50 protein-coding genes and 4 pseudogenes (1 of these 54 only partly in view) are annotated in these 53,330 nt (G+C 73.0%); 24 read left to right on the forward strand and 30 right to left on the reverse strand.

The features are described from left to right. Nucleotides 1-37: the 5' portion of a GntR family transcriptional regulator gene (locus ACFQUZ_RS07530; RefSeq protein WP_377439316.1), read on the reverse strand. 200 nt of this gene lie to the left of the window's left edge; 37 of the gene's 237 nt are visible here — the first part of the coding sequence; it begins with the start codon at nucleotides 35-37; the stop codon falls past the left edge of the window. A gap of 213 nt (nucleotides 38-250) precedes the next feature. Between ACFQUZ_RS07530 and ACFQUZ_RS07535 the strand changes: the two genes are divergently transcribed. After that, nucleotides 251-496, forward strand: a complete 246-nt coding sequence (locus ACFQUZ_RS07535) for a hypothetical protein (protein ID WP_377439318.1) — start codon at nucleotides 251-253, stop codon at nucleotides 494-496. 1 nt (nucleotide 497) lies between these two features. On the opposite strand, the gene ACFQUZ_RS07540 is transcribed toward ACFQUZ_RS07535, so the two are convergent. From ACFQUZ_RS07540 to ACFQUZ_RS07555, 4 genes are all read right to left on the reverse strand, one after another. Continuing rightward, nucleotides 498-1,865: a glycosyltransferase gene (locus tag ACFQUZ_RS07540; protein ID WP_377439320.1), complete on the reverse strand. Its 1,368-nt coding sequence runs from the start codon at nucleotides 1,863-1,865 to the stop codon at nucleotides 498-500. A 235-nt stretch (nucleotides 1,866-2,100) separates the two neighbouring features. After that, nucleotides 2,101-2,604: a hypothetical protein gene (locus ACFQUZ_RS07545; protein WP_377439321.1), complete on the reverse strand. Its 504-nt coding sequence runs from the start codon at nucleotides 2,602-2,604 to the stop codon at nucleotides 2,101-2,103. 257 nt (nucleotides 2,605-2,861) lie between these two features. Continuing rightward, nucleotides 2,862-3,830: an LD-carboxypeptidase gene (locus ACFQUZ_RS07550; protein ID WP_377439323.1), complete on the reverse strand. Its 969-nt coding sequence runs from the start codon at nucleotides 3,828-3,830 to the stop codon at nucleotides 2,862-2,864. A 7-nt stretch (nucleotides 3,831-3,837) separates the two neighbouring features. Then, entirely contained in the window at nucleotides 3,838-4,317 is a 480-nt protein-coding gene (locus ACFQUZ_RS07555) for an SRPBCC family protein (protein ID WP_377439325.1), read from the reverse strand. Nucleotides 4,318-4,435: 118 nt separating this feature from the next. On the opposite strand from ACFQUZ_RS07555, the gene ACFQUZ_RS07560 reads away from it, so the two are divergent. Next, entirely contained in the window at nucleotides 4,436-5,242 is an 807-nt protein-coding gene (locus ACFQUZ_RS07560; protein WP_377439328.1) for a GNAT family N-acetyltransferase, read from the forward strand. On the opposite strand, the gene ACFQUZ_RS07565 is transcribed toward ACFQUZ_RS07560, so the two are convergent. After that, nucleotides 5,235-5,648: a VOC family protein gene (locus tag ACFQUZ_RS07565; RefSeq protein ID WP_377439331.1), complete on the reverse strand. Its 414-nt coding sequence runs from the start codon at nucleotides 5,646-5,648 to the stop codon at nucleotides 5,235-5,237. The two genes, ACFQUZ_RS07560 and ACFQUZ_RS07565, sit on opposite strands and share 8 nt — an antisense overlap. Before the next feature lie 81 nt (nucleotides 5,649-5,729). Here ACFQUZ_RS07565 and ACFQUZ_RS07570 point away from each other — a divergent pair, with 81 nt between their 5' ends. The 4 genes and pseudogenes from ACFQUZ_RS07570 to ACFQUZ_RS07585 form a co-directional block, all read left to right on the forward strand. Then, nucleotides 5,730-6,332 carry a TetR/AcrR family transcriptional regulator gene (locus ACFQUZ_RS07570; protein ID WP_377439333.1) on the forward strand — a complete coding sequence of 201 codons (603 nt, stop codon included), beginning with the start codon at nucleotides 5,730-5,732 and terminating at the stop codon, nucleotides 6,330-6,332. A gap of 83 nt (nucleotides 6,333-6,415) precedes the next feature. Beyond that, the gene (locus ACFQUZ_RS07575) at nucleotides 6,416-7,180 is read left to right on the forward strand and encodes a type 1 glutamine amidotransferase (RefSeq protein ID WP_377439335.1); all 765 of its coding nucleotides are present in this window, start codon (nucleotides 6,416-6,418) and stop codon (nucleotides 7,178-7,180) included. A gap of 112 nt (nucleotides 7,181-7,292) precedes the next feature. Then, nucleotides 7,293-9,257, forward strand: a pseudogene (locus ACFQUZ_RS07580) (bifunctional [glutamine synthetase] adenylyltransferase/[glutamine synthetase]-adenylyl-L-tyrosine phosphorylase); the annotation flags it as partial. Nucleotides 9,258-9,365: 108 nt separating this feature from the next. Continuing rightward, a pseudogene (locus ACFQUZ_RS07585) lies at nucleotides 9,366-10,427 on the forward strand (bifunctional [glutamine synthetase] adenylyltransferase/[glutamine synthetase]-adenylyl-L-tyrosine phosphorylase); the annotation flags it as partial. Nucleotides 10,428-10,442: 15 nt separating this feature from the next. Here ACFQUZ_RS07585 and ACFQUZ_RS07590 read toward each other — a convergent pair. From ACFQUZ_RS07590 to glnA, 5 genes are all read right to left on the reverse strand, one after another. Continuing rightward, entirely contained in the window at nucleotides 10,443-11,471 is a 1,029-nt protein-coding gene (locus ACFQUZ_RS07590) for a hypothetical protein (protein ID WP_377439337.1), read from the reverse strand. Further along, complete coding sequence (locus ACFQUZ_RS07595) at nucleotides 11,468-11,887, reverse strand: PadR family transcriptional regulator (RefSeq protein ID WP_377439339.1); 420 nt, start codon at nucleotides 11,885-11,887, stop codon at nucleotides 11,468-11,470. Before ACFQUZ_RS07595 ends, ACFQUZ_RS07590 begins: the two co-directional genes overlap by 4 nt. Nucleotides 11,888-11,936: 49 nt before the next feature. Beyond that, nucleotides 11,937-13,292 carry an ATP-binding protein gene (locus tag ACFQUZ_RS07600; RefSeq protein WP_377439342.1) on the reverse strand — a complete coding sequence of 452 codons (1,356 nt, stop codon included), beginning with the start codon at nucleotides 13,290-13,292 and terminating at the stop codon, nucleotides 11,937-11,939. Nucleotides 13,293-13,296: 4 nt separating this feature from the next. Next, entirely contained in the window at nucleotides 13,297-13,491 is a 195-nt protein-coding gene (locus ACFQUZ_RS07605) for a hypothetical protein (RefSeq protein ID WP_377439344.1), read from the reverse strand. Nucleotides 13,492-13,754: 263 nt separating this feature from the next. Continuing rightward, the gene (glnA, locus tag ACFQUZ_RS07610) at nucleotides 13,755-15,179 is read right to left on the reverse strand and encodes a type I glutamate--ammonia ligase (protein WP_377439443.1); all 1,425 of its coding nucleotides are present in this window, start codon (nucleotides 15,177-15,179) and stop codon (nucleotides 13,755-13,757) included. 301 nt (nucleotides 15,180-15,480) lie between these two features. Between glnA and ACFQUZ_RS07615 the strand changes: the two genes are divergently transcribed. Continuing rightward, complete coding sequence (locus ACFQUZ_RS07615; protein WP_377439446.1) at nucleotides 15,481-15,822, forward strand: RDD family protein; 342 nt, start codon at nucleotides 15,481-15,483, stop codon at nucleotides 15,820-15,822. Between the two features lie 14 nt (nucleotides 15,823-15,836). Here the strand turns inward: ACFQUZ_RS07615 and ACFQUZ_RS07620 are convergent, their stop codons facing one another. Beyond that, nucleotides 15,837-16,736: a LysR family transcriptional regulator gene (locus ACFQUZ_RS07620; RefSeq protein ID WP_377439347.1), complete on the reverse strand. Its 900-nt coding sequence runs from the start codon at nucleotides 16,734-16,736 to the stop codon at nucleotides 15,837-15,839. Nucleotides 16,737-16,808: 72 nt separating this feature from the next. Here ACFQUZ_RS07620 and ACFQUZ_RS07625 point away from each other — a divergent pair, with 72 nt between their 5' ends. Beyond that, nucleotides 16,809-17,723, forward strand: a complete 915-nt coding sequence (locus tag ACFQUZ_RS07625; protein WP_377439349.1) for a cyclase family protein — start codon at nucleotides 16,809-16,811, stop codon at nucleotides 17,721-17,723. Nucleotides 17,724-17,746: 23 nt separating this feature from the next. On the opposite strand, the gene ACFQUZ_RS07630 is transcribed toward ACFQUZ_RS07625, so the two are convergent. After that, a complete protein-coding gene (locus tag ACFQUZ_RS07630; RefSeq protein ID WP_377439352.1) occupies nucleotides 17,747-18,565 on the reverse strand; it encodes a helix-turn-helix domain-containing protein in 819 nt (272 codons plus the stop codon). A 38-nt stretch (nucleotides 18,566-18,603) separates the two neighbouring features. Beyond that, complete coding sequence (locus ACFQUZ_RS07635; protein WP_377439355.1) at nucleotides 18,604-19,293, reverse strand: DUF4191 domain-containing protein; 690 nt, start codon at nucleotides 19,291-19,293, stop codon at nucleotides 18,604-18,606. 276 nt (nucleotides 19,294-19,569) lie between these two features. On the opposite strand from ACFQUZ_RS07635, the gene ACFQUZ_RS07640 reads away from it, so the two are divergent. Further along, nucleotides 19,570-19,740: a hypothetical protein gene (locus tag ACFQUZ_RS07640; RefSeq protein WP_377439357.1), complete on the forward strand. Its 171-nt coding sequence runs from the start codon at nucleotides 19,570-19,572 to the stop codon at nucleotides 19,738-19,740. Next, on the forward strand, nucleotides 19,737-22,922 hold the full coding sequence (locus ACFQUZ_RS07645) for an AAA family ATPase (RefSeq protein ID WP_377439360.1): 3,186 nt from the start codon (nucleotides 19,737-19,739) through the stop codon (nucleotides 22,920-22,922). The genes ACFQUZ_RS07640 and ACFQUZ_RS07645 overlap by 4 nt, the downstream gene beginning before the upstream one ends. A gap of 220 nt (nucleotides 22,923-23,142) precedes the next feature. On the opposite strand, the gene lipA is transcribed toward ACFQUZ_RS07645, so the two are convergent. Further along, nucleotides 23,143-24,084 (reverse strand): lipoyl synthase, encoded by a 942-nt coding sequence (gene lipA / locus ACFQUZ_RS07650; RefSeq protein ID WP_377439449.1) that lies wholly within the window; start codon nucleotides 24,082-24,084, stop codon nucleotides 23,143-23,145. 457 nt (nucleotides 24,085-24,541) lie between these two features. Between lipA and aspS the strand changes: the two genes are divergently transcribed. Continuing rightward, nucleotides 24,542-25,828, forward strand: a complete 1,287-nt coding sequence (gene aspS, locus ACFQUZ_RS07655; RefSeq protein ID WP_377439363.1) for an aspartate--tRNA(Asn) ligase — start codon at nucleotides 24,542-24,544, stop codon at nucleotides 25,826-25,828. Nucleotides 25,829-25,901: 73 nt separating this feature from the next. Here the strand turns inward: aspS and lipB are convergent, their stop codons facing one another. Both lipB and ACFQUZ_RS07665 read right to left on the reverse strand, forming a co-directional pair. Further along, entirely contained in the window at nucleotides 25,902-26,564 is a 663-nt protein-coding gene (gene lipB, locus ACFQUZ_RS07660) for a lipoyl(octanoyl) transferase LipB (RefSeq protein ID WP_377439366.1), read from the reverse strand. Between the two features lie 120 nt (nucleotides 26,565-26,684). After that, nucleotides 26,685-28,523, reverse strand: a complete 1,839-nt coding sequence (locus tag ACFQUZ_RS07665) for a DUF2079 domain-containing protein (RefSeq protein WP_377439451.1) — start codon at nucleotides 28,521-28,523, stop codon at nucleotides 26,685-26,687. A gap of 236 nt (nucleotides 28,524-28,759) precedes the next feature. On the opposite strand from ACFQUZ_RS07665, the gene ACFQUZ_RS07670 reads away from it, so the two are divergent. After that, nucleotides 28,760-30,166, forward strand: a complete 1,407-nt coding sequence (locus tag ACFQUZ_RS07670; RefSeq protein ID WP_377439454.1) for a PHB depolymerase family esterase — start codon at nucleotides 28,760-28,762, stop codon at nucleotides 30,164-30,166. Nucleotides 30,167-30,218: 52 nt separating this feature from the next. Here ACFQUZ_RS07670 and ACFQUZ_RS07675 read toward each other — a convergent pair whose 3' ends face one another. Further along, nucleotides 30,219-31,118, reverse strand: a complete 900-nt coding sequence (locus ACFQUZ_RS07675) for a TIGR01777 family oxidoreductase (protein ID WP_377439369.1) — start codon at nucleotides 31,116-31,118, stop codon at nucleotides 30,219-30,221. A 45-nt stretch (nucleotides 31,119-31,163) separates the two neighbouring features. Continuing rightward, nucleotides 31,164-31,793 carry an NAD(P)-dependent oxidoreductase gene (locus tag ACFQUZ_RS07680; protein ID WP_377439372.1) on the reverse strand — a complete coding sequence of 210 codons (630 nt, stop codon included), beginning with the start codon at nucleotides 31,791-31,793 and terminating at the stop codon, nucleotides 31,164-31,166. Nucleotides 31,794-31,887: 94 nt separating this feature from the next. Here ACFQUZ_RS07680 and ACFQUZ_RS07685 point away from each other — a divergent pair, with 94 nt between their 5' ends. Further along, nucleotides 31,888-32,475 carry a TetR/AcrR family transcriptional regulator gene (locus ACFQUZ_RS07685; protein WP_377439375.1) on the forward strand — a complete coding sequence of 196 codons (588 nt, stop codon included), beginning with the start codon at nucleotides 31,888-31,890 and terminating at the stop codon, nucleotides 32,473-32,475. Then, nucleotides 32,475-33,731, forward strand: coding sequence for a pyridoxal-phosphate dependent enzyme (locus ACFQUZ_RS07690; RefSeq protein ID WP_377439377.1), 1,257 nt, complete (start codon nucleotides 32,475-32,477; stop codon nucleotides 33,729-33,731). Before ACFQUZ_RS07685 ends, ACFQUZ_RS07690 begins: the two co-directional genes overlap by 1 nt. Nucleotides 33,732-33,797: 66 nt before the next feature. Here the strand turns inward: ACFQUZ_RS07690 and ACFQUZ_RS07695 are convergent, their stop codons facing one another. Next, entirely contained in the window at nucleotides 33,798-34,808 is a 1,011-nt protein-coding gene (locus ACFQUZ_RS07695) for an aldo/keto reductase (RefSeq protein ID WP_377439380.1), read from the reverse strand. A 51-nt stretch (nucleotides 34,809-34,859) separates the two neighbouring features. Between ACFQUZ_RS07695 and ACFQUZ_RS07700 the strand changes: the two genes are divergently transcribed. Together ACFQUZ_RS07700 and ACFQUZ_RS07705 are read left to right on the forward strand one after the other, a co-directional pair. After that, nucleotides 34,860-35,231, forward strand: coding sequence for a MerR family transcriptional regulator (locus tag ACFQUZ_RS07700; RefSeq protein ID WP_377439383.1), 372 nt, complete (start codon nucleotides 34,860-34,862; stop codon nucleotides 35,229-35,231). Between the two features lie 107 nt (nucleotides 35,232-35,338). Continuing rightward, entirely contained in the window at nucleotides 35,339-36,358 is a 1,020-nt protein-coding gene (locus tag ACFQUZ_RS07705) for an alpha/beta hydrolase family esterase (protein ID WP_377439385.1), read from the forward strand. Between the two features lie 16 nt (nucleotides 36,359-36,374). On the opposite strand, the gene ACFQUZ_RS07710 is transcribed toward ACFQUZ_RS07705, so the two are convergent. Next, a complete protein-coding gene (locus ACFQUZ_RS07710; RefSeq protein WP_377439388.1) occupies nucleotides 36,375-36,749 on the reverse strand; it encodes a MerR family transcriptional regulator in 375 nt (124 codons plus the stop codon). Nucleotides 36,750-36,810: 61 nt separating this feature from the next. Between ACFQUZ_RS07710 and ACFQUZ_RS07715 the strand changes: the two are divergent. Then, nucleotides 36,811-37,440 (forward strand): annotated as a pseudogene (locus ACFQUZ_RS07715) (MFS transporter); the annotation flags it as partial. Between the two features lie 67 nt (nucleotides 37,441-37,507). Next, nucleotides 37,508-37,852 carry a hypothetical protein gene (locus ACFQUZ_RS07720; RefSeq protein ID WP_377439391.1) on the forward strand — a complete coding sequence of 115 codons (345 nt, stop codon included), beginning with the start codon at nucleotides 37,508-37,510 and terminating at the stop codon, nucleotides 37,850-37,852. A gap of 29 nt (nucleotides 37,853-37,881) precedes the next feature. Here ACFQUZ_RS07720 and ACFQUZ_RS07725 read toward each other — a convergent pair whose 3' ends face one another. Then, complete coding sequence (locus ACFQUZ_RS07725; RefSeq protein WP_377439392.1) at nucleotides 37,882-38,784, reverse strand: LysR family transcriptional regulator; 903 nt, start codon at nucleotides 38,782-38,784, stop codon at nucleotides 37,882-37,884. A gap of 91 nt (nucleotides 38,785-38,875) precedes the next feature. Between ACFQUZ_RS07725 and ACFQUZ_RS07730 the strand changes: the two genes are divergently transcribed. Further along, nucleotides 38,876-39,220, forward strand: coding sequence for a YybH family protein (locus tag ACFQUZ_RS07730; protein WP_377439456.1), 345 nt, complete (start codon nucleotides 38,876-38,878; stop codon nucleotides 39,218-39,220). 62 nt (nucleotides 39,221-39,282) lie between these two features. Here ACFQUZ_RS07730 and sucB read toward each other — a convergent pair whose 3' ends face one another. Together sucB and lpdA are read right to left on the reverse strand one after the other, a co-directional pair. Then, nucleotides 39,283-41,169, reverse strand: coding sequence for a 2-oxoglutarate dehydrogenase, E2 component, dihydrolipoamide succinyltransferase (sucB, locus tag ACFQUZ_RS07735; RefSeq protein ID WP_377439394.1), 1,887 nt, complete (start codon nucleotides 41,167-41,169; stop codon nucleotides 39,283-39,285). Nucleotides 41,170-41,235: 66 nt separating this feature from the next. Then, the gene (lpdA, locus tag ACFQUZ_RS07740; RefSeq protein WP_377439396.1) at nucleotides 41,236-42,624 is read right to left on the reverse strand and encodes a dihydrolipoyl dehydrogenase; all 1,389 of its coding nucleotides are present in this window, start codon (nucleotides 42,622-42,624) and stop codon (nucleotides 41,236-41,238) included. A 218-nt stretch (nucleotides 42,625-42,842) separates the two neighbouring features. Here lpdA and ACFQUZ_RS07745 point away from each other — a divergent pair, with 218 nt between their 5' ends. Continuing rightward, the gene (locus tag ACFQUZ_RS07745; RefSeq protein WP_377439459.1) at nucleotides 42,843-43,130 is read left to right on the forward strand and encodes a hypothetical protein; all 288 of its coding nucleotides are present in this window, start codon (nucleotides 42,843-42,845) and stop codon (nucleotides 43,128-43,130) included. Nucleotides 43,131-43,271: 141 nt separating this feature from the next. On the opposite strand, the gene ACFQUZ_RS07750 is transcribed toward ACFQUZ_RS07745, so the two are convergent. After that, the gene (locus ACFQUZ_RS07750) at nucleotides 43,272-44,924 is read right to left on the reverse strand and encodes a leucyl aminopeptidase (protein WP_377439399.1); all 1,653 of its coding nucleotides are present in this window, start codon (nucleotides 44,922-44,924) and stop codon (nucleotides 43,272-43,274) included. 154 nt (nucleotides 44,925-45,078) lie between these two features. Between ACFQUZ_RS07750 and gcvT the strand changes: the two genes are divergently transcribed. Continuing rightward, nucleotides 45,079-46,206: a glycine cleavage system aminomethyltransferase GcvT gene (gene gcvT / locus ACFQUZ_RS07755; RefSeq protein WP_377439402.1), complete on the forward strand. Its 1,128-nt coding sequence runs from the start codon at nucleotides 45,079-45,081 to the stop codon at nucleotides 46,204-46,206. An 83-nt stretch (nucleotides 46,207-46,289) separates the two neighbouring features. Here the strand turns inward: gcvT and ACFQUZ_RS07760 are convergent. The 5 genes and pseudogenes from ACFQUZ_RS07760 to ACFQUZ_RS07780 form a co-directional block, all read right to left on the reverse strand. After that, a pseudogene (locus ACFQUZ_RS07760) lies at nucleotides 46,290-47,189 on the reverse strand (DUF2314 domain-containing protein); the annotation flags it as partial. Between the two features lie 60 nt (nucleotides 47,190-47,249). Beyond that, nucleotides 47,250-48,023 (reverse strand): adenosylcobinamide-GDP ribazoletransferase, encoded by a 774-nt coding sequence (gene cobS / locus ACFQUZ_RS07765; protein ID WP_377439405.1) that lies wholly within the window; start codon nucleotides 48,021-48,023, stop codon nucleotides 47,250-47,252. Continuing rightward, on the reverse strand, nucleotides 48,016-50,121 hold the full coding sequence (locus ACFQUZ_RS07770; RefSeq protein WP_377439408.1) for a bifunctional adenosylcobinamide kinase/adenosylcobinamide-phosphate guanylyltransferase: 2,106 nt from the start codon (nucleotides 50,119-50,121) through the stop codon (nucleotides 48,016-48,018). Before ACFQUZ_RS07770 ends, cobS begins: the two co-directional genes overlap by 8 nt. Nucleotides 50,122-50,158: 37 nt before the next feature. Continuing rightward, nucleotides 50,159-51,061 (reverse strand): cytochrome c biogenesis CcdA family protein, encoded by a 903-nt coding sequence (locus tag ACFQUZ_RS07775; RefSeq protein ID WP_377439411.1) that lies wholly within the window; start codon nucleotides 51,059-51,061, stop codon nucleotides 50,159-50,161. Nucleotides 51,062-51,099: 38 nt separating this feature from the next. Then, nucleotides 51,100-51,768: a TlpA family protein disulfide reductase gene (locus ACFQUZ_RS07780; protein WP_377439414.1), complete on the reverse strand. Its 669-nt coding sequence runs from the start codon at nucleotides 51,766-51,768 to the stop codon at nucleotides 51,100-51,102. A 138-nt stretch (nucleotides 51,769-51,906) separates the two neighbouring features. On the opposite strand from ACFQUZ_RS07780, the gene ACFQUZ_RS07785 reads away from it, so the two are divergent. From ACFQUZ_RS07785 to ACFQUZ_RS07795, 3 genes are read left to right on the forward strand one after another with little or no spacing between them, the layout of a single operon-like run. Beyond that, entirely contained in the window at nucleotides 51,907-52,257 is a 351-nt protein-coding gene (locus ACFQUZ_RS07785) for a hypothetical protein (RefSeq protein ID WP_377439416.1), read from the forward strand. A 55-nt stretch (nucleotides 52,258-52,312) separates the two neighbouring features. After that, nucleotides 52,313-52,513, forward strand: coding sequence for a hypothetical protein (locus ACFQUZ_RS07790; RefSeq protein ID WP_377439419.1), 201 nt, complete (start codon nucleotides 52,313-52,315; stop codon nucleotides 52,511-52,513). Between the two features lie 5 nt (nucleotides 52,514-52,518). Beyond that, the gene (locus ACFQUZ_RS07795; protein WP_377439421.1) at nucleotides 52,519-53,301 is read left to right on the forward strand and encodes a site-2 protease family protein; all 783 of its coding nucleotides are present in this window, start codon (nucleotides 52,519-52,521) and stop codon (nucleotides 53,299-53,301) included. The last annotated feature ends 29 nt before the right edge of the window (nucleotides 53,302-53,330 follow it).

Below are 53,330 nucleotides of genomic sequence, written 5' to 3' on the forward strand. Positions count from 1 at the left end.
CCCTGATCTGGCGCCAGAGCGGCTGTGCGTACGGCATGCGCTCAGGTAAGCACTCGGATCGAGGATCATGTAAAGCATCCCCTTCCTGTCTTTACAGGCTTTATAGGTCTGCTAGGCTTTCGTCATGTCCGAGCTGCTCCGGTGCCGTACCACAGGGGTGAGGCTGCGGTGCCGGGGCCGGGGTGGGCCGTCCACGCGAGGGGTCGCGGACGGCCCACCCCATCCATCGAACGCAGGGGAGGCGGCGACGATGCGGCGGTACGTGGTGCACCTGCCGTTCACGGCCGTGGACCTGCCGGGCGCGGTGCGGTTCGCGCGGGTGCTGGCCCGCTGGGCGGCCCGGTCATTGCCGGTGGAACCGGGCGGGGCGACGGTGTCCGAGGAGGACGCCCAAGGCGTACGACACTGGGTGTTCTGTGACGCTCGGATGCCCGGCGACCGGCGGTGCGTGCTGCGGCACGGCCACGACGGTGAGTGCGCCAGGCGTCTGCGGTGAGTCAGCCGGCGGGCCGGCCGGACAGCAGCTTCTCGATCAGGTCGGCAGCGCGTGGCGTGCCGCCCGCCGCGGCGATGGCGGCCCCCAACTCGGCGGCCCGCTCTCGGTACGCCGGGCCGGCCAACACCTCGCTTACCGCCCGACGCACCGCAGCCGGCGCGGGGCGGCCGGTGCGTAGGTTGACGCCAACACCGGAGTACGCGACCCGGCGGGCCACCTCCGGCTTGTCCAGGGAATCACCCGCCACCACGAGCGGGACCCCGGCCTGCGTGGCGGCCAGCACGCCACCCCAACCACCGTTGGTGACCATCACGTCCACCAGCGGCAGCAGCCGGTCGTGCGGCAGGAACCGCGCCACCCGGACGTTCGCCGGCAGCGGGCCGAGGGCGGCCGGATCGGCGCCACCGGTGGTGCAGACCACCAGCTCCGGACCGTCGCCCAGGCCGGCGATGGCCGGGCGGACCAGGTCGGTCGGATCCACGTCCAGGGTGCCCTGGGTGATGTGAACGACGGCCCGGCCGGCGTCTCGGGCCGCGGTCACCTCCGGCCACCAGCCCGGCAGGCCCAGATCCGGGTGCGGCGCCTGCTGCTGCTCGGCGTGGTGATTCGCGGGAGCCGGGGCTGCCGGGTCGGCGGGCGGAGGCGGCATCGTCGGTGGCGCCAGCCGGCCGACGAGGTGAATGTGCGGCGGCAGGTCCGTGCGGGGATATTCCAGGCCGGGTACGCCTTGGGCCAAGACCAGATGCGGCGAGTACAGGCCATCCGGTCCGTCGCGGTCCGGGCGGCCGAGGCCCACCGTGGCACGCATCCGGTTGATCTGCGGGTTGACGACCAGTGCGTACCCGGCGCGGACCAACCCCCGCAGGGCGGCGTTCCGGAGCCGGCCCAACGGTCCGGTGTTCCGCCGGACCGTGATGCCGGGCGGCGGCAGGTCCCGGCTGAGGGTGTTCAACGGGATGACGGCCACCGTGGCCCACGGGATGCCGAGTTTCTCCCCGGCCACCGCCCCACCGAAGGCGAGCTGGTCGGTGACCAGCAGGTCGAACGGCTGTTGCCGGGCCGCCGCGAGGATGTCCTGGGCCTGGCCGGGCGCGGTGCCGAACAGCACGTACCGTGAGTTGGCGATGGCCCCTCGGCCACCCTTGCCGTCACCGATCCGGGGGAAGGTGGCCGCCAGGTCGGCGTCGTCGAAGTCCGGCGCCGCGCGCCATGGCAGCCACTGCGCGCCAGCGGCGGCGAACCGCCGCTGGTACTTCGTCCCGGTGTACGCGACCACGCGGTGTCCCCGTCGGGCGAGTTCCCCGGCGACCGCGGACAGCGGACCGACGTGGCCGACGAACGGCAGCGAAGCGACCAGGATGCGCGCCATCGAATCTCCCCCTGATCCGCGCCGGCCATCATGGTGACCCGTCGACCGGCCACAAAGGACGATATCGCGCCACCCGTGCCCCGGGATTCACCGGACAGCCTCAAGGTCACCCAGGATCCCTGATCGAGGGGTGTCCGGGCGTGCCTGACACCCCTGGAACAGGGATCCTGGGTGACCTTGCCGCTGCCAGCGCCGCCGTTGCGGCGTCACGGCGGCGCCGGCTGCTTGGCGCCGGTTACTTGTCGCCGCGCGGACCGCCGTGGCCCCAGTCGCCGTGGCCCCAGTCGCCGCGACCGCCGGGGCCGTGCCCGCCGGCCGGGAACACGCCCGCCTCGACGGCGGCGGTGATGGCGTCCGCCTGCTCCTGGGTCAACTTGCCATCCTTGACCCCCTGGGCCAGCCGTTCGGCGAGGGCCGCCCGCCGGTCGGCCTGGTCGGGCTTGGCGCGCTCCGGCCGGTCCGCCGGCTTGAGCTGCTCGCGGACCTTTTCCAGGGCCGCCTGGACCTTGTCGGTCGGGACGCCCAGTTCCTTGGCGAGCGCCTCCGTAAACGCCGTCTGGCGCGCGGCCCGGTCACCCTTGCCAGCCTCGGCGGAGGCGTCGGGGGAGGCGGAGGTCGACGGGGTGGCACTGGGCGTGCCGTCCTCGGCGAAGGCGAGGCTCGGGGCCGCGATGCCGGCGCCGAGTACCCCGGCGGCGGCCAGCCCGACCAGCATGTTCTTGCGGGAGAGGGTTGGCATGTGGTTCCTCCTGAACTCGTCGTGCCGGTGTCTCTGCTGACCGATCGACGGTGCGGAGTCAGCCTTGGACGAGCCCATGCCGACCCTGTGACCCCCCTGGGAATCCGTCCCGCCCCCGGGTCCCGCCCCCTCCCTTTGCGTTGATCTTGCAGTGGGGGTCACCTTTTTGCCCGATCTGTACCCTAATGCGGGGGCCGAAAGTGCAAGATCAACGCAGGGGGAGAGGGAGAGGGAGAGGGAGAGGGTGGGGTGGGGTGTTAGCGGACGGCGGGGGAGGTGGTGAGGGTTCCGGTTATCGCGTCCAGGGTGGCGGGGACGCCTACCGGGACGCTGAGCTGACCCTGCCCGTGGCCGATCGGCAGGCCGCCGAGCACGGGTACGCCCAGATCGCCCAGCCGGTCGGCCAGCACGTCCGCCACGCTCACCGGCCAGTTGTCGGCGCACCTGGTGAACTGGCCGACCGCCACGCCCGCGAGACCGGTGAGCGCGCCGGCGCGGCGCAGGTGGGTCAGCATCCGGTCGACCTTGTACGGCGGCTCCTCGATCTCCTCGATCAGCAGGATCGCCCCGGTGAGGTCGGGCATGTCCGGGGTTCCGAGCGACGATGTGATCAGGCACAGGTTGCCGCCGATCAGTGGTCCGGTCGCCACCCCCGGCACCAGCACCCGGGCCGTCTCCTCGGCCGCCGAGCGGACCACCGAGACCGGTTCCGTGGTCATCAGCGCGGCGTGCAGCGACTCGGCGGAGACCAGCGGCGTCCGCTCGTCCAACCAGGCGGCACCGGGCCCGTGCACCGAGGCCAGCCGGGCGCCGCGCCACAGGGCGAACTGGAGGGCGGTGATGTCGGAGAAGCCGGCCACCACCTTCGGGTCGCGGCGCACCGCCGCCATGTCGATCGCGTCGACCACCCGCTGCGAGCCGTAGCCGCCACGGGTGCAGAGCACCCCGCGGATCTCCGGATCGGCGAACGCCGCGTTCAGGTCGGCCGCGCGTACGGCGTCGTCGCCGGCCAGGAAGCCGTGCCTGGCGTACGCGTTGGGTGCGGGCACCGGCCGCAGCCCCCAGCCGGTGAGCAGCTCGATCCCGCGGGCCACCCGCTCGGGACGGGTCGGCCCAGCCGGCGACACCAGCATCACCGCGTCGCCGGGGCGCAGTGCCGGTGGGCGGACGACCTGGTCTGGCGAGGGTGCGGGCGGGACGGGCACAGCGGCAGAGCCTATCGCCATGCCGGGCTCAGCCGAGCAGGTCTCCGGGATCCCGGTCGGTCACGACGGTGAGCACCACGTCGTGTTCGAGCAGTGCCTTCAGGGCACACAGCACCATTGTGAAGCCACCGGTGGAGTCGGCCACGTAGCCGACGACCTCGTCGCCGGAGCCGGTGATGCCGGTCTCGGTCATCCGGACGTACGTGCTGTCGTCCGGTCCCGGGACGAAGCGCATCTCCACCGTCGTGCGGTCGTCGTCACCCCAATCGAAGACCAGTCGGCTGTCCTGCTCGAACTCCGTGACCAGGACCCGGGTGCCGACGCCGAACATGGCCCAGGTCCAGCGCACGTCCGCACCAGGGGTCAACGGACCGGTGCTGTCGGTGAACCAGAACCTGGTGGTGACGGCGGGGTCGGCGAAGGCTCGGAACACCTCGGCGGGCGGCCGTCGGATCAGCATCCCGGCCGTCACGGTCGGGACCTGGGTGAGCTGCAGAGAGTTCGGCATGCACCGAAAATATGCAGCCGAACGGTTGCATGTCAATGCCGGAGCCCGTGTGGTGGCTAGCTATTGCAAGTAGTATGCAAAAAGCATTGGGTTGCAGGAGAGCGCTAGGGGGACCGTCATGCCCGGGGTGAACACCGTCACGGCCGACATCGCCGGACAGGGGACCGACGCCACCGAGGCCAGGGCCGGCGCCGTCCCATCCATCCCGGACCTGGTGACCGCCTGGGGGCAGGGTTGGGTGGTTTCGCGAGGTGCGCCGGCCCCGGTGGTGGTGCCCGGCGGTTTCCGGGTGGACGTCGGGCTGCCCGGCCACCGGTCGCGGCACGTGTTGCACAGCTACGACGCGGGTTCGCTGTCCCGGCTCGCCCGGACACTCGTCCAGCCGGGGAGCTGGATAAAGATCAGCGGGGACCGGGCCACCCTCCGGGCGGCGTTTCCCGCCGCCTGGCGGATGGACATCCCCGGCTGGCTGATGGCCAGACCGCTGGTGGCCGAGGCTTCGATGCGGGCCGCGACGACCGAGGTGGCCGGGACGTCGATGCCGGCCGGGATGACCGAGGTGGCCGGGGCGACGATGCGAGCCGGGGTGATCGACCCGCCCTACCGGTTGCGGGTGGACCTCGACGGTCGGGTGATCGTCGCCATGGTGCTCGACCGCGACGGCGCCTTGGCCGCCTCGGGGCGGCTCGCCCCGGCCGGTGCGTACGGCATCGTCGACCAGGTCGAGACCGCGGTCGCGCACCGGCGGCGTGGGCTGGGCAGCGTGGTGATGCGGGCGCTCGCCGAACGCGCGGCGGAGGACGGCGTGCGCACCGGCGTCCTGGTGGCCACCGACGACGGGCGGGCGCTTTACGAGCGGCTCGGCTGGACCGTCCGGTCGGAGGTGTCCGGGGCGTACCTGCCGGAGCCGGACCGGGTCAGCTGACGTACTGCTCGGCGTAGTCGCCCGCCGGTGGGATGTTGGTGATCACGTCGATCAGCACACCGTCCGGGGCGGCCACGATGAAGTGCCGCTGACCGAAGTCCTCGCTGCGCAGCCCGAGTTCGGGTCGCAGGCCGCCGCGCACGACGAGCCGGTCCCACTCCGCGTCCACGTCCTCGACCTCGACGTTCAGCAGCAGGCCGCGCACCGGTCGGCGGTAGGCGGCGGGCAGCGTGGGGTGGGTGTGGTCCAGCAGCGCCAACTCGTACGCCGGCGGGCCGGGCCGGCGCAGGCTCACGTACCAGTCCGCCTCGAAGGTCGGCTCGAACCCGAACCAGCGGACGTAGAAGTCGCGCGACTCGGTCGGCCGGGTGGCGCAGATGACGGGATAGAAGCTGGACAGTTTCATGGCGGTCGCCCCTTTCGCATACCATCGGTATGCGAGTGAGGCTAGTTCACATACCGACGGTATGTCAATCGGGGAGGCGCGATGGGGGTAAGGGTCGAGCAGCGGGAACAGACCCGGCGGACGCTGCTGCGGGAAGGTCGACGGTTGTTCGCCTCGCGCGGGTACACCGACGTCGGCCTCGCCGAGATCGTCACGGTCGCCGGGGTCACCAAGGGGGCGCTCTACCACCACTTCGACGGCAAGTCCGCCCTGTTCCGGGCGGTCCTCGCGCAGGTGCAACAGGAGGTGGGCGAGCGGGTGGCCGCCACCGCCGACGCCGAGGCGGACCCGTGGGACCAGTTCGTGGCCGGCTGCCAGGCGTTCCTCACCGCCAGCACCGATCCGGACGTACAACGGATCATGTTGATCGACGGCCCGGCGGTGCTCGGCTGGACCGAATGGCGGGCACTCGACGAGGCCGCGTCCGGCCGGCACCTCGCCGAGGCCCTCGGCACCCTGATCGACCGGGGCGTCGTCGAGCGGCAGCCCGTCGCGCCGCTGACCCGACTGCTGTCCGGGGCGATGAACGAGGCGGCGCTGTGGCTGGCCGAGTCCACCGACCCGGCGGACCTGACGGCAACCCGGGCCGCCCTCGACCGGATGCTGGAGGCGCTGCGGGTCGATAAGCCGGCGACACGTCGATAGGTCGCCCACCCGTGGGCCGACGGTACGCGGGGCCGGCTGACCGGATAGCGCCACCGACCCGTCGACCGGATAGCCTCGACGGCGTGGCGACCGCGCTGGTGATCGAGAACGATCCGACCGACGACCCCCGCCGGCTGGGGGAGTGGCTCACCGAGGGCGGGCTCGACCTCGCCGTGCTCCGCCCGTACGCCGGTGACGACCTACCCGCGGACCTCGACGGCTACGCGGCGCTTGTGGTGCTCGGCGGAGACCAACGGGCCTACCCGGCTCCCGACGGCAGCCCCGGGGCGCCGTGGTTCCCGGCCCTCGAAGGTCTGCTGCGCAAGGCGGTCCGGCACCGCGTGCCGACGCTGGCCGTCTGCCTCGGCGCGCAGTTGCTGGCCACCGCGCACGCCGGACAGGTGGAGCGCAGCCCCAGCGGCCCGGAGGTCGGTCCCGGCGTTGTCGGCAAGCGCGACGCGGCCGACAGCGATCCGCTGTTCCGCTGGGTGCCGCTCATCCCCGACGTGTTGCAGTGGCACTCCGACGAGATCACCGAACTGCCGCACGGCGCCACCCTGCTCGCCGCCGGCACCCGCCACCCGAATCAGGCGTTCCGGCTCGGCGACCGGGCCTGGGGATTGCAGTTCCACATCGAGTGCGACGAGGCGATGATCCGGGACTGGGCCACCGACTCGACAGTGCTGGCCAAGTTGGACTACGACCCGGATCTGGTGGTCGCCGCCTGCGCCGCGGTGCTGGCCGACGTGGAGGAGGTCTGGCAGCCGTTCGCCATCCGGTTCGCCTCGGTCGCCCGGGGGGAACTGGACGTGTCACCCCGCCGCGACCTGCCCCTGCTCGGCCGATGAGCGGGCGCAGCAGGTTCAGCGCGGAGCGCAAACTGGGGCGCGGTGGGTGGGGAACCACGGGACGGGGGGCCGTGCCGTCTCAGGCGGGGCCCGAGCGCGGCGAGGCGTCGGCATGACCCGCCCGGCCAGCGCCAGCCGGCTCGCCCGGTACGGCTTCGGCCGCACCGACGCCGGTTCCGCCGCCCGCGCCGCCGACCTGCTCGGGCCGGACGGTCTTGGACTGTGGCAGCCGGCCGGTCAGGCGCCGACCGACGACAGTGCCGCCGAACTGCTCGCCGCGCTGTCCCGGGCGGCCGACCCGGACCTGGCGCTACGCCAGCTACACCGGATCGTCGAGGCCGAACAGCGGATCGTCGAGGCCGAACAGCGGGCCGGCCGGCCGGCGGCCGGCGCCCGCCTCGGTGCCGGCTCCGACCTGCTCGCCGACCTGCGCGCCGACGCCCGGCTGCGGCGCCGGCTGTTCGCGGTCCTCGGTGCCTCGTCCGCCCTCGGTGACCACCTGGTCGCCCACCCCGAACACGTCACGGCGCTGGCCGACGGCCCGGACGGAACTCCGGTCCCGTTGAACGGGGACCTGCTCGGACCCCTGCCCACCGGCCAGCCGGCCGTACCGGCGCTCCGCCTGGCGTACCGGCGGGCGTTGCTGCGCATCGCCGCCACCGACCTGACCGGCGGCGCCTCGCTGGAACAGACGATGGCGGCGCTGTCCGGGCTCGCCGACGCCACCCTGACCGCCGCGTACGACATCGCGGTGGCCGAACTGCCCGCCGGGACGCCGGTGCCGCGGCTGGCCGTGGTGGCGATGGGCAAGTGCGGCGGCGGGGAGCTGAACTACGTCTCCGATGTGGACGTCATCTTCGTCGCCGCGGAGGACGACGACCTGGCCGCCGGCACCACCGTCGCCACCCGACTCATCCACCTGTGTGGCCTGGTGGCCTGGCCGGTGGACGCCGCGCTGCGGCCCGAGGGCGGCCGGGGGCCGCTGGTCCGGACGCTCGCCAGCCACCTCGCCTACTACCAGCGCTGGGCGCGGACCTGGGAGTTCCAGGCGCTGCTGAAGGCGCGGCCGGCCGCCGGGGACCGCGACCTGGGTCAGGAGTGGATCGACCGGCTCGCGCCGCTGGTCTGGCAGGCGGCCGAACGGCCCGAAGCGGTGCAGGACGTGCGCGCCATGCGGCGGCGGATCATCGACAACATCCCGGCCAAGGAGCTGGAACGCGAGATCAAGCGCGGACCCGGCGGCCTGCGGGACATCGAATTCGCCGTGCAGTTGCTGCAACTGGTGCACGGTCGGGTGGACGAGACGCTGCGCGGCGGCGGCACCATCCCGGCACTACGCGCGCTCGTCGACGGCGGGTACGTGGGCCGGTCCGACGGCGAGGCGCTGCTGGCCGGCTACCGGTTCCTGCGCGGCGTCGAGCACCGGCTGCAACTTCAGGGCCTACGGCGTACGCACACGGTGCCGGCCGATCCGGCGGCGCTGCGCTGGCTCGCGCACGCCCTCGGCTACACGGCCTCGCCCCAGCGGGACGCCGTCGAGGCGTTCCGGGCCGACTGGGTCGGGCACGCCGCCGAGGTACGCCGGCTGCACGCCAAGCTGCTGTACCGCCCGCTGCTGGAGGCGGTGGCCCGGGTGCCCGCCGACGACCTGCGGCTGACCCCGGAGGCGGCCCGCCGCCGGCTCGAAGTGCTCGGCTTCGCCGACCCGGCCGGCGCGCTGCGCCACCTGGAGGCGCTCACCGGCGGCGTGACCCGGACGGCGGCGATCCAGCGGACCCTGCTTCCGGTGCTGCTCCAGGAGTTCGCCGACGCTCCGGAGCCGGACCGGGGACTGCTCAACTACCGCCAGGTCTCCGACAAGCTGGGCAGCACGCCGTGGTACCTGCGGGTGCTGCGCGACGAAGGGCCGGTGGCCCGGCGGCTGGCCCGCACCCTCGCTCTCTCCCGGTACGCCGCCGACCTGCTGGCCCGGGAGCCGGAGGCGCTGCGCCTGCTCGCCGACGACGCGGAGCTGGTCCCGCGTCCGCCCGACGTGCTAAGCGCCGGGTTCGCGGCCGCCGCGGACCGGCACCTCGGTGCCGGTGCCGGTGCCGGGACGGACGGTGCCGGTGCCGGGACGGACGGTGCCGGTGCCGGTGCCGGGACGGACGGTGCCGGTCCGGATAAGGGCACGGCGGACGGTGACCGGGCCGTCCAGGCGATCCGGGCGGTACGGGCGCTGCGCCGCCGAGAACTGCTCCGCATCGCCTGCGCCGACGTGCTGCACCGCGCGGGTTCGCTGGCTCCGACCGAACCGCTGGACGTGCCGGCCGTCGGGGCGGCGCTCTCCGATGTCGCCGACGCGACGCTGGCCGCCGCGCTCCGGGTGGCCCGGGCGGTCCGACCCGGTCCGGCGGGGCTGCGGTTCGCGGTCATCGGCATGGGCCGGCTCGGCGGGTACGAGCTGAACTATCTCTCCGACGCGGACGTGCTGTTCGTCTACGCGGCGCCGGACGGGGTGGCTGACGACGCGGCGAGCGCCGCCGCCGGGGCGATCGCCGAGGAACTGCGCCGCCTGCTCGGCGTCCCGGCACCGGACCCGCCGCTGGTGGTCGACGCCGACCTGCGCCCCGAGGGACGGCAGGGTCCGCTGGTGCGCAGTCTCGCCGCGTACGCTGCCTACTACGCCCGTTGGGCGAAGGTGTGGGAGGCGCAGGCGTTGCTGCGTGCGCGGTACGTGTGCGGCGACACGGACCTGGCCGCCGAGTTCCTCGCCGTCGCCGACCGGGTCCGCTATCCGGCGGCCGGGCTGACCCGGGAACAGGTCGTCGAGATCCGCCGGATCAAGGCCCGGGTGGAGGCCGAACGGCTACCCCGGGGCGCCGACCCGGCCACCAACACGAAACTCGGCCGGGGTGGCCTCGCCGACGTCGAATGGGCGGTGCAGCTGCTCCAACTCAGGCACGCCGGCTCGGTCCCGCAGCTGCGCGGCACCCGTACCCTCGACGCGCTGGCGGCGGCCCGCGAGGCCGGCCTGCTGGACTCCGCCGACGCCCACGCGCTGGCCGCCGGCTGGACCCTCGCCGCCCAGGTGCGGGACGCGCTGATGCTGATCCGGGGCCGGTCCGGCGACCAGTTGCCCCGGCACGGCGTCGAGCTGGCCGGCGTGGTCCGGCTGCTCGGCGCCGACGATCCGGGCGAGTTCCTGGACCACTACCTGCGCATCACGCGGCGCTCCCGGGCCGCCATGGAACGCGTCCTGGGATAAGGACAGCGACGCGCGTCAGCGGCCACACGCCGGGCAGCGGGTGTCCGCCGGTGGGACGGTCGGTGGCTGGGCGGGACGCAGCCGGCGCCGGACGACGACGGCCAGTGCCAGCAGGGCGGGCCCGAGCAGCCCCACCGCCAGGGCGGTACCGGCCAGGGCGGACCAGTCGGGGTTGGGCGCGCCACGCAGACCGCCGACCCCGGCGGCCAGTGGATGCGCGGCCAGCAGGCCGATCGGGGTGAGGAGCGCCAGCACCGCCCAGCCACCGCGTCGGTCCCGGCGCACCATCAGGTGGGTGGCGAGCAGGGTCGCCGTGACGAGCAACAGGACGGCGACCGCGGGCAGCAGCGACGGGGCACCCATCCAGTTGTCGAAGTAGATGTTTGTCCAGTAACCCAGGTAGTAGCCGGGCTCGCCGACCGGATACATCGTGCGGGCCACGAGCGCGACGAGCGCGCCGAGCAGCAGCGGGCCGAACCGGGCCGGGCCCGGCGGCCGGTCCGGCAGGGCGAGCGCCAGCAGCCCCAGGGCGACCTGTGGCAGGAGCACGTACAGCGGCGGCCGGGGCACGCCGGTCAGCGTGGCGAGCGGGACGAGCGCGACGGTCAGCGCTACCGCCGTGGTGACGGCCAGCCGGGTGGCGCGGCCGGGCACGATCGCCGCGACGAGGGCGGCCAGCAGCCAGCCCGCCCAGGCGATCACGCCGAGGGTGGCGAACGGGCCGAAGGTCGGGACGCGCCACTCGACCGGCAGGTAATGCGGTTCGGCGGCGGCCAGCCACAGCGCGGCGAGGGCCACCGCGCAGCCGAAGGCCAGCATCGCCGCGAGGCGTACCCCCGGAACGAGGTCGGCGGCTCCGGCGGCCCGCAGCCGCTGGCGGAGGCCGCCGCGCAGCAGGTCCGCGGCCTCCGCGGGCGACGGCCAGGCGCGGCCCGGCGCGGCCAGGTCGAGGTAGGTCCCGACGATCTCGGCGCCGCGGGCCCGGCGGTAGTCCGCCGGGTACGCGCGCAGCAGCCGGTGGTAGCGGCGCTCCAGGTCGTTCATGCCAACCCCCCGGCGGTACGCGGGCCGGCCGGCCGGGTGGTGCCGGGCCGGCCTGTGCCGGTCTTGCCGGTGCTGCCGGTCTTGCCGGTGGTGGCCGTCTTGCGGGCGGCGAGCCGGGCGCTGGCGGCCTCGACGTTGCGGCGCATCCGTTCGGTCTCGCCGGCGAGCGTGGCGTCGCCGGCGGGGGAGAGGCGGTAGTAGCGGCGCAGCCGCCCGTCGACGACCTCCTCCCGGTCGATCTCGACAAGGCCGTCGTCGCCGAGCCGGTCCAGCGCGCCGTAGAGGGTGCCGGGGCGCAGCGCCAGCCGGCCGTCGGAGAGGGTGGCGACCTCGCCGATGATCGCGTAGCCGTGCATGGGTTCGCGGGCGAGGGCGGTGAGGATCAGGAAGGTGGGTTCGCGCAGCGGTGTGCTCACCGCGCCAATATATCGGACGCGAAGATATAACGGATGGCAGGCTATCTGCTCAGGGCTGCGGGGTCCAGAGGGCGTCGAGAGGCAACACCGCCGTGCCCTCCTCGTGCGCATAGGCCAGGTGGCCGGTGTACAGGACCACCGCCGCCGCGAGTCGGGTGCCGAGACGGCTGCGCAGCGCCCGGATCCCGGTGAGATCCGCGACATCGACGCGGGTCCCTGCCTTGATTTCAAAGGCGATGACGGAGCCGTCGTCGCGTTCCAGGACCAGATCTACCTCCTCGGCCGTCGACGTGCGGAAATGCCCCACCGCGACCGGGCCATCCCACCAGCTGGCCTGCTTGAGAACCTCACCGACGGCGAACGTTTCGACCAGGTGGCCGTACTCGGTGAGGGTCGATGGGTCGTTCGTGGCGATCTTTTCCGGTGTCAGACCGAGCAACCAGGCCATCACGCCGGCGTCCACGAGGTGGACTTTGGGCATTCGAGCCACGCGGGAACCGAGGGTGGTGCCCCAGGCCGGTAGTCGCTGGATGAGAAACACCGCTTCCAGCAGGCGCGTGTAGTTCTCCGCGCTGCTCTTCTCCATGCCCACGGCCTCAGCCACGGCGGCGATGTTCAGCACCTGGCCGGATCGGGCCGCCAGCACGGAGAGCAGTCTGGGCAGCATCTCCCGCTGCCGCACCCGGCTCAGCTCGATGACATCGCGATCGACAACGAGGTTGAGATAGTTGGCGAACCACCTGGATCGTGACCGTCCGAGTGGACGGCGAAGCGCCACCGGCATGCCGCCCGAGGTGATCCGCCGGGCGTACTCGTCCCGAGTGGTCATCGACCGGGTCATTGCGTCGACGGGGTCGGCGCCGTCGAGCAGGTGGTGGACGAGGGGGTCACCGGCTGACCCGTCGATCTCCGTCTGCGCCAGCGGAAGGACGTCGAGGATGTCGACGCGGCCGGTCAGCGTCTGACCAGCCTGAGGCAGGGTGGAGTACCTGGTCGATCCGGCGAGCACATAGCGTCCCGGACGCAGGTCCTGGTTGAGTTCGGCCTTGATCGCATCGAGCAGCTCGGGGACATGCTGGTATTCGTCGATCAGGACCGGATCGGGTCCGGCGACGAACCGGCCCGGGTCGTTTCGGACGGCGGCCCGCGTCGCCGGGTCGTCGCAGTCGATGACGACGCGCCCGAGGCTCCCCGCGAGTTCTCCTAGGAGCGTGCTCTTGCCGACCGTGCGAGGACCGTTGAGCACGATCGCTGGTTCCTCACGGAGTCGGCGCGCGAGCACCGGAGAAAGCCGTCGCCGGGCCAGGCCCGTCAAGGATCCATCCATCGCCCCGATGATGCCATGTATTCCGCGATTGCAGGTATTATTTTCCGTGACTACCAGAATCTTCTTCCGCGATTGCACGGCCCTACTTCGCCGGACGGGGACTACGGCCACGGCGCCGACCCACGTCAGTGGGCTGGTAGATGGTCTCCACGCCCACGCAGGCGTCGCAGGTCAACCGCGCCGCCTGGGTGACGTTGCCGGCGAGCATCTCCACCGTCACCGTGCCGTCGTCGGGTTCGGCCGACGCGAGCGGACGCCGGCATCTGTTCCCTGACATGGACGACAGAACGCGCGCCGCGAGGACGAGCACCCCGGCTGACGGGCAAGCCCACGCATCGCCACGCCCGCCGCGCGCCATGATCCACTCGACGTACGGGATGTCGGGTGGTTGGGGTGAGCCCGACCCACCGACATCCCGTACGCCGGGTCGATCCGTGCGGGAACCGACGAGGCCACCAGGTTCGCGCGGTTGACGCGGTCCCGGTGGCCTCGTATGGAGACTCTGCGGACCAGGGAGGTGATCACCCTGGCGCCCGCGGGTCAGACGTTGTAGTACATCTCGAACTCGTGCGGGGTGGGGCGCAGCCGCACCGGGTCGACCTCGTTGGTCCGCTTCCAGTCCACCCAGGTGGAGATCAGGTCCGGCGTGAATACGCCGCCCTCCAGCAGGTAATCGTGGTCGGCCTCGAGCGAGTCGAGCACCTCCGGCAGCGAGCCGGGCACCTGCTTGACCGAACCCCACTCCTCCGGCGGCAGGTCGTACAGGTCCTTGTCGATCGGCTCCGGCGGCTCGATCTTGCTGCGGATGCCGTCCAGGCCGGCCATCATCATCGCCGAGAAGGCGAGGTAGACGTTGGCCGACGGGTCCGGCACCCGGAACTCCACCCGCTTGGCCTTGGCGTTGCCGCCGGTCACCGGGATGCGGGTGCAGGCGGACCGGTTGCGCTGCGAGTAGACCAGGTTGACCGGCGCCTCGAAGCCCGGCACCAGCCGGCGGTACGAGTTGATCGTCGGGTTGGTGAAAGCGAGCAGCGACGGGGCGTGGTGCAGCAGGCCGCCGATGTACCACCGGGCGGTGTCGGAGAGGCCGGCGTAGCCGGTCTCGTCGTAGAACAGCGGCTCGCCGTTCAGCCACAGGCTCTGGTGGGTGTGCATGCCCGAGCCGTTGTCACCGAACAGTGGCTTGGGCATGAAGGTCGCCGTCTTGCCGGCCGCCCACGCGGTGTTCTTCACGATGTACTTGAACAGCTGCATCTGGTCGCCGGCGTGCAGCAGCGTGGAGAACCGGTAGTTGATCTCGGCCTGGCCGGCGGTGCCCACCTCGTGGTGCGCGCGCTCCACGGTGAAGCCGGTGTCGATCAGGCGCCGCACCATGCTGTCGCGCAGGTCGGCGTAGTGGTCCACCGGCGGCACCGGGAAGTAGCCGCCCTTGTACGCGGTCTTGTAGCCACGGTTGCCGCCCGGCTCCTCGCGCCCGCTGTTCCAGGCCCCCTCGACCGAGTCGATGTAGTAGTACGACTGGTGCGCGGAGGTCTCGTGGCGGATCGAGTCGAAGATGTAGAACTCCGCCTCGGCGCCGAAGTAGGCGGTGTCGGCGATCCCGCTGGCGGCCAGATAGGCCTCCGCCTTCTTGGCCACGTTGCGCGGGTCCCGGGTGTAGGCCTCCCGGGTGAACGGGTCATGGATGAAGAAGTTGAGCGCCAGGGTCTTCTCCGCCCGGAACGGGTCGATGAAGGCGGTGGCGTGGTCGGGCAGCAGCAGCATGTCCGACTCGTGGATCGCCTGGAACCCACGGATGGAAGATCCGTCGAAGGCCAGGCCGTCGGTGAAGACGCTGTCGTCGAACGACTCGACCGGGAGGTTGAAGTGCTGCATCACCCCGGGCAGGTCGCAGAAGCGTACGTCGACGAACTTCACGTCCTCGTTCTTGAGGTATCGCAGGAGTTCCTCGGGATTGGCGAACACACGTTCCTCCTGGCACGTCCACATGGCGTCTAGGCTGCTGGCGACGGTATGGCTGGGCGGTTGCCCCGGCATGTCTCCTATGTTTCTGCCGTGTTACGCCCGCCGGGGCGGTGTGGTTTCGGGTCAGTTGTCGGGCCGTGTCCGTTTCGATTCCCGCGAACCGGTGGTCCGGAAAGAGCGGATACCCTGATCAGCCGTGAGCAGACAGCGGGACGGTGGGACAGCGCCGCCGGGCGGCGGAGCATCACCAGGCGGCGGGCCGCCGCCGCCGGATGGTGTCGGGACCTTCGAGCCGGCCGGCCTGAGTCGCCGGTTCGGCGCGTTGCTCATCGACTGGGTGCTCTGCCTCCTGATCAGCGACCTGTTCGCCGACCCGATCCGCGCCGGCTGGCCCCCGGTCCTGGTCCTGATCATCGAGTACACCGTCTTCCTGGGGCTGTTCGCCCAGACGCCAGGCATGTTCCTCAGCCGGATCGGCTGCGTGTCGTACCCCGACGGCGGCCGGATCGGCCTGCTCCGGGCACTGGTCCGGGTGCTGGCGCTGTGTCTCGTCGTCCCGGCTGTGATCATGGACGACCGGCGGCGCGGGCTGCACGACCGGTGGTCCGGCTCGATCGTGGTGCTGCGACGAAGGGCGTCGTGAACCCTTCCCCGCGCTCACCGGCGGGCGGCCGCGTGGATTGCCTGGGCGACGAGGTCCGCCGCGGGTGACGGCTGGGTTCGGCCACCCCGGCAGACCAGCTCGATCCGTCGCGCACCGGCGCCAGGCACTTCAAGCACCTCGATCGGACCGTCGGCCGGTAGCGCGAGCGCGGGCACGACGGCCGCCGCCACCCCCGCGGCGACCAGGGACAGCGCCGCCGGAAACTCCAGACACTCGTGCCGGCTGGCCGGCACGACGCCGTACCGGACCGCGATCCGGTCCAGCGCCGCCCGAACCGCCGTACCGGGCGTTCCGTCGACCCACGGCCGGGCCAGCAACGCCTCGATCCCGCCCACCGGCGCCCAGCGAGGAGGGAACACCACGCGGTACGGGTCGTCGAGCAGCCGATCGACCCGCAGGCCAGGCATCGGGTCCGACTCCCGGTCCGGGTCACCCTCGGCGACCAGCAGGTCCAGACCACCGGCCCGCACCGAGGCGAGCCCAGGTTGCCGCTCGACCTGCTGCACCCGTACCTCGACCCGCGCCGGACCGGCCGCGATGGCTGCCATCGCGGGACCCACCAGGTGCCGGATGGCCGTGGGAAACGCACCGACCCGGACCACGCCGGTGACCGCGCCGGTCAAGGCGGCGAGATCCCGTTCCGCGGCCGCGAGGGCCTCCGCGACCCGGCTGGCGTGTGCGGCGAGCAACCGTCCGGCGGGTGTCAGCCGGGCGGCTCGCCGGCCGCCGAGCTGGGAGCGGTCGAGCAGCGTCACTCCGGTCTCGGCCTCCAACCGGGAGATGTGCTGGGAGACAGCGGACGGGGTGAGATGCAGGACGGCCGCCGCGGCGAGGACACCGCCCGCGTCCGCGACGGCGCCGAGCACGGCCAGCCGCCGTGGGTCGATCCGCATTCGCGGATGCTAAACGCAGCGTTCATGGACTGCCAATGGTGCTGAACGCGGAAACCGTCCAGGATGGATCACATGATCGAGTACCGTGCCGTGTTCGACGCCGAGGTGACCTTCCTCAACGGGGGCGGTCTGACCACCCACGGATTCCGGCTGGACCTACCCGCGCCGGACCTGCCCGAGGACCGGCTGGCCACCCTGTTCATCAGTCAGTTGGGCCTCGCGATGGTGGACCGGGTCCGGCTCAGCGACGTTCAGGTGGTGGCGGAACCGCACAAGACGTCGGTCGTCCCGGACACCGGTCCGGACGCCGAGGGAACCCGGCTGGTGGACCTGACCCACCCGATCACCGCCGGCATGACGACATACCCCGGCCTGCCCGGACCGGAGATCACCCCGCACCTGACCCGCGAGGCGTCCCGGGAGCATTACGGCTCGGGGGTGGAGTTCGCCATCGACCGGATCAGCATGGTGGGCAACACCGGCACCTATCTCGACAGTCCGTTCCACCGGTACGCGGACGGGGCCGACCTGGCCGGGCTGCCACTGACCGCCGTGGCGGACCTGCCGGCCCTGGTGATCCGGTTGACCGGCGGGTCCCGCCGCGACATCGACGCGGTCGCCCTGGCCGCGTACGACGTGGCAGGGCACGCCGTCCTGCTGCACACCGGGTGGGACCGGCACTGGGGCACTCCGTCGTACGGTGATCCGGCACCGTTTCTGACCGAGGCGGGCGCTCGGCACCTCGTCGACGCCGGAGCCCGACTTGTGGGCATCGACAGCGTCAACATCGACGATCACACGGGCAGCGCACGGCCCGCCCATTCGATCCTGCTCGACGCGGGGATCCCGGTGCTGGAACACCTCACCGGCCTCGACGGCGTGCCGGTCACCGGTGCCCGGCTGCACGCCGCCCCGCCCCCGGTGCGCCGGTTCGGCACCTTCCCGGTGCGGGCGTACGCCGTCCTCGCTCCGCAGCGGCAGGAGTAAGCCAGTTTCACGTCGCGCTACCGTCAGTCCCCGGCCGGCTCCGCCGCCTGCGCTCGGAGCGCCGCCACGGTGTCCCGGTCGGCTGGATAAAACGACTCGATCACCAGCTCGGCCAGGGTGACGTCGAGTGGGGTGCCGAAGGTGGCGACAGTGCTGAAGAAGCTGAGCGTTCGGCCCGCCGACCGGATCCGCAGCGGCACCACGAACTCGCCCGGACCGGGCAGGTCGGCGACCGGCTCCGGCTGGGCGCACGGATACCCGCGCAGTTCCCGCAACAGCCCGGCCAGCTCGACATCGCCGGACAGCTCCACCTGACGGGTCAACCGGCCGAGCAGGTGGGACCGCCATTCGCCAAGGTTGAGGATGTGTGGCGCCAATCCTTCCGGATGCAGGCTGACCCGCAGCACGTTGACCGGCGGGACCAGCAGGTCCGGCGCGGCCAGCCGGGTGAACAGGCGCAGGCTCGGGTTGGCGTCCAGCAACTGCCAGCGCCGGTCGACCACCACCGCCGGGTACGGTTCGTGGCCGGCCAGCACCCGCCGCACCGCGTCCCGGGCGGCGGCCAGTTCCGGAGCGTCGAGATCGGTTTCCCCGTAGGCCGGTGCGTACCCGGCCGCCAGCAGCAGCCGGTTGCGTTCCCGCAGCGGCACCTCCAACCGCTCGGCGAGCTGCGCGATCATCTCGCGGCTCGGCCTGGACCGGCCTGTCTCGATGAAGCTGAGGTGCCGGGCGGAGACCTCCGCCCGGTTGGCCAGTTCGAGCTGGCTGAGCCGGCGCCGCTCCCGCCAGGTGCGCAGCAGGTCACCCAGCGGCGGCCGCCGGTCGGTGGGCGTTACCGTCATCTGCCTGCCTGCCTGTCCCGACGCGGACGTGCCGCCGATCAGCGACCGCGCGTCTGCCGGAAGTTCCCCCGGGGCGGACGCATGTTCTTGGGGATCGCTCCCTTGGGCATCTGCGGCCGGGACGTGAGCGCCTTGAGGCGCTTGTCCAGGGCGTTGACATCCTTGCCGCTGAGGTTGCGGGGCAGCCGGATCAGCGTGGGCCGCAGCTTGCGGATCGGCAGCTCACCCTCGCCCTGGCCGATCAGGTAGTCGTACAGCGGCGCGCTGCCGATCACCTTCGCCAGCCGACGCTTCTCCTGGCCGAGCAGGCCACGGATGCGCTGCGGGTTGCCCTCGGCCAGCAGGATCACGCCGGGACGGCCGATGACCAGGTGGACCATGTCCATCTGGGTGGTCGAGCTGACCGCCGGCGTGACCCGCCAGTCGCCGCGCATGGTCTCCATGATCTGGGCGGCCGCGCCCGGTTGCCCTTCGGCGGCGTTCATCATCGCCCGGTTGGACCGCAGATTGAGCACGATCAGCACGGCGAGCAGGGTGAGCAGGATGCCGACGGGCAACCACAACCAGCCCCAGATCATGATCGCGACCGCGGTGAGCGCGAGCGGAATGAGCACCGCGCCGAGGGCGAGCGGCATGAACCACTTGTCCTGCTTGGCGGTGAACTTGAACACCATCCAGATCTGCTTCAGCCGCTGGCCGAACGACACCTTCTCCTGGGGCTTTGCCATGCGAGAAAGTCTACGAGACACCCCCTGAGGCGCGGATCCCGCCGGGCCCCGGCGGGTCTGGCGGATCCGGCCGGGTCTGGGGCGGGTCCTGCGCCGTGGGCCGGTTCTTCCGGGTCCCGGTTCCGGGCGGGTAAGGACCTTACCCGCGTAAGCCCCCCGGAAGCGGCCAGGTAAGGAGGGTCGGAGCCGACGAGATCAGGCGGTCTCCTCATGTGCCGGTGATACCTGCGCGAGCAGAGTCAGGTTCAGCGCAAACGACAAGCACAGGGAGACGACATGTTTGGGATTACGAACGAGGATCTGCTGCTCGACATGTACCGCAGCCGGTCCAAGGAGATGCGCCGGGAGGCCGCGCAGGCGCGGCTGGCGAGCGCGGCCACACGTAACCGGCACGGGACCGGACGGTCCTGGCTGCGCCGCCGGCCGCCGACCACGCCGGACGCATGACCACCGCGGCGGACCGCGGGGTGGGCCCCGACCGGATGGCCGGAGTCCACCCCTCGGCCCGGGACCGTCGCCGGGCGGAGGCTGGCCCGACCGTTGAGGGCGGGCCGGCCGGCGGCGGGATGTCTCACCGGCGTGGCATCCTCGATGTCGTGACCGCCCGGGTGAGCAGCCGAACATTCGTCGGCCGAGAGGCCGACACTGCCGCCTTGCGCGACGCGCTGCGCCGGGTGGACGCGGGCGAGCAGGCCGCGGTGCTGATCGGTGGCGAGGCGGGGGTGGGCAAGAGCCGGCTCATGGAGGAGTTCGGGGCGGCCGTCGGCGGCGACGCCGACCTGTTCGTCGGCCAGTGCCTGGAGCTGGGCGAGGAGGGCCTGCCGTTCGCCCCGTTCGCCGCCGTCCTGCGCGAGGTGCTCCGCCGGCACGGGCGGGACGCGCTGGCCGGGCAGGACGTCGAGTTCGCCCGGCTGCTGCCGGAGCTGGCCCGGCCCGCGGCGGGCGCGCGGACGCCGCTCGCCGACGCGCCGACGACCGACCGGGGCTACCTGTTCGAACTGGTCGGAGAGCTGCTCGCCCGGCTTTCCGAGGGGCGCCCGACGGTGGTTGTCATCGAGGACCTGCACTGGGCGGACCGGTCCACCCGCGACCTCATCGCGTTCCTGATCCGGGCCGCCCGGCCGGCCCGGACCCTGCTGATCTGCACCTACCGCACGGACGAACTGCACCGCGGTCACCCACTGCGGCCGTTCCTGGCCGAGCTGGACCGGGTACGCGGGGTGGAGCGCCGCGAACTCACCCGCCTGGACCGCGACGGCACCGCCACGATCCTGACCGACCTGCTTGGCGCGGAACCACCCGCCCTGGCCATCGACACCGTGTTCGAGCGGGCCCAGGGCAACCCGTTCTTCATCGAGGAACTGGCCGCCGCGGGCGACCCGGCCGGCTGCGCCACCATGCCGGACAGCCTCCGGGACCTGCTTCTGGCCCGGGTGGAACGGCTACCCGAGGCGGCGCAGCGGGTGCTACGGATCGCCGCCGCCGGCGGCACCCGGATCGCACACGAGTTGCTCGCCACCGCCGCCGGACTGCCCGACGGCGACCTGGAGGAGGCGTTGCGGGCCACCGTAGCGGCGCAACTGGTGGTGGCCGACGCCGACGGTGGTTACGTGTTCCGGCACGCTCTGGTCCGCGAGGCGGTGCACGACGAGTTGCTACCCGGTGAGCACGCCCGGCTGCACGCCCGGTACGCCGCCGCGATCGAGGCCGACCCGCAACTCGTCCCGGCTGGCCGGGCCCCCGCCGAGATCGCCCACCACTGGCATGCCGCACACGACCATCCGCGGGCTCTCGTGGCCGCTCTGGCGGCGGCGAAGGCGGCCAGTTGCCGGTACGCGTACGCGGAGCAGAGCCGGCTGCTGGAGCGGGTGCTGGAGCTGTGGGAGCAGGTTCCGGACGCCGCCGAGCGGCTGGGTATGGACCACGTGGCTCTGGTCGAGGAGGCGCTGGCGGCGACATGGGTGGCGGGCGACCACGTCCGGGCGCTGAGCCTGAGCCGGGCCGCGCTTGCCGAGGTCGACCCGGCGACCGAGCCGCTGCGCGCCGCGCGGCTGCTGGGTCGTCGGGGTCGGCTGCTGGCGGTGCTCGGCAAGAGCGACGGCACCAAGGAGCTGAGCGAGGCGTACCGCCTGGCCACCGCGGCCGAGACCGAGGACCCGCAGCGGGTGCGGCTGATCGCGGACCTGGCCGGGCACTTGGTCCAGGCCGGCCTGCCCGAGAGCGATCAACTCGTGGCGGAGGCGTTGGTGGCGGCCAAGGCCACCGGCGATCCGGTCACCCTCACCCACGCGCACCTCGCCCTGGCCAAGTGCCGGGATCGTGAGGTGTCGCCCGACCTCGGCCTCACCGAGCTGCGCGAGGCCGAACGGCTGGCCCGGCAGTCCGGTGACCCGGTCAACCTCGTCCCGGCGTTGGGCAACATCTCCGACACGCTGTTCGAGCTGGGTCGGTACGCGGAATCGGCGCGGGTGGCGGCGGACGGCGCGGCGGAGGCCCGGCGGCTCGGTGTCAGCCGGTCGACCGGCGCCTTCCTGCTGAGCAACCGGGCCGAGGCGCTGCTGGCACTTGGCGAGTGGCAGGAGGCGGACGAGATCTGTGCGGAGGCGGCCCGGATCGATGTCATCGGGACGCTCGGACTGCACTGGCTGGAGCTGCGGGCCCGGCTGCGGCTGGCCCGGGGGGAGGATGGCGCCGACGAACTGGTTGCCCGGGCGCTGGGCTTCCTCGGCAAGCCCTACCTGCATCCACAGCAACGGTTGCCGCTGCACGAGCTGCGGATCGAGGCGGCGCTGTGCGGCGGGGACCTGGCCGGCGCGGTGTCGGCCGCCCGGGCCGCGTTGACCGACCCGACGCTGCCGAGCCGTCCCCGGTACGGCTGGCCGCTGCTGGCCGCCGCCGGAGCCGTCGCCGTACGGGCCGGAGAGCCGGAGCTGATCGCGGCGGTCGAGGCGATAGCCGCACGGCTACACGTCGGCTTCCCCGCCGAGCGGGCGTACGCCGCCCAGCTCACGGCCCTGCTGCCCATGGCGGCGAGCGGCGATGGATCGGCGCGGGCCGGGTTGGTGGCCGCCAGTGGACCCGTGGGGTCTGGGTTGGTGGCCGACGCCGGACCGGCGGTCGGGGACGCCGCGTCGGCCACCCGCTCCGCTGACAGCGCCGCGGCGAGGGTCGCCCGGTGGCAGGTTGCGGTCGACGCCTGGCGGGTCGACGGCCGGCCCTACCAGTTGGCTCGGGCATTTGTCGAGTTGGCCGAGGCGGCGGCCGCGGCCGGTGACCGGACCACGGTGACCGACGCGGTGACGGAGTCGGCGGAGATCGCGCGGCGGCTCGGGGCCCGTCCCCTGGCGGAGCGGGTCGCCCAGCTCGCCCGGCGGGTCGGGCTGCGGGGCGCGGCGGCTGGCGCGGCTCCGGGTGGCGCGGCGGTGGGCGGGACCGAGCTGTTGACCTCGCGGGAGCGGGAGGTGCTCCGGCTGGTCGCCGAGGGGTTGAGCAACAGCCAGATCGCCGGGCGGCTGTTCATCTCACCGAAGACGGCGAGTGTGCACGTTTCCCGGATCATCGCCAAGCTCGACGTGACAAACCGGATCGAGGCGGCCGCCGTCGCGCACCGGCTCGGCCTGCTCACCTGACCGCCACCTGTCCGCGCCGACGCCAACCCCCTGGCGCGAACCAGACAGTCGTACGGGCCGCCGGCCATTCCGACGCGGCCGACCGCTTCCACGGCCGCGAGGCGTTCTCCCCAAAGGGACTGGGGGACGTGCACATTCGGCCCCGGCGAAGGGGTGGAAATGCGTAGCCAGGGCAGCCCTGACCCGCAGGACCGCCGGGACGAGGGGGTGGGGGCGGGGGTCAGCTTGCGGGGGTGGTGGCGCGGGCGTCGATCGCCTGCTGGTACAACCGGCCGGCGCGGTACGACGAACGCACCAACGGACCGCTCATCACCCCGGCGAAGCCGATCTCCACGGCCTCGTCCTTCAACTCGACGAACTCCTCGGGCTTGACCCACCGCTCCACCGGGTGGTGCCGGGGGGTGGGGCGCAGGTACTGCGTGATGGTGATCAGCTCGCAGCCGGCGTCGTGCAGGTCGCGCAGCGCCTGCGAGATCTCCGTCCGCTCCTCGCCCATGCCGAGGATGAGGTTCGACTTGGTGACCAGACCGACGGCGCGGGCCTGCCGGATGACGTCCAGCGAGCGCTCGTAGCGGAACGCCGGCCGGATCCGCTTGAAGATCCGCGGCACCGTCTCGACGTTGTGCGCGAGCACCTCGGGCCGGGCGCCGAACACCTCGGCGAGCTGCTCGGGCACCGCGTTGAAGTCCGGGATCAACAGTTCGACGCCGCAACCGGGCTGCAGGGCGTGGATCTGCCGCACCGTCTCGGCGTACAGCCAGGCGCCACCGTCGGGCAGGTCGTCCCGGGCGACGCCGGTGACCGTCGCGTACTTCAGTCCCATCGTCGCGACCGACTCGGCGACCCGGCGCGGCTCGTCGGCGTCGAACTCGGCGGGCTTTCCGGTGTCGATCTGGCAGAAGTCGCAGCGCCGGGTGCACTGGTCACCACCGATGAGGAAGGTGGCCTCCCGGTCCTCCCAGCATTCGTAGATGTTGGGGCAGCCAGCCTCCTGGCACACGGTGTGCAGGCCCTCGCGGGCCACCAGGCCACGCAGGTGGCTGTACTCCGGGCCCATCTTGGCCTTGACCTTGATCCACGGCGGCTTTCGCTCGATCGGGGTCTCGGCGTTACGAGCCTCGATCCGGAGCAGGCGGCGTCCTTCGGGAGCGATGGTCACAATCCCGAGCGTACGCCGGACCGGGTCATCGATGAACCCGAGGCGACCGGGCTCACCCTCCCGGCTGCTGTGACAGCGATCACGGATCACCGGTAAATCGCTGTCACAGATGTCCCGGGGTGCGCTAGCGTGCCACCCCAACGGCGCCGACGGAGCCGAGTAGCGACCCGACCACCGGAGTTCAAGAGAGCCACCGGAAGCTGAGAGGTGGTCTCCGGCCGGGGCGTGAAGACCCTCCCGAGCCGCGGGCAGAACGATGTGCGGAGGGCTCCCTCCGCACTCCAAGTAGATCCCGCCGTACCCCCACGTCACGGGGACGAACGAGGCCGCCGGCAGCCACCGGCGGCGAAGGTGTGGTGGCACCGCGAGGTTCCCGCTCGCCCACACCTCCCTGGGGCAGATCGCCCCGCCGCGCGCCGCGCGGCGGGCGCGTTGCGGCAACAGAGGAGGTAAAACCGCCGTGCAACGCCTTCTGTCCAGCCACCTTCCCGCCCGTACCGGCGCCACCGTGCGTATCGCGGGCTGGGTCCACCGCCGCCGACTGCTCAAGTCGGTGGCCTTCCTGATCGTGCGGGACGCCGCCGGGCTCGCCCAGGTGGTGGTCACCGACCCGGCGGTACGCGCCGAGCTGGAACGCCTGACCGAAGAGACGGTCGTGGAGGTCACCGGCGCCCTGGTGGCCAACCCCGCCGCACCGTCCGGGGTGGAACTGGTCGACCCGGTCATCCGAGCGCTCGGTCCGGTCGCGACGCCGCCGCCGTTCGACCTGTACCGGCCGGAGCTGACCGCCACCCTGCCCACCCAGCTCGACCACGCCGCCGTGGCGTTGCGCCACCCCCGCCGGTCGGCCGCGCTGCGCGCCGGAGCGGCGGCGGTGGCCGGCTTCCGGGCCACGCTCGACCGGCGTGACTTCGTCGAGATCCAGACACCGAAGATCGTGGGGTCGGCCACCGAGACCGGCGCGAACGTCTTCGCCCTGGACTACTTCGGCCGGCCGGCGTATCTCGCCCAGTCGCCCCAGCTCTACAAGCAGCTCATGGTGGGCGTCTTCGAGCGGGTGTACGAGGTCGGCCCGGTGTTCCGGGCGGAGCCGCACGACACGGTGCGGCACCTGGCCCAGTACACCAGCCTCGACGCCGAACTCGGCTTCATCGGCGACCACCGGGACGTGATGGCGGTGTTGCGGGACGCGGTCGCCGGGATGCTGGCGGCCGTGGCGGACCGGGCCGGGGGGGCGCTCGCGGCGCTCGACGTGCGGTCCCCCGAGGTGCCGGCGGAGATCCCGGCGGTGCACTTCACCGAGGCGCTGGCCATCGCCGGAGCACCCCCCGACGAGCGGGACCTCGCGCCGGCGCACGAGCGCGCGGTCGGTGAGTGGGCGCTGCGGGAACACGGGTCGGAGTTCGTCTTCGTCACCGGCTACCCGATGGCCAAGCGACCGTTCTACACCCATCCGGACCCGGTCCGGCCGGTCTGGTCGAACAGTTTCGACCTGCTGTTCCGGGGACTGGAACTGGTTAGTGGCGGGCAGCGGCTGCACCGCCGCGACGACTATCTCGCGGCACTCGCCGCGGCCGGGCAGCCGGCCGAACCGTACCGGTCCTACGTGGACGCCTTCGCGCACGGGATGCCGCCGCACGGCGGTTTCGCGATCGGGCTGGAGCGCTTCGTGGCCCGGCTGGTCGGCGCCACGAACGTCCGCGAGGTCACCGCGTTCCCCCGCGACCTGCACCGCCTAACCCCGTAACTCCCCCCACCCGCTACCCGCGTTGATCTAGGGCAGGTGGTCGTGAGTTGATCTCCAATCACGACCATCTGCCCTAGATCGTCGCTGTGGGGGCGGCGAGGAGGGTGGGGAGGTGTTGCTCGACGATCGGCAGCGTTTCGGTGACGGTGACCGGGCGGCCGAGTTCGGCGGTCAGCGAGGTGACACCCGCGTCCCGGATGCCGCACGGCACGATCCGGTCGTACCAGCTCAGGTCGCAGTCGCAGTTGAGGGCGAAGCCGTGCTGGGTGGTGCCACGGGCGACCCGAAGGCCGATCGCGGCGATCTTGCGGGCTGGTCCCCGGTCGTCCTCAGGCACCCAGACACCGCTGCGGCCCTCGACCCGGGTGGTGACCACGCCCAGCTCGGCGCAGACGTCGATGAGCAACTGTTCGACCCGCCGGACGAAGGCGACGACGTCCACCCGGTGCCCGGCGTCGATCTCCGGCAGCTTCATGATCGGATAGCCGACCAGCTGGCCTGGACCGTGCCATGTGATCTTTCCACCGCGGTCCACGTCGATCACCGGAGTGCCGTCGGTGGGTCGATCCCACGGCTCCGTGCGCTTGCCGGCCGTGTAGACGCTCGGGTGTTCGAGCAGCAGCACGGTGTCCGGCGTCTCACCGGCGACCACCGCCGCGTGCACCCGACGCTGCTCGTCCCAGGCGGCGGTGTAGTCGACGGTGCCCATGTGGACCGCGGTCAGTCTGGAAATCACCTCGTGCACCATCCCACCCTAGCCCGCGCCGACTCCCCAGAGGGGTTGATCAAGAGGTTCGCGTCACCGGCGGGCCGGGTCCATGACGCAGACCTCTTGATCAACGCGCGAGAAAGGGGGTCAGGGCGCGGGAGACACCTGCCAGAGCCAGACGTCGTCGACCCGCTGAGGCGGACCGAGCAACTCGGTGGCGGCGCGCAGCAACGCCTCCTGTCGCACCGGCCACTTCGCCCCGTGCACCCGGTCGGCAAGCACCACCGCGTCGACCCGCCAGTACCGGAGGTCGTCGCGGGCGGCGGCCCGTTCGGCGGCGCCGATCGGCGGCACCACGCCCGTCTCGGCCACCTCGTTGAGCAGCCCGTCGGTGGGCCGGGGCACGGGCCCGATCCGGCCCCGGCCGTCCGGCCCCCCGGGACCCAGGAAGAACCCGGACGGGATCGCGAACTCGCCCTGCCGGTGACTCAACGCGTACGCCTGCCAGCGCTGACCGTCCGGGGTGACGTCCAGCGTGGGTGGCAGCGGCGCGAGCACCCCACCGTCCGGGACGTACTGCCGCCAGGTGCCGGCGGTGATGAAGGCCGGGATCGGGGCCCGCTCGGTGGTCAGCAGCGGCATCGGTACCAGCGGCAGCAGGGCCGCGGCGAAACCGGCCGGCCAGGCCAGCCGGTGCCGCCGGTTGGCGGGCGGCCGGTCCAGGAGGGCGGCCAGCGCGTGCGCCAGCAACAGGCCGAGCACCGGCGTCACCACCAGCGCGAGCCGGGCGGGCAGCGCGGCGTTGATCACCGGCAGCGGGGACAGCAGCGCGTACGGCAGCGGGATCCCGGTCTGCGTACCGAAGATCTTGATCTCGGGTCCCCAGGACAGCACGGTGAACACCGCCGCCGTGATCAGCAGGGCGCGCAGGGTGGCCCGCCGGTCCGGTGCGGTGCGTCGCCACAGCAGCACGGCGACCGCCACGACGAGGATCAGCAGGGGCAGCCCGAAGAAGGAGTTCTCCTCGGTGGGGTTGGGGGCCAACCCGGTCTCCAGCCCCGCCGCGCCGGCCAGCGAGCGGGCCGGGAAGGCGCCGTAGGCGGCGATGTCCTCGGCGTGGATGACCTTGTCGAAGCCGGTGCCGTGGAACCGCTGCGGGCCGAGGAAGTGCAACCACAGCGGGTACGCCAGCAGGGCCAGCGCCACCGCCCCGGTGACCCCGAGGCCGCGGGCGAAGGTGGGCAGGGTGGCCCGCGCCTCGGCCCGGCGGGGCGGGTGCAGGGCCCAGGCGGCGAGGAAGACTCCGCAGGCCAGCGCCGTGAAGAAAAGCCCTTCCGCGGCGATGGAGAAGGCCACGGCCACGAGCACGCCGAGCACGATCCCGTTGCGCAGCCAGCGGCCGGGCTCGCGCAACCGCAGCACCCGCCACACGATGATCGGCACGAGCCAGCCGGCGGTCCAGTTCAGGTGGGCGTTGGCGTGCGACACCATGCCGGGGGAGAAGCCGATGAACAGGCCGCCGAGCAGCGCCGCGGCGGGATTCCGGACGAGATGCCGGGAGAGCAGCCAGTACCAGGCCAGCGCCGTGCCGGCGAGGTTCGCGACGAGTATCACGAGGAAGGTGACGGGCGCGCCGAACAGGTACGTCAGCGGCGCGAAGACCACCGCGTACACGGTGATCGAGGTGTTGACCGCGAGGTTGACGCCGTCGGGGACGTTCATCAGGTAGGTGAAGAGGGGGTTGTCGCCGTGGCTCACGGCGTGCGCGCCGAACGCGAGCAGCCACTCGAAGAGCGCCTGGTCGCTGGAGTTGACCGTGACGGCGCGGCCGCTCGGGTCCGCCCAGAGGCCGCTTGTCACCCAGGCCGCCAGGACCAGGCTGGCCGCCACCGCGAGCAGGTCGGTGCGGCGGCGCGAGCGGGCGGCCGGACGCGGCGGGTCGCCGGCACCGGCCGGGCCGGGCGGTTCGGGCGGCTGGTTACGCAGCGTCGACGGGGGAAGCGGCACGCCGCAGGTTACCAATCCCCGCCGACCGCGCCGCGCGTCCCGCACACATGGGAGTGCGCGAATGTGTGACCCATCGATATGTCGACGGTTCGTCACACGAACGTAACGTCACGGCCATTCGGGGGGTGACTGAGATCACAACTCGTATCGAGGAGGCCACCGTGAGCCGCTGCCCATCCGTCCCGACCCGGCGGGCCCGGGCCCGCGCACCCGAGATGGCGCGGCTGTTCCGGGCCGCGCTCGTCGCCGTCCTGACCGCCGCCGCCGTCCTGGTCGGCGCCGCACCGGCGCACGCCGCCACCCTCGTCCAGGTCACCGGCTTCGGGTCCAACCCGGGCAACCTCGCGATGTACGCCTACCGGCCGGACGGCCTCCCGTCCGGCGCTCCCGCGGTGGTCCTGCTGCACGGCTGCACCCAGGACGCCACCGGCTACTTCACCAACTCGGGCTGGCGCAAGTACGCCGACCAGTGGGGATTCGCGCTGATCGTGCCGCAGCAGGGCAGCGGCAACAACGCCAACAAGTGCTTCAACTGGTTCGAGTCCGGGGACACCCGGCGCGGCCAGGGCGAGGCGCTGTCGATCAAGTCGATGGTCGACTACGCCAAGGCCAACTACGGCACCGCCGCCAACCGGGTCTACGTCAGCGGGCTCTCCGCCGGCGGCGCGATGACCTCCGTCATGCTGGCCACCTACCCCGACGTCTTCGCCGCCGGCTCGGTGGTCGCCGGTATCCCGTACGGCTGCGCCACCGGCCTCGTCGACGCCTTCTCCTGCATGACCCCCGGCAAGGACAAGACCCCCGCGCAGTGGGGTGACCTGGTCCGCGGCGCGTACTCCTACTCCGGGACCCGCCCCCGGGTGGCCGTGTGGCACGGCACCAGCGACTACACGGTGGCCGTGGCCAACGCCACCGAGTCGCGCGACCAGTGGACCAACGTGCTCGGCGTGTCACAGGCCCCGACCAGCACCACCTCGCTGCCCGGCGGCACCACGCTGGAGACGTACGGCAGCGACGCGGTGCGGGTGTACCGGATCTCCGGGATGGGCCACGGCACCCCCGTCGACCCGGGCAGCGGCACCGAGCAGTGCGGCACCGCCACCTCGTACTTCCTGGACACCATCTGCTCGGCGTACCGGGACGCGGTGTTCTTCGGGCTGAACTCCGGCGGCGGTCCGGGTCCCGGCGTACCGGCGGCGCCGACCGGGCTCGCGGTCACCGGCACCACCACCAACTCCGTCTCGCTGTCCTGGTCCGGCGTGAGTGGCGCAACCGGATACCACGTCTACCGGGACGGCTCGCGGGTCACCGGCACCGCCGTGACCGGCACGTCGTACACCGACAGCGGGCTCGCCTCCGGTACCAGTTACGGGTACGCGGTGAGCGCGGTGAACGCGGCGGGGGAGGGCCCGCGGTCGGCGACGGTGTCGGCCACCACCGGCGGCGGCGCGCCGGTCTGCGTCACCAGCAGCAACTACGCGCACGTGACGGCCGGGCGGGCGTACCACTCCCTCGGGTATGCCTACGCGCGCGGCTCGAACCAGCGGATGGGTCTCTACAACACCTGGGCCACCACCACCCTCAGGCAGACCGGCCCGGACTACTGGGTCATCGGCTGCTGAGCGGAAGGCTGCCGGTCCCCTGCGGAAGGGCCCCGCCACGAGGGGTCCTTCCTCACTCCTCCAGCGCGGCGCGCAGGGCGGAGCGCAGGTCCGGATGCCGGAACGTGAAGCCGGCCCGGTCCAGCACCCCGGGCAGCACCCGCGCGCTGGTCAGGATCTCGTCAGCCAGTCCACCGACCCCGATCCGCAGGGCGATGCCAGGCACCGCGAAGAGCGCCGGCCGGTGCAGCGCGGCGGCCAGTTCCCGGGTGAACTCGGCGTTGGTGACCGGGGCCGGACCCACCACGTTCACCGGCCCACCGAGGTCGGCACGGTCGAGCAGGAACACCGTGGCGGCCAGCCAGTCGGCCATCGAGATCCACGGCACCCACTGCCGGCCGCTGCCGAACCGCCCGCCCACGCCCAGCCGGAACGGCAGCAGTTGCGGCTTCAGGAAACCCCCGTCGCGGTGCAGGGGATAGCCGCTGCGTAGCCGGACCACCCGTACCCCGGCGTCCTCGGCCGGCCGGGTGGCCGCCTCCCAGACCCGGCACAGGTCGGCCAGGAAACCCTCACCCGCCGGCGCGTCCTCCTCGACCGGGTGTTCGCCGGTGTCCCCGTACCAGCCGATGGCCGAGGAGTTGAGCAGCGTGGCGGGCCGGTCGCCGGGCGGCAGGCCGGCGATCGCGGTGGCCAGGGTCGACGTGGTGTCCACCCGGCTGGTGCGGAGCAGGTTCTTGTACGCCTCGGTCCACCGCTTGTCGCCGACGCCGGCACCAGCCAGGTTGATCACCGCGTCCACGCCGGCGACCGCGCCCGGATCGAGTTGGCCGGCCGCCGGGTTCCACTGGATCTCGCCGGGCCCCCGCGGCGGGCGCCGGACCAGCCTTACCACGTCGTGTCCCTGCCGCCGAATGTCGTCCGCGAGCCGGGTGCCGAGAAAGCCGGACATGCCGGCCGCGAGGATGCGCATACCGACATCTTCCCCGATCTTTCCCGGGCCCACGGCGCGGTGCGGTCAGTACATCAGGGCTGGCCGGCAATGGACGTACTCGGTGGTGTCGAGTTGGTCGAGCATGAACCGGGCCAGGTCGGCGCGGGAGATGGTGGGTACGACCGACGTGGCCCGGATGTCGGTGCCGTGCCGGTAGACCCCGGTCGCCGGTCCGTCGGTGAGCCTGGGTGGGCGGACGATCGTCCAGTCCACCGCGCTGGCCGCGATGAGCGCCTCCTTCTCGGCGTGGTCGGCGCTGACGTTGCGCAGCAGGATCGGCGCGACCGCGAGCCGCCCGAGCGCGCTGAGTTGCCGCCGCCCGTCGGGCACGCCGAGGAAGGAGAGGTAGACCAACCGGGGCACCCCGGCGTCGGTCATCGCCGCGATGATCTGGCGTATGCCGGTGACCAGGGTGGGGTCCCGCCGCACCGGGGTGGCGGCGCCGAGTGCGCAGATGACGGCGTCCCGGCCGGCGACGGCCCGACGGACCGCGGCCGGGTCGGCCACGTCGCCCTCGACGAGCCGGACCCCGGGCGGCTGGGGCGCCCCGTCTCGCCGGCGAACGAAGGCGGTGACCTCGTGATGCCGGGCCACCGCGCCGGTGACCAGGTGGCGGCCGGTGCGTCCGGCGGCTCCGAACACGGTGACGCGCATCGTCGTCCCCCTCGCCGGGTGGGAGTTTATCCATCAACTGCTTGATAGGCTAATCCCGTCGCAAGTTCCAATCAAGCAGTTGATGGAGGAACCGGTGCCCGAACCGTGGCCACCCACCGGACGGCCCGCTCAGATCGTGCGGGCCGCCTTCGACATCATCGCCGACATCGGGTTCGAGGGACTGCGCGTCCGTGACGTGGCGACCCGGGTCGGCATCAACAGCGCCACGCTGCATTACCATTTCGCCACCAAGGAAGACCTGATCCGGGCCGTGGTGGAGCACGCACAGGCCCGCTTCCGGGCCACCATGCCGGCTGGCGGGCGGCCGGACGAGCAACTCCACGCCCACCTGGACGCCATTCGGCGACTGCTTGCCGAGGAACCCGAGCTGAGCCGGGTGCTCGGTGAGATCGCCGTGCGCGCGCAGCGGGACGAAGGACTCGTCCCGATCCTGGCGGCGACCGAGCAGACCTGGTTCGACTTGCTGCGCGACGTGCTCGATCGGGGCGTACGGGCCGGTTGCTGGACCCCGGACGTCGACCCGGCGGGTGCGGCGGCGCTGCTGATGGCGCTGGTGAAGGGCTCGTTCCTGCCTACCACCCCGACCTTCCGGGAACAGTGGGGCGACCGGGCCTTCGCCCAACTGCGCCGATGGATCGACGCCGACCGGGGGAGCGGGTGATGACCAACCGGACCGGATCGGACCGGACTGCCGTCGAATGGGTGTCGCGCTGCCCGCGGTGCGCGCTGGTGACGCCGCTCGACGACGGGGTGACCGGCTGTCCCAGATGCGCGGCGGACGGAGTCGGCATGCCGATGACGCCGCACCGGGCGGCGGGCCCCCCTCCCACGCGCCCCGAGCCGGTCCCGCCACCCGGTCTCGGCCCTATGTGGCGGTGGGCCGCGCACCTGGTGCCGGTGGGCCGCCCGGTGAGCCTGGGCGAGGGCGGGACCCCGCTCGTCAATCTGGACCTGCCAGGGGTGCCGGGGCGGATCCTGGTCAAGGACGAGCGGGCCAATCCCACCGGGTCGTTCAAGGACCGGCTGGCCAGCGCCGCCGTCAGCCGGGCCCGGTCACTCGGCGCGGACACCGTGGCCGTGGCCAGCAGCGGCAACGCGGGACTGGCGGTCGCCGCGTACGCCGCTACGGCGGGCCTCGACGCCGTCCTGCTCGCCACCGGGACCCTCCCGTCCGGCACCGCCGCGACCGTCACCGCGCTGGGCGCCCGGGTGTACCTCACCGAGACGTTTCCCGACCGGTGGACGGCGGTACGCACCGGCGTGGAACGGCTCGGCTGGTTCCCGGTCACCAACTACCGTCTTCCGCCGGTGGCCAGCCACCCGGCCGGGGTGCACGCCTACCGGACCATCGCCTTCGAGATCGCCGAGTCGCTCGGCTGGTCGGTGCCGGACTGGGTGGTGGTGCCGGTCTCCCGGGGGGACGGCCTGTTCGGCGTCTGGTCCGGCTTCGTCGAACTGGCCCGGCTCGGCTGGACCGACCGGGTGCCCCGGATGCTCGCCGTGGAGCGGTTTCCCAGTCTCACCGACGCGCTCGCCAGGGGTGTCGACCAGCCGGTCGGCATGCCGATCGACGGGCCGGTGCGGGCCACCTCGATCAGCGATCCGCAGGGTACCGCGATGGCCGTGCACACGATCCGCAGCAGCGGCGGCGACGTGGTGCGGTGCGACGACGAGCAACTGGCCGTGGCCTGGTCGCGGCTGGCGGGGCGGGGCCACCTGGTCGAGTTCTCCTCGGCGGCGGCGGCGCACGGCGTCGACGAACTGGCCCGCTCCGGCCGGCTCGACGCCGGTTCCACCGCCGTCCTGCTGGTCACCGCCGCCGATCGCGGGGAGAGGCCGCCGGCCGCCGGACCCCTCGCCGCGACGGTCCGGCACCTGCCCGATCCGACGGACCTGGCCGTGCTAGGCGGCGGCTGAGTCACCGGGCGGCGCCAGGTGGACCCGGGGCCGCCCCGGCGGCCCCCGGACCGACCCGGCCCACCGTCAGGCCGCCACCTTCCGTACGTCCGCGAGCAGACGCTCCACCTCGGCGTACGCCTCCTCGCTCAGCGGGCCGTAGCCGAGGGTTCCGGCGTTCTCCGCCGCCTGCGCGACGGTCCGGGCGCCGGGGATCGGCACCGTGCGCGGGCTGCGCGCCAGCAGCCAGCCCAGGGCGCCCTGGGCGAGGGTACGGCCGTCCGAGGTCAGCGCCTGCCGGACCAGGTCCACCCGCTCGGCCCATTCCCGGCTGGGCCGCCCGTCCGCGTCGAACCAGCTCAGCCAGCCCAGGCCCTGCCCGCGGACGTCGTCGCGACCGAGGCCGACCGCGTTTCCGTGGTACTTGCCGGTGAGCAGCCCCATGGCGAGCGGCCCGCGGTTGAGGCTGGCCAGGTCGAACTCGTCGCACACGGCCAGCACCGCCGGGTTGTCCAGGAGCACCGACTCGTCGTGCTGGATCGCGGCACAGTGGATCCCGGCGGCGGCGAACGCGCGCGCCGACTCGGGATTGTCGGTGCTCCACCCGTACGCGCGGATCTTGCCCTGGTCGACGAGGTCCTCCAGGGTGCCGACCAGGTCGAGCGCCGCGGGCACCGCCAGCTCGTTTATGTGCAACTGGTAGAGGTCGACGTAGTCGGTGCCCAGCCGGTGCAGCGATTCCTCCAGACTCTTCACCGCGTACGCGGTGGAGGCGTCCGCGCCGGTCCACCGGCGGCTCGCCTCGTCCGACCTGTTGCCGAACTTGGTCGCGATGACCGCTTGGTCCCGACGGCCGGCGAGTGCCCTGCCGAGCACCCGCTCGCTGTGCCCGGCACCGTAGTTGCTGGCCGTGTCGAACAGGGTGACGCCGTCGTCGAGTGCCCGGTGGATGGCGCGGATGGATTCGTCGTCGTCCACCTCGCCCCAGCCGAACGCCGTGCCGTCGTCGCCCCACAATGGTCCGCCGATGGCCCAGCAGCCCATCCCGATGGCGCTCACCTCGATGCCACTGCGGCCCAGTGTCCGTGTCGTCGTCATGCCGGAAATCCTTCAACCTGGAGCGCGCTCCAGGTCAAGTACGATGCGGGAATGACTGGATATTCGCCCGCGGAGACCGCGCGGCGCAGCGGATTCAGCCTGGACACCCTGCGCTACTACGAACGGATCGGGCTGCTCGCCGGCATCGGCCGGACCAGCGGCGGCCAGCGCGTCTTCACCGACGAGGACCTCGGGTGGCTGGAACTGTTCCGCTGCCTGCGGGACACCGGCATGCCGATCGCCCAGATGTGCCGGTACGCCGACCTGGCCCGCGAGGGCGAGCACACCATCCGGGAGCGGCAGGAACTGCTGGAACGGCACGCCGCGACGGTGGAGGAGCAGATGCGGCTGTTGGACCGGCAGTACGCCCATCTGCGCGCGAAGATCCGCTACTACGAATCGCTGCCCACCGTCGACGCCTGACAGTCGGGTCGACGGGCGGGTGCACGGATACCCCGAACCAGCGTGGCTTACGGGATGCTGATACTGCCTTTACCCGGTGTTGACATGATCCGGCGAGGCTTGTCCCCGTGTGGTCCCACCATGATCTGGCCCGGCGCCGGCGTGCCCGGTCGCTCCTGCTCGCGTCCCTGATCGTGTTGCTGGCGTCGGTCGCCGGCTGCGGCCCGACCAGTCCGGGACCCACCGAGACACCGACATCGACACCGACATCGACACCGACCTCGACGCCGCGGGCCGGGACGTCCGAGCGGACCATCGCCGTCGACGGCCAGCAGCGGACGTACCGGCTGTACCGGCCCGCGTCGCTGCCGGCCGGCACGCCGGCCCCGCTGGTCGTGGTACTGCACGGCGCGCTCGGCACCGGCGCCCAGGCGGAATCGGCGTACGGCTGGAACGCCAAGGCGGACGCCGAGCGGTTCCTGGTGGCCTACCCCGACGGCGTGAAGCGGTCCTGGCACGCCGGGCCCGGCTGCTGCGGGCCACCGGCCGCGACCGGCGTGGACGACGTCGCGTTCGTCACCGGGCTCGTGTCGGCGGTCTCCGGCTCCGGCGAGACGCCGGTCGACGCCAGTCGGGTCTACGCCGCCGGGATCTCCAACGGCGGCATGCTGGCCTACCGGCTCGCCTGCGACACCACGATCTTCGCCGCCGTCGGGGTGGTGGCCGGCACGCTGACCGGCGGGTGCGCCGAGCCGCCGCCCATTTCGCTGATCCACATCCACGGTACGGTGGACCGGACCGTGCCGTACGGCGGCGGACCGGGCCGGCGGGACAACGACGGTACGGGCGACCGGCCGAGCAAGGTGAACGGCCCGCCGGTGCCGTCGCTTGTCGACACCTGGCGGCGGGCCGGCTCGTGCGCGCCGCCGGAGCAACGGGTCGAGCCGCCGGTCACCACCTCGATCGCCACCTGTCCGGACGGGCGGGCCGTCGAGCTGCTCACGGTGGCGGGTGCCGGGCACCAGTGGCCGGGTCAGGACAAGGAGAATTCGGCGGCGGCGCGGCTGCTCGACCTCGACCCGCCATCCCCGGCGCTGGACGCGACGGACACCATCTGGCGGTTCTTCGCCGACCATCCCCGCGGTTGACGACCCGGTGCCACGGTCAGCTCCGGCCGCGGAGCTGACCCGCCGGGGCGGCGGCGATGACCCGGTCCAGGGCGGACCGGGAGGCGGCCAGGTCGTCGATCGCCCGGTCGATCCGGTCCCGCTCGGCGCACAACTCGGCCAGCAGGTCCGGGCAGGTCGGCACGAGCCGGTCGCCGTCGTCGCGCAGGCACGGCAGGACGCTGGCGATGGTCGCGGTGTTCAGACCGGCGGCGAGCAGGCCACGGATCCGGCGGACGACGGCGACGTCGCTCTCCCGGTATTCGCGGTAGCCGCTGGGCCGCCGGATCGGGTGGAGGAGCCGCTGCTCCTCGTAGTACCGCAGCAGGCGCTGCGGCACACCGGTGCGCCGGGACAACTCGCCGATCCGCACGCGATCAACCTCCGCCGGTGACTTGACTTTCACATCCGTGTGAGACTTTACCGTCCTCCGCATGCGAAAGAGTTCCTCGATCCTGCTCGCCCTGGGCGTCGCCGTGTTCGTGGTCGGCACCGCCGAGTACCTGATCGCCGGCCTGCTCCCTCAGGTCGGTGCCGACCTCGGCGTCTCCGTCGGCACGGCCGGGCAGGCGGTGACCGCGTACGCCGTCGCGGTCGTCCTCGGCGGACCTGTGGTGACGGTGTTGACGATCCGACTGCCGCGCAAGGCGCTCGCCGTCGGGTTGCTGCTGCTGTTCGCCGCCGGTAGCGCGATCTGCGCGGTCGCGCCGACGTACGAGATCCTGCTGGCCGGTCGGGTGGTGTCGGCGCTCAGCCACGCGGCCTTCCTCGCCGTGGCGCTGGTCATGGCCACCGCCGTGGTGTCGGCCGAGCGGAGCGGTTCGGCCGTCGCGGCGGTCGCGTCCGGCTTCACGGTGGCCACCCTGCTGGGCGTGCCGCTCGGGGCGCTGCTTGGCCAGCGGGCCGGATGGCGGGCGCCGTTCCTCGTGCTGGCGGTGCTGGCCCTGGCGGCGGTCCTGCTGATGGCCGCGCTGCTGCCCCGGTCACCGGCACCGGTAGCGGACCTGCGCGCGGAGGCGCGGGCGGTGACCCGGCGTGCCGTGCTGCTCGCCATCGCCACCACGGCGACCGGCATGGCCGGCGTGTCCGTCGCCTTCACCTACCTGGCGCCGCTGCTGGACCAGGTCAGCCGTGCTCCCGTTCGCGGCGATCTGGCGGCCCACCGCCATCCTCGCGGTGCTGGCGCTGGGCCTGCTGGGCACGGCGATGATCGCACCGTTGCAGGGACTCATCCTGCGCCTCGCCGGCCCCGCCCCGACGCTGGCCCTGTCGGTAAACGTCGGCGCCTTCAACCTCGGGATCGCCGCCGGTTCGGCGCTCGGCGGCGGGCTCGTCTCGGCCGGCGCGCTGCGCTGGACCGGGTTGGCCGGCGCGGTACTGAGCCTCGTCGCGCTGGCGATGACCGGGCTCGTGCTGGCCCGGCCGGTCCGTCATCCGACGCCGGTCAGTCCGGAGCTGGCGTCCGGGCGTCGCTGACCGAGAGCGTGGTCCCGAGCCGGCGCCGGTCAGTCCGGAGCTGGCGTGCGGGCGTCGTTGACCGAGAACGCGGCCCGGCCGTGCCGGACCAGCCGGTCGAGGGCGGGGCTGACGGAGGCCGACCAGACCAGCGCGAGCCGGGCCGGCAGGTCCGCGCCGGAGATGGGCCGGGTCGCCAGCCGGTCGGCGTACCCGGCGGCCATCGACTCGCTGAGGATCGCCACCCCGAGGCCGCGGGCGGCCAGGTCCGCGACGGCATCGGCGGCGCTGGCCTCCAGCAAGACCTCCGCTCGTACGCCGCCAGCGGCGCAGATCCGGTCGAGGACGGTACGGATGCCGGTGCCGGCCGGCATGCAGACGAGCGGCTGACCGGCGAGGTCGGCCAGGGCGACTGCGGGGTGGCCGGCGAGCGGATGCTCCGGCCGGGTGAGCGCCACCAGGGGCTCGCTCAGGACGGTCACCGCGTTCAGGTCGGCGGGCGGGTCCGCGGTGCCGATCAGGGCGAGGTCGATGGTGCCGGCGCGAACGCCCTCGACGAGCCGGTCCGACTGGTCCTCGCGCAGGGTGAGGAGCACACCCGGATGGGCCCGGTGGAACGCGGCGAGCGCGTCGAACAGCGGGGCCACCGTGCAGCCGGTGACCATGCCGACGGTGAGCCGGCCGCGCAACACCCCGGTTACCTCGGCGACGGCCTGCCGCATCGCCTCGGTCGCGGCGAGCGCCGCCCGGGCGTGTTCCAGCGCGGCCTTGCCGGCGACAGTGAGGGTGACCGTCCGGGCCGACCGGTCGAACAGCGACGCGCCCAACTCGCGTTCGAGCTGCCGGACCTGCGCGCTGACCCCGGACTGGCTGATCCGGACCCGCTGGGCGGCCCGGGTGAAGCTCGCCTCTTCCGCGACAGCGACGAGGTATTCCAGCTGCCGGATCTCCATGACTGCCAATTCTAGATCATATCTGAATTATCTGTTGTACGTATGGGAGTGGGCGGAGCAGCCTCGAAACATGACGGACAACGAGAAGGCAATGCGGCCCGAGGATCTCACCCGGCTGTTCGTGGAGCGGTCCAACGCCGGCGACGCCGACGGGGTCGCCGCCCTGTACGAGGAGGATGCCGTCCTGGCGTACCCGCCGGGGAGCCGGACCGTCGGTCGGGCGGCGATCCGGGACCTGTGGGAAACGGTCCTGGCCAACCGGCCCCGGTTCGAGCCGGAGACGCCCCTGCCAACGCTGGTCAGCGGCGACCTCGCGCTGACAGCTACCCCGCCGCGGGACGGCGCGGGCGCCCGAGCGCAGGTGGTACGCCGCCAGCCGGACGGTTCCTGGCTGCGGGTGCTCGACCAACCCGAGTTCGTGTCGCCCGACCGGTGACCCCGCGGGGACGGCGCCCCGGTCCACACGGGACCGGGGCGCCGTCGCGCGTCACGAACCGGTCAGGACAGGCCCAGCTCCGACTCGAAGTTGCCGGCCTCCAGCCGCTCCTTGATCGCCACCAGGAACCGGGCGGCGTCGGCGCCGTCGATCAGCCGGTGATCGTACGAGAGGGCCAGGTAGACCATCGAGCGGACCGCGACGACCTCACCCAGCTCCGGGTCGTTGACCACGACCGGGCGCTTGACCACCGCGCCGGTGCCCAGCATGGCCGACTGCGGTGCCGGCACGATCGGGGTGTCGAACAGCGCCCCCCGGCTGCCGGTGTTGGTGAGCGTGAAGGTCGCACCGGCGATCTCGTCCGGCGTGATCTTGTTGGTCCGGGTGCGCTCGGCCAGCTCGGCGATCCGCCGGGCGAGCCCGCCCAGGTTGAGGTCACCCGCCCGGTGGATGACCGGCAGCATCAGGCCGCGCTCGGTGTCGACCGCGATGCCGAGGTTCTCCGAATCCGGGTAGGTGATCGTCCCGGCGTCCATGTCCATGCTGGCGTTGACCACCGGGTACGCCTGGAGCGCCTCGACGGCCGCCTGCGCGAAGAACGGCAGGAACGACAGCTTCACCCCGTGCCGGGCGAGGAACGCGTCCTTGGCCCGCGCCCGCAGCTTGGCGACCTTGGTGATGTCCACCTCGACGACCGTGGTGAGCTGCGCCATCTCGTGCAGGGACTCCTGCATCCGCCGGGCGATGACCGCGCGGATCCGGGGCATCTTCTCGGTGCTGCCCCGCTTCGGGCTCGGCTCCGCCTTCGGCGCTGCCGGGGCCTTCGCAGCGGGCGCGGCGGGGGCCTCGGCCGGCGCGGGGGCCGCCTTCGCCGCCTTGGCCTGCTCGGCCGCGGCCAGCACGTCCTGCTTGCGGATGCGGCCACCCACTCCGGTGCCGTTGAGCTGGGACAGGTCCACGCCGTGCTCGCCCGCCAGCTTGCGGACCAGCGGGGTCACGTACCCGGCGGCGTCCTCGCCACCCTCGGCCGGCTCGGGCCGCTTCCCGCCGCTCGGGGCCGGCGGCTGGGCCGCCCGCTCCGCCTGGGCGGGCTGCGCCGCGGTCTCCGTCTCCGGGGCGGGTTCGGAGTACGACATGCCCGGAGTCGGCTCCGGCTCGGCCTCGGCGGCCGGCTCCGCACGCTTCTCGGCCGGCTCCTCGCGGGCCGGCTCCGGCCGCTCGGCCGGCTGCTCGCCGGACGGTGCGGCACCCGCCGCGCCGATCACCGCCAGTTCGGCGCCCACATCGGCGGTCTCGTCCTCGTTGACCTTGATTTCCAGCAGCGTGCCGGCCGCGGGCGACGGGATCTCGGTGTCCACCTTGTCGGTGGAGACCTCCAGCAGCGGTTCGTCGGCCTCGACAGTGTCACCCACCTGCTTGAGCCAGCGGGTGACGGTGCCCTCGGTGACGCTCTCGCCGAGCGCCGGCAGGACCACCGACGTCCGTTCCCCGTTCCCGCCACCGGACGCGGCGTCGGGGGTGGGCCGCGGCGTCGGCTCCTCGCGGGCCGGCTCCTCGGCCGTCGGCTGCTCGGGCTGCTCGGGCGCGGCAGCCTCGCCGCCGGCCTCGGCCTCGGCTCCGCCCGCCTCGCCGCCACCCGCCTCGGCCTCGCCGCCACCCGCCTCGCCGCCGGCCTCGGCCTCGGCGCCGGCCTGACCGCCGCCGGCCTCGCCGTCGCCGTCGATCACGGCCAGCTCGCTGCCCACCTCGGCGGTCTCGTCCTCGCTCACCACGATCCGGCTGAGCACTCCGGCCGCCGGGGAGGGGATCTCCGTATCGACCTTGTCGGTCGAGACCTCGAGCAGCGGCTCGTCGGCCTCGACCCGGTCGCCCTCCTGCTTGAGCCAGCGCGTGACGGTTCCCTCCGTCACACTCTCACCCAGCCGGGGCATGGTGACCGATACCGGCATGTCTTCAGACTCCTTTGTCGCGTCGTGCGATCCGGGCCCGCGTACCGGCGGGCGTGTTCCGACCTGTCAGGCGTGCGCGTGCAGCGGCTTTCCGGCCAGGGCCAGGTGCGCCTCACCGAGCGCCTCGCCCTGCGTCGGGTGGGCGTGCACCAGCTGCGCCACCTCGGCCGGGTAGGCCTCCCAGTTGAAGATCAGTTGTGCCTCACCGACCAGTTCGCCGACCCGGGCCCCCACCATGTGGACGCCGACCACGGGGCCGTCGTTGACCCGAACCAGCTTCACGAAGCCGGCGGTACGCAGGATCTGGCTCTTGCCGTTGCCGCCGAGGTTGTAGTTGTACGTCGAGATCTTGTCCGCGCCGTACTGCTCCCTGGCCTTGGCCTCGGTCAGCCCGACGGACGCGAGTTCCGGGTCGGAGTAGGTGACCCGGGGGATGCCGTTCTCGTCGATCACCGCGGGGTTGCGGCCGGCGATCTCCTCGGCCACGAAGATGCCCTGCTGGAAGCCGCGGTGGGCGAGCTGCAGGCCAGGAACGATGTCGCCGACCGCGTAGACGTTGGGCACGCTGGTCCGCAGCCGCTCGTCGGTGATTACGAAGCCGCGGTCCATTTTGACGCCCTGCTCCTCGTACCCGAGGTTGGCGGTGGTGGGTCCGCGGCCGACCGCGACGAGCAGCAGCTCGGCCTCGACGGTGTCGCCACCTTCGACGGTGACCCGCACGCCGCTGTCGGTGTGTTCCACCTTCTCGAACCGCTTGCCGACCTTGAAGTCGATCTTGCGCTTGCGGAACGCCCGCTCCAGCGCCTTCGACGACTCCTCGTCCTCGGCGGCCACCAACCGGGGCAGCGCCTCGATGATCGTCACATCGACGCCGAACGACTTCCAGACGCTGGCGAACTCCACGCCGATGACCCCGCCACCCAGCACGATCGCCGAGGACGGCACCCGGTCCAGCTTGAGCGCGTGCTCGCTGGTGATCACCCGCTGACCGTCGATCTCCAGGCCGGGCAGACTACGCGAGTACGACCCGGTGGCCAGGATGACGTTGCGGCCGGTGTACCGCTTGCCGTCGACCTCGACGGTGTCCTTGCCGACCAGCCGGCCCTCGCCGGCGACGAAGGTGACCTTGGCGGCCTTGACCAGCCCCTGCAGGCCCTTGTAGAGCCGGCCGACCACGCCGTCCTTGTACGAGTTGACCCCGGACATGTCGATGCCGACCAGTTCCGCCTTCACGCCGAAGTGCTCGGAGTCGCGGGTCTGGTCGGCGATCTCGGCCGCGTGCAGCAGCGCCTTGGTCGGGATGCAGCCGCGGTGCAGGCAGGTGCCACCCAGTTCGGCCTTCTCGATCAACGCGACGGACAGGTCGAGTTGCGCGGCCCGCAGGGCCGCGGCGTAGCCGCCGCTGCCACCTCCGAGGATCACGATGTCGAAGGTTGCCTCATTCGGCTCTGTCACAGTTGTCTCCCAGGTCGCGTCGCTGCTAACGAGGGTCGTGCCAGGTAACGGACACAGTCACCCCGGCCATCTTGTCACTTGTCCCAACGCTCCGCTGAACGAGGTGCCCAAGGACACGTCCCCGCGACGTACCCTTGCCACAATCGGCGGTCCCAGCGGGGTCGGGGAGGAGATTATCGGTGGCTTGGTTTCGACGCCGCAGGCGGGCGGCCTCGACGGTGGGCGACGCGCCGGCCCGGAAGGCCGACATCGAGCACCTGGAGCAGTTCGTCCAATCCCGGCGCGGCGTCGAGGCGTTCATCGAGCCGCGCACCACGGTCACCGAAACCACCGTCATCCTGATCGCCGCCGACGGCGAATGGACCCGGCGGCGGATCGACGGACCGGACGTGGCGCGGCGGTTCGCCCACAAGCTGGCCATTCCGGTGTACGACGTACGCCTCGTCGGCTATCCGCAGCGGATGCGTGACTACAACGAGCGCCGGAAGCGCCGCCCGCCGGAGTAACCCACCCACGCTGCCCCTGCCCTGCCACCCCGCCCCGATCCTCGCGTTGATCATGAAGTTGACAGCGCGACACGCCGGAGCGGACGACCGCCCACTTCATGATCAACGCGGAGGGGTGGGGCTCACGGGGAGGGGTGAGGATCAGCCGTTGGCGGCGATGTCGTCGACCAGGTGCAGCAGCGTACGCAGCGGCACGCCGGTGCCGCCCTTGGCCCAGTGCCCCGTCGGCTCCCCGGAGTGGTAGCCCGGCCCCGCGATGTCGATGTGCGCCCACGGCACACCCTCGGCGACGAACTCGCGCAGGAACACGCCACCCTGGAGCATGTGCCCGGCCCGGTCCATCCCCGCGTTCACCTGCGAGATGTCGGCCACGTCCGAGTCCATGCCCTTGCGTACGTCGTCGGGCAGCGGCATCGGCCAGGCCGGCTCGCCGACCGCGTTGCCGGCGGCCCGGACCCGGTCGCACAGCTCGGCGGTGCCCATCACCCCGGCGACCCGCTTGCCGAGCGCGATCACCTGGCCGCCGGTCAGCGTGGAGGTCTCCAGCAGGTAGTCGCAGCCGTCCTCGCAGGCCCGCACGATCGCGTCGGCCAGCACCATCCGGCCCTCGGCGTCGGTGTTGAGCACCTCGACCCGCTTGCCGCCGTACATGGTCACCACATCGCCCGGACGGTACGAGGTGCCGGACGGCATGTTCTCGGCCATGGCCAGGTAGCCGTCGACGGCAACCGACGGCTTCAGGGCGGCGACGGCCAGCATCGCGCCGGCGACCGCGGCGGCCCCGGCCATGTCGGACTTCATCTCCCACATGCCCTGCGCCGGCTTGATCGAGACGCCGCCTGAGTCGAATGTGATTCCCTTGCCGACCAGCGCGATCCGCTTGACGGCGGAGTCCGTGCCGGCGTCCCCGGCGGTCTCGCCCGCGCGGGTGCCCGCGCCACCGGGCGCCGAGGCGGTGCCGGTCGAGCCCGGTCGGTAGGAAAGCTTCACGAGCCGCGGCGGGGCGGCCGAACCCAACCCGACGGCCAGGATGCCGCCGTAACCGCCGTCGGTGAGCGCCGCCTCGTCCAGCACCTCCACGGTCAGCCCGGCCTCGGCCCCGGCTGCGGCGACCGCCTCGGCGAACGCCGGCGGACGCAGCTCGTTGGGGGCCATGTTGACCCAGTCCCGTGCGGCCCGGACCGCGCGGGTGACGGCCTCCGCCCGGGCGATCTCGGCCCCGGCCAGGTCGTCGGAGGCATCCGGTACGCAGATCGCCACCGAACCCACCGGCGGCCGGCGGGTGGGCTGCGGCTTCGTCTTGTAGCCGGCGAACCGGTAGCTGCCGAGCACGGCCCCCTCGGCGAGCGCCCGGAGCGCCGCCGGAGCGTCGGCGTCGTCGGGCACCGGCAGGGCCAACGCCACCCGCTCGGCTCCGGCCAGCGCCCGGATGGCCGTCGCGGCGGCGCGGCGCAGAGCCTCCGGCTCCGGGGCGGCGCCGGTCGGCTCCGGCCCGAGGCCGATCGCGGCCACCACCGGAGCGCTCACCGTGCCGAGCGTCGCCAACTTGGTCACCTCGCCGGGCGCGCCGGTGGCGCCGAGCAGGGCCAGGGTCTCCGTGAGCTTGCCGTCGAACGCGGCGGCCAACGGCTCGGCGCCGGTGGCCAGCAGCAGCGTCGCCGCGAAACCGGCGGATGCGGTCGGCTCGGTCGACTCCGGGCCGGACACGCGGTGTACGCCGATGACGACGGCGTCGACGGCGAGATCGGCGGGGTCGGTGTCGACCAGGCTGAGAGTGGTGTTCGGCGATGTCACTCGGCTGCTCCGGGCGGGCTGGTCGGCCACCTCGTGGGTGGCCGTGGCGAAAAGTGTCTTCGGCGAACCTACCCGTAGGGAGTTTCGCTGTCCCGCCGGACGTCCAGCCGGGCGTGATCGTCGACGCCGACGGCCGCCCGGTAAGTTGCCACCCATGACGGACGAGATCGGGGACACCCCCGCCGGCCTGCGCCAGAGCCCCCTACATGAGCGGCACGCCGCGCTCGGGGCGAAGTTCGCCGCCTTCGGCGGCTGGTCCATGCCCCTGGAGTACGCCGGTGGCGGGGTGCTGCGGGAACACACCGCGGTCCGCACCGCGGTAGGTGTCTTCGACGTGTCACACCTGGGCAAGGCGCGGATCACCGGGCCCGGAGCCGCCGACTTCGTCAACTCGTGCCTGAGCAACGACCTGGGGCGGATCGGTCCGGGGCGGGCGCAGTACACGCTGTGCTGCGACGACACCACCGGCGGGGTGGTCGACGACATCATCGCGTACCTGCACGCCGACGACCACGTCTTCCTCATCCCGAACGCCGCCAACACGGCCGAGGTGGTCCGCCGGCTGCGGTCCGCCGCGCCGGCCGGCATCACGGTGGCCGACGAGCACCCCGCGCACGCGGTGCTGGCCGTGCAGGGGCCCCGGTCGGCCGACCTGCTCGCCGGCCTCGGGCTGCCCACCGAGCACGGCTACATGAGCTTCTCGCCGGCCTCCCTCGACGGCACCGAGCTGCTGGTCTGCCGCACCGGCTACACCGGAGAGCACGGGTACGAGCTGGTCGTGCCGGCGGACCGGGCGGTCGCCGTGTGGGACGCGCTGCTGGCCGCAGGCGAGCCGCTGGAGCTGCGGGCCTGCGGTCTCGGCGCGCGGGACACCCTGCGGACCGAGATGGGGTACCCGTTGCACGGCCAGGATCTGTCGCTGGACATCACCCCGGTGCAGGCCCGCGCGGGTTGGGCGGTCGGCTGGGGCAAGCCGGCGTTCTGGGGCCGGAACGCGCTGCTCGCCGAGAAGGCGTCGGGTCCCCGCCGGACGCTGCGCGGGCTGGTGGCGACCGGGCGTGGAATCCCTCGCGCGGGCATGGCCGTCTGGGCCGGCGACACCGAGGTGGGCCGGGTGACAAGTGGAACCTTCTCGCCCACCCGGAAGGTGGGCATCGCCCTGGCGTTGCTGGACACCGCGGCAGCCCTGGCCGAGGGCGACTCCGTGGAGGTGGATGTCCGGGGTCGGCGGTCCGAGATGCGGGTGGCCAAGCCACCGTTCGTCGAGCCGTCGGTGCGGTAGCCCACCGGCTACCGGCCGGCTCGGCCGCCCGGGCCGACCCCGTCGTCATGTCCGCCGGGCCGGCCCGCCGACCAGGCGGCCCCGAAGATCGCGTCGCAGACTGCGGCGAAGTACCGGCCCGGCGCGCCGGTGTGCCCCTCTGGCGGGCGCAGCGAGAGGAACGAGTCGGCATCCGGATCGGTTGCCGGGTCGAGTTCCAGCCGGAGCCGGGCCGGCTCGCCGCCGTCCTGCCGCTCCCGACCGCCGTACGCGGCGGCGATGTCGTGACCGGTGACCGACGCCAGCACCGGGAGTTGTACGAACGGGGGGAGGTCGGCGTCACCCAGCCGATCCGTCCAGGTCCGCAGCAATCTGCGGGCCACCCCGGTCATCACCGCTCCCCACGCCCGCACCAGCCGCTCCGGCACGCCCTCGGCCTGCAACTCCAGCAGGCCGAACCGGCGCAGCCCCTTGGTGGTGAACCACATCCCCTCCCGGTCACCGGAGTACGGCACCAGGATCCAGTCGACAAGCCGGATCCGGCCCTCGGCGTCGGGCAGCGAGCGCAGCGCGCGGTCCGGCTCGACGAACTGCAGCCCGAAGGTGTCCACCACGTCGGAGCCCGCCGACTCGGCCAACGCCGCCGCCACCGCCCGGGCGCCCCATTCGTGCGCCGGCGGCCAGCCCGGCCGGTAGCTGCCCTGCACCAGGATCAGTTCCCGGGCCTGCCGCAGCCGGGTGAGCTGTCCGTCGTCCGCGCCGAAGGCGGTGAGCAGATCCGGGGGAAGCTTCGGGAAATCCTCCACCGGGCGCCGCTGGACGGTCAGCAGCGGCCCGGCCAGCATCTGCTCCGCCAGGTCGCGGACCGGCGCGGCGAGCCGGTCACCCAACGCCGCGACGGCCTCCCCGGGTTCGGCGACCGGGCGGTCCGGCACCGGCACCAGGTAGGTCGCGGTCAGCGACTCCGGGACCGGGACCGGCAGGAAGTCGTCCGTGATGGTCATGTCTCGCCCGCCCCCGTCGTCGTGCCTCCACCGCACGCTACCTCCGAGCGGGCCGCCGGATCAGCCGGTCAGCACGAGCCCGAGCAAGGTCAAGGTGCTGGTGATCTCGACCAACGCGCCCAGCACGTCCCCGGTCACCCCGCCCAGCCGGCGCACCGCGTGGCGCAGCAGGAGGCCGGCGGCGGCGAGGGCCACCGCCATCGCGAGAGGACCCTGCCAGGGGCGGTCCGGCACGGCGGCGAGCGCGACCGCGGCCACGGCCACGACACCGATGGCGAGGGGCCGGGTGGCGGCGGTACCGGCGACCAACGCGCCGAGACCGTCCGGTCGGGCGGCCGGCACCCCCGGGCGACACGCCCAGGACACCGCGAGCCGGCCGGTGGCGACGACGGTGACCAATCCGGCCAGCACGGCCCACCAGGGTCGGGTCGCCAGCGCCGCCACCGACGCCGACTGCACCAGCAGCACCAGCACCAGCGCGGCCACACCGAACGGACCCACGTCCGGCTTCTTCATGATCTCCAGGGCGGCCGCGCCGGAGCGGTAGGAGCCGAGGGCATCCACCGTGTCGGCGAGACCGTCCAGGTGCAGACCCCGGGTGAGCAGCGCCGCCACGCCCACCGTGACCCCACCGGCGACCAGGATCGGCGCGTCCACCGCGAGCATGCCGAGCAGGGCCAGGGCGAGGGCGAGGGCGAGCAGGGCCCCGACCGCGGGCGCCAACGCGATCGCCGTCGCCGCGACGGTCCGGTCGACCCGGCCGGCGCGCAGCGGCAGCACGGTGAACGTGGTGAGCGCCAGCCGCAGGCCGGCGCCGGGCGCGTGGTCAGCCACCGTACGGGCTGCGGGCACCGCCGGCGAGCGGGTCGCGGTGTCCGTCGTCACCGTCCGGGGCCGGCTGATCCGGCCCGTCCTGGGTGGCGGGTCCCGGCCCGGCGGGATCCGGCTCGGCGAACTCCTCGTCCGACCCGTGGTCCGGCTCGGCGCCGTCCCCGTCGGCGGGCTGACCGGTGCTCAGCGCCGGATGCGCCGGCAGCGCCCGGGCCAGCATGATCGCCGAGCGCAGCAACGGCAGCGCGGCCAGGGCCGTCGCCCCCTCGCCGAGGTCCAGCCGCAGGTCGAACAGCGGGGTGAGGCCGAGCACGTCGGCGGCGAGGCGGACGGCCGGATGCCCACCGTGGTCCGGCAACAGGCACCAGTGCCGGGCCTGCCCGGCCAGGTCCCGGCTGATCAGCGCGGCCGAGACCCCCACCGGTCCGTCGAGCAGCACCGGTAGCCGCCGGGCGGTGGCGCCCAGCAGGATCCCGGTGGCGATCGCGATGTCGCCGCCGCCCAGCTCGGCGAGGATCTCGCGAGGGCCTCGGGTGGACCGCCGGGTCCGGTGCACCGCGTCCCGGACGGCGGCACAGCGGTCCATCCAGGCGCGGTCGTCGATCCGGCCGCCCGCGGTGACCACCCGGCCCAGCACCGCCGAGGGCTCCGCGCCGGAGGTGACGGCGAGCACGGCGGCCGCCGCGGCGTCGGTGCCGGCCCCGCAGGCGGCGAGCACCAGCAGTTGTACGCCGGCGTCGGCGGCCTCCTCGGCGAGCCGCCACCCGTACCGCAGGGCGGATTCGACGGCGGCCTCGGACATCGCGGCGCCGTCCTCGATCGGCGCCCCGGTCGGCGCGTCGATCACCTGGAGATCGGCGTTGAGTTCGGCCGCCAGCCGGGCGAGCGGACCCTCGCCGGCCCGCGCCTGTCCGGCCCGCCGGCTCGACTCACCCGGGGTGACGCCGGCGGCCGCGCCACCGTCGTGGTCGCCGTGCAGCAGCAGGACCCGGACCTGTCGCCACGGCTCGGGCACCGGGGTCCGTTGGGTGCCGGCGGCGAAGCCGACGACCCGCTCCAGGCTGCCCAGCCCACCGCCGGGCAGGTCGAGGGTGGCCAGCCGGTCGACCCCCTGCGGGCCGGTGTACTCGTCCGGGAGCGGCAACTCCATCCCGGGCTGGATGACGAGGCCGGTGGCGACCATCGGCAAGGTCATCGTGGGCGCGGTCCAGGTGACGGCGGGCGCCGGCTCGGCGGGCGGGCTCACCGCGGGGGAGAGCACGTCGGGTGAGGTGGCCGGCGGTTGTTCGGCGGGGCTGCCGGCGGGGGCGAGGGTCGCGGGCGGGGCCTGCGCGCCCGTCGCGACGGGCGCCTCGGTGGCGGTCTCGGTGGCGGTCGTCGTGCCGGTCGTGGCGGACGCACCGGTGGCGGAACTGTCGGGGGCGAACGTCGTGCCGGGGTTGCCGGCGGCGGGAGCAGCCGGATCGGCGGGATCGGCGGGATCGGCGGGATTGCCGGCGGTCGGGGAGACCTGGGCCGGCACGACGGCGGGACGACCGTCGACCGGCGGACCGGCGTCCGGCTTGAGCCAGGCCGGCTGGCCGGCGACGACAAGCGCCACCGCGTCGCAGGCCGCGGCGACGGCCTGGTTGGTCGCGCCGAGCGCGTCGGCGAACGCCCTCCCGAGCGGGGTGAGCGGCACCATGGACAGCCCCACCTCGGGGCTGACGAGCACCAGGCGGGCGGCGCTGTCGCGGACCGCCCCGGCCAGTTCGGCGATCGTGGCCACGTCGTCGGCCGGCTGGTGGGCCGGGTCCAGCAGCGAGGTGACCCAGCCACCGAGGTCGTCGACAAGCAGCGTCTCGTCCGGCCGCGCCTCGGTGACGAGTTGGATCAGCCGGGCCGGGTCCGCGTCGGCCTCCTCGGTGTCCCAGTTCTCCGGCCGACGGCCGCGGTGGGCCTCGAGCCGGGCGGTCCACTCCGGGTCGTCCGGGCCGGCGTCAGCCGCCGTGGCGACGTACCGGACCCTGCCCGCCTCCCGCACCAACGATTCGGCGAATTCGGATTTTCCGGACCGAATGCCACCGAGTACCAGGATGGTGTGCCACCCGTCTACCGACATGCCCAAACCTTAGAGCCACCCGGCCCGGTGGCGCCTGCTAGGTCATGTCCGGTGGATCAGTCAGCCGGCCGCCTCCGGCGCGTCCGGTCCGACGTACCAGGGCAAGGCCGGCGGTGGCCGCGAGCAGCGCGCCCAGCACGGCCGTCACCCCCCACGGGCCGAGGCCGGCGAGCCCGGCGCTGATCTCGGCCTGCACCCGCCCGGCGATCTCGATGACCGGGTCGCCGGCGACCCCGCCGGCAAAGAGCCGGACCTCGTACCAGCCGTACCACGCCACGTAACCGCCGGTGACCACCAGCAGCGCTCCGGCGAGCCGGTTGAGCAGCGGGCCGGCCCGGCGGACCCGGCGCAGGAGCGAATCCCGGGCCAGCGCCACGGCCAGCGCCGCCGCGCCCACCACCAGGCCCATGCCGAGCGCGTACGCCAGGAACAGGCCCACCCCCGACCCGACCGAACCCGCCTGGAACCCGGCCACCACCACCGCCAGGAACGGACCGACGGTGCAGCCGAGCGACGCGATGGCGTACCCGGCGCCGAAGAGCACCATCGAGGCGAAGCCGCGCCGCACCCGGGGCCCGCTGGCCATCCCTGGGGCGAGGGCGGGCAGGTAACGGCCGGCGAGCAGCCACCCACCGGCGGCGACCAGGGCGAGCCCGATCACGATCGACACCCAGGGCAGCCGCCCCGCCACCGCGTCCGCGAGCGGCGCCGCGAGCAGGCCGAAGGTGCCGAAGACCGCCACGAAACCGAGTGTCACGGCCCCGGTCAGCACCAGCGCCCGGCCGACCGGGGCGAGCCGCTCCCGCGTCGACCGGCCACCGTCCGGTCCGTCGGGGTCCAGCACGAGCATCGACAGGTACGCCGGCAGCAGCGCGAAGCCGCACGGGTTGACCGCAGCCAGCAACCCGGCGCCGAGCGCCAGCGAGTACGGGGTTTCCACGGGACCGCTCCGCTCAGGTCGGTTCAGCTCAGGTCGGCTCAGCTCAGGTCGGCGACGCGTTGGCGCAGCTCGGCGCCGGAGAGCGGGCCCGAGTGGCTGACCTTCCCCGCCGAGTCGAGCAACACGTAGTACTCCTGACTGGTCACGCCGAACCGGCGCCACACCGCGCCGTCGTCGTCGGCCAGGCTGGGGAAACCGTCGATCCCGCTGTCCCGGACGAACCGGCGCATCCCCTCGTCGCCGCTGTTCAACCCGGACACGCCGACGAGGTTGACCCGGTCGGCGTTGGCGGCCGCCACCTCCGCCACGGTGCCGGCCGCCGCCCGGCAGCGGGTGCACCACGCGGCCCAGAACCACAACACCGCTGGCTTCCCGGCGAGGGTCGCCGCGTCGAACGGCTTCCCGTCGACTGTTACGGCGGTGAACCGGAGTGTCTCGGGCACCGGGATGGTGGAGGAGGGGGACGCGGCGGCGGGTGGCGACGAGGCCGGCACGGCGCTCCGTCCGATGCTGGTGCCGGGTTCGTCCCCGGTCGATTCGGCGGGCCCATTCCCGCCGCAGCCCGCCGTCAGCGTGCCGGCGAGCGTCAGGACGAGCAGAGCCGACACGCTGCCGCGTCGTCGGTTCGCGATTGGGCTGAGTCGGTTCGCGGTTCGGCTGAGTCGGTTCGCGGTTCGGCGCAACGGCGAGACCGGTCGATGGCGCATGGACGGATGCTAGCCCGGCCGGACGGGTGCCTGTCCTTACCGGACGCTTACGGCGCCCGGGCCGCTGACCGGCCATCCTGGCAACTCGGCGGCGAGCACCCGTGCGCTCTGCGTCGTCCCGGCTGAGATGCTGGTCTGATGTCTCGACGTTCTCGCCGGGGTCCGCGCCAGCGACGGTTCCGGCGCATCAAGCTCATGACCGACTACACCGCGTTTCCGCTTTGGGGGATTGCGGACGAGGGCAGGTGGGGTGGCGGGATGCTCTCGCCGGCAGCCCTGCCGATCTCGGCCGAGCTTGTCGACCGGTTGTGGCGGTGGGCCGCCGTCTACGACCAGTTGCCGGAGAACAACTTCCAGTGGCCGTCGGCGGAGGTCGAGGCCGAGTTCCACGCCGAGGGCCGCCGCCTGCACGGCCTGCTGCGCGACGAGCTGGGTCCGGAGTACGAGGTCTGGTACTTCGACGAAGCCACCGGAGGAGTCGAGCGGTGACGCGGCTAGGCTTGCGGGGGTTGTCGGCGGGACATCGGCGAGGGGAGACGCGGAGATGCCGTGGAGCTGGCGGTACGAGGGCACGGACGGCCAGGCGGTGAGCGGGCCGACCGAGACGTTCGGCAGCCAGGCCGACGCCGAGTCCTGGATCGGCCAGTCGTGGCGGGACCTCACCGCGGCCGGCGTCACCTCGGTGACCCTGATGGAGGACGAGCGGGTGGAATACCGGATGAGCCTGCTCCCGACGGCGGAGTGAGCGGGGTGGGCGAGGATCGGCTCGTCCTCGGCGTACCGAGGGCGGCGTTCCGGCCGAGCCCGATCTTCCTGGCGCTGGTCGCCCTCTTCGTCGGCAGCGGCGTGTTCGTCTGGAACGACGCGGGCTACCTGCGGCTCGGGGTGTTCGTGTTCGTGGTCTCCGGCTGGCTGGTCTCGTTGTGCCTGCACGAGTACGCCCACGCCGTGGTGGCCTTCCGGTTCGGCGATCATGAGGTGGCGCACCGCGGCTACCTCACGCTCAACCCGCTCAAATACAGCCATCCGCTGCTGTCGATCGTGTTCCCCGTGGTGGCGGTGCTGCTCGGCGGCATCGGCCTGCCCGGCGGCGCCGTCTGGGTGGACCGGCACCGGATCCCCGGCCGGGCGCGGCACACCCTGGTCAGCCTCTCCGGCCCGGCCACCAACGTGGTCTTCGCGCTGCTGCTGGCTGTCCCGTTCGTGATCGGGGTCGACCTGGTGGAGCACAACGTCTTTTGGCTCGGCGTGGCCGCGCTCGGCTTCCTCCAGCTCACCGCGAGCGTGCTCAACCTGTTGCCGGTGCCCGGTCTGGACGGCGGCAACATGATCGAGCCGTGGCTGACGCCGCAGTGGCGCCGGATGTACGACCTGTTCGCCCCCTACGGCTTCCTGCTGCTCATCGCCCTGCTGTGGAACCCCCGGCTCGGCGGCTGGTTCTTCGACGGGATCGACGCGCTCGGCGGAGTGCTCGGCCTCCCAACCGACCTCTCCTACGCCGGCCTACGCCTGCTGCGCTTCTGGCAGACCTGACCGCCCCCGCCCCCCCGCCCCCTCGCCCC

Source organism: Plantactinospora sp. GCM10030261 (assembly GCF_042666615.1).
Taxonomy (GTDB): domain Bacteria; phylum Actinomycetota; class Actinomycetes; order Mycobacteriales; family Micromonosporaceae; genus KBS50.

Coding starts and splice junctions, on each gene's coding strand:
- ACFQUZ_RS07540 (WP_377439320.1), bottom strand. CDS start 1,865: ATGGCGCGCATCCTGGTCGCTTCGCTGCCGTTCGTCGGCCACGTCGGT.
- ACFQUZ_RS07785 (WP_377439416.1), top strand. CDS start 51,907: ATGTCTCGACGTTCTCGCCGGGGTCCGCGCCAGCGACGGTTCCGGCGC.
- ACFQUZ_RS07680 (WP_377439372.1), bottom strand. CDS start 31,793: ATGCGCGTCACCGTGTTCGGAGCCGCCGGACGCACCGGCCGCCACCTG.
- ACFQUZ_RS07695 (WP_377439380.1), bottom strand. CDS start 34,808: ATGACGACGACACGGACACTGGGCCGCAGTGGCATCGAGGTGAGCGCC.
- ACFQUZ_RS07635 (WP_377439355.1), bottom strand. CDS start 19,293: ATGGCAAAGCCCCAGGAGAAGGTGTCGTTCGGCCAGCGGCTGAAGCAG.
- sucB (WP_377439394.1), bottom strand. CDS start 41,169: ATGCCGGTATCGGTCACCATGCCCCGGCTGGGTGAGAGTGTGACGGAG.
- ACFQUZ_RS07555 (WP_377439325.1), bottom strand. CDS start 4,317: ATGCCGAACTCTCTGCAGCTCACCCAGGTCCCGACCGTGACGGCCGGG.
- ACFQUZ_RS07640 (WP_377439357.1), top strand. CDS start 19,570: ATGTTTGGGATTACGAACGAGGATCTGCTGCTCGACATGTACCGCAGC.
- ACFQUZ_RS07645 (WP_377439360.1), top strand. CDS start 19,737: ATGACCACCGCGGCGGACCGCGGGGTGGGCCCCGACCGGATGGCCGGA.
- ACFQUZ_RS07730 (WP_377439456.1), top strand. CDS start 38,876: ATGCGGCCCGAGGATCTCACCCGGCTGTTCGTGGAGCGGTCCAACGCC.
- ACFQUZ_RS07545 (WP_377439321.1), bottom strand. CDS start 2,604: ATGCCAACCCTCTCCCGCAAGAACATGCTGGTCGGGCTGGCCGCCGCC.
- ACFQUZ_RS07565 (WP_377439331.1), bottom strand. CDS start 5,648: ATGAAACTGTCCAGCTTCTATCCCGTCATCTGCGCCACCCGGCCGACC.
- ACFQUZ_RS07625 (WP_377439349.1), top strand. CDS start 16,809: ATGATCGAGTACCGTGCCGTGTTCGACGCCGAGGTGACCTTCCTCAAC.
- ACFQUZ_RS07725 (WP_377439392.1), bottom strand. CDS start 38,784: ATGGAGATCCGGCAGCTGGAATACCTCGTCGCTGTCGCGGAAGAGGCG.
- ACFQUZ_RS07675 (WP_377439369.1), bottom strand. CDS start 31,118: ATGCGCATCCTCGCGGCCGGCATGTCCGGCTTTCTCGGCACCCGGCTC.
- ACFQUZ_RS07560 (WP_377439328.1), top strand. CDS start 4,436: ATGCCCGGGGTGAACACCGTCACGGCCGACATCGCCGGACAGGGGACC.
- ACFQUZ_RS07670 (WP_377439454.1), top strand. CDS start 28,760: ATGGCGCGGCTGTTCCGGGCCGCGCTCGTCGCCGTCCTGACCGCCGCC.
- gcvT (WP_377439402.1), top strand. CDS start 45,079: ATGACGGACGAGATCGGGGACACCCCCGCCGGCCTGCGCCAGAGCCCC.
- ACFQUZ_RS07535 (WP_377439318.1), top strand. CDS start 251: ATGCGGCGGTACGTGGTGCACCTGCCGTTCACGGCCGTGGACCTGCCG.
- ACFQUZ_RS07700 (WP_377439383.1), top strand. CDS start 34,860: ATGACTGGATATTCGCCCGCGGAGACCGCGCGGCGCAGCGGATTCAGC.
- ACFQUZ_RS07770 (WP_377439408.1), bottom strand. CDS start 50,121: ATGTCGGTAGACGGGTGGCACACCATCCTGGTACTCGGTGGCATTCGG.
- ACFQUZ_RS07550 (WP_377439323.1), bottom strand. CDS start 3,830: ATGGCGATAGGCTCTGCCGCTGTGCCCGTCCCGCCCGCACCCTCGCCA.
- ACFQUZ_RS07570 (WP_377439333.1), top strand. CDS start 5,730: ATGGGGGTAAGGGTCGAGCAGCGGGAACAGACCCGGCGGACGCTGCTG.
- ACFQUZ_RS07630 (WP_377439352.1), bottom strand. CDS start 18,565: ATGACGGTAACGCCCACCGACCGGCGGCCGCCGCTGGGTGACCTGCTG.
- ACFQUZ_RS07780 (WP_377439414.1), bottom strand. CDS start 51,768: ATGCGCCATCGACCGGTCTCGCCGTTGCGCCGAACCGCGAACCGACTC.
- ACFQUZ_RS07605 (WP_377439344.1), bottom strand. CDS start 13,491: ATGTCAGGGAACAGATGCCGGCGTCCGCTCGCGTCGGCCGAACCCGAC.
- ACFQUZ_RS07620 (WP_377439347.1), bottom strand. CDS start 16,736: ATGCGGATCGACCCACGGCGGCTGGCCGTGCTCGGCGCCGTCGCGGAC.
- ACFQUZ_RS07690 (WP_377439377.1), top strand. CDS start 32,475: ATGACCAACCGGACCGGATCGGACCGGACTGCCGTCGAATGGGTGTCG.
- ACFQUZ_RS07790 (WP_377439419.1), top strand. CDS start 52,313: ATGCCGTGGAGCTGGCGGTACGAGGGCACGGACGGCCAGGCGGTGAGC.
- ACFQUZ_RS07590 (WP_377439337.1), bottom strand. CDS start 11,471: ATGAACGACCTGGAGCGCCGCTACCACCGGCTGCTGCGCGCGTACCCG.